The sequence below is a fragment of the Stenotrophomonas terrae genome (assembly GCF_001431465.1).
Lineage (GTDB): Bacteria > Pseudomonadota > Gammaproteobacteria > Xanthomonadales > Xanthomonadaceae > Stenotrophomonas > Stenotrophomonas terrae.
In genome coordinates this window covers 56,321-112,157 of sequence record NZ_LDJJ01000002.1, presented here as the reverse complement: position 1 = coordinate 112,157, position 55,837 = coordinate 56,321, and the positions used below count along the sequence as shown (strand labels likewise).

At 64.7% G+C, this 55,837-nt stretch carries 49 protein-coding genes and 2 tRNA genes (1 of these 51 only partly in view); 27 read left to right on the top strand and 24 right to left on the bottom strand.

Annotation, left to right across the window (positions count from 1 at the left end):
• Together ABB27_RS00570 and gluQRS are read right to left on the bottom strand one after the other, a co-directional pair.
• Positions 1-468, bottom strand: a 468-nt coding sequence (locus ABB27_RS00570) for an SDR family NAD(P)-dependent oxidoreductase (protein WP_152984362.1), incomplete at its 3' end; no start/stop codon positions are given.
• Positions 469-522: 54 nt separating this feature from the next.
• Entirely contained in the window at positions 523-1,410 is an 888-nt protein-coding gene (gene gluQRS / locus ABB27_RS00565; protein ID WP_057626201.1) for a tRNA glutamyl-Q(34) synthetase GluQRS, read from the bottom strand.
• A gap of 92 nt (positions 1,411-1,502) precedes the next feature.
• On the opposite strand from gluQRS, the gene htpX reads away from it, so the two are divergent.
• Both htpX and ABB27_RS00555 read left to right on the top strand, forming a co-directional pair.
• Positions 1,503-2,369 carry a protease HtpX gene (gene htpX / locus ABB27_RS00560; RefSeq protein ID WP_057626200.1) on the top strand — a complete coding sequence of 289 codons (867 nt, stop codon included), beginning with the start codon at positions 1,503-1,505 and terminating at the stop codon, positions 2,367-2,369.
• Positions 2,370-2,590: 221 nt separating this feature from the next.
• Complete coding sequence (locus ABB27_RS00555; protein WP_057626198.1) at positions 2,591-3,403, top strand: hypothetical protein; 813 nt, start codon at positions 2,591-2,593, stop codon at positions 3,401-3,403.
• Between the two features lie 194 nt (positions 3,404-3,597).
• Here ABB27_RS00555 and ABB27_RS00550 read toward each other — a convergent pair whose 3' ends face one another.
• Positions 3,598-4,425 carry an inositol monophosphatase family protein gene (locus tag ABB27_RS00550; protein WP_057626195.1) on the bottom strand — a complete coding sequence of 276 codons (828 nt, stop codon included), beginning with the start codon at positions 4,423-4,425 and terminating at the stop codon, positions 3,598-3,600.
• Positions 4,426-4,544: 119 nt separating this feature from the next.
• On the opposite strand from ABB27_RS00550, the gene ABB27_RS00545 reads away from it, so the two are divergent.
• From ABB27_RS00545 to ABB27_RS00535, 3 genes are read left to right on the top strand one after another with little or no spacing between them, the layout of a single operon-like run.
• Positions 4,545-5,312 carry an RNA methyltransferase gene (locus ABB27_RS00545; protein WP_057626194.1) on the top strand — a complete coding sequence of 256 codons (768 nt, stop codon included), beginning with the start codon at positions 4,545-4,547 and terminating at the stop codon, positions 5,310-5,312.
• A gap of 60 nt (positions 5,313-5,372) precedes the next feature.
• Positions 5,373-6,290 (top strand): phosphate/phosphite/phosphonate ABC transporter substrate-binding protein, encoded by a 918-nt coding sequence (locus ABB27_RS00540; protein WP_083491070.1) that lies wholly within the window; start codon positions 5,373-5,375, stop codon positions 6,288-6,290.
• A complete protein-coding gene (locus tag ABB27_RS00535; protein ID WP_057626192.1) occupies positions 6,287-8,434 on the top strand; it encodes a putative bifunctional diguanylate cyclase/phosphodiesterase in 2,148 nt (715 codons plus the stop codon). Before ABB27_RS00540 ends, ABB27_RS00535 begins: the two co-directional genes overlap by 4 nt.
• 15 nt (positions 8,435-8,449) lie before the next feature.
• Here the strand turns inward: ABB27_RS00535 and epmB are convergent, their stop codons facing one another.
• Complete coding sequence (gene epmB, locus ABB27_RS00530) at positions 8,450-9,478, bottom strand: EF-P beta-lysylation protein EpmB (RefSeq protein WP_057626190.1); 1,029 nt, start codon at positions 9,476-9,478, stop codon at positions 8,450-8,452.
• 100 nt (positions 9,479-9,578) lie between these two features.
• Between epmB and efp the strand changes: the two genes are divergently transcribed.
• The 5 genes from efp (at position 9,579) to ABB27_RS00505 (ending at position 13,754) form a co-directional block, all read left to right on the top strand.
• The gene (efp, locus tag ABB27_RS00525) at positions 9,579-10,145 is read left to right on the top strand and encodes an elongation factor P (protein WP_057626188.1); all 567 of its coding nucleotides are present in this window, start codon (positions 9,579-9,581) and stop codon (positions 10,143-10,145) included.
• 117 nt (positions 10,146-10,262) lie between these two features.
• Positions 10,263-11,600 carry a TRZ/ATZ family hydrolase gene (locus tag ABB27_RS00520; protein ID WP_161809587.1) on the top strand — a complete coding sequence of 446 codons (1,338 nt, stop codon included), beginning with the start codon at positions 10,263-10,265 and terminating at the stop codon, positions 11,598-11,600.
• A 44-nt stretch (positions 11,601-11,644) separates the two neighbouring features.
• Positions 11,645-12,367 (top strand): bifunctional 2-polyprenyl-6-hydroxyphenol methylase/3-demethylubiquinol 3-O-methyltransferase UbiG, encoded by a 723-nt coding sequence (gene ubiG, locus ABB27_RS00515; RefSeq protein WP_057626222.1) that lies wholly within the window; start codon positions 11,645-11,647, stop codon positions 12,365-12,367.
• A complete protein-coding gene (locus ABB27_RS00510) occupies positions 12,364-13,053 on the top strand; it encodes a phosphoglycolate phosphatase (protein ID WP_057626185.1) in 690 nt (229 codons plus the stop codon). Before ubiG ends, ABB27_RS00510 begins: the two co-directional genes overlap by 4 nt.
• Positions 13,023-13,754, top strand: coding sequence for an isoprenoid biosynthesis enzyme family protein (locus ABB27_RS00505; RefSeq protein WP_057626183.1), 732 nt, complete (start codon positions 13,023-13,025; stop codon positions 13,752-13,754). The genes ABB27_RS00510 and ABB27_RS00505 overlap by 31 nt, the downstream gene beginning before the upstream one ends.
• A gap of 231 nt (positions 13,755-13,985) precedes the next feature.
• Here the strand turns inward: ABB27_RS00505 and ABB27_RS00500 are convergent, their stop codons facing one another.
• From ABB27_RS00500 to yidD, 3 genes are read right to left on the bottom strand one after another with little or no spacing between them, the layout of a single operon-like run.
• On the bottom strand, positions 13,986-14,837 hold the full coding sequence (locus ABB27_RS00500; protein WP_057626181.1) for a M23 family metallopeptidase: 852 nt from the start codon (positions 14,835-14,837) through the stop codon (positions 13,986-13,988).
• On the bottom strand, positions 14,837-16,183 hold the full coding sequence (locus tag ABB27_RS00495) for a dihydroorotase (RefSeq protein WP_057626179.1): 1,347 nt from the start codon (positions 16,181-16,183) through the stop codon (positions 14,837-14,839). The genes ABB27_RS00500 and ABB27_RS00495 overlap by 1 nt, the downstream gene beginning before the upstream one ends.
• A 1-nt stretch (position 16,184) precedes the next feature.
• Positions 16,185-16,457, bottom strand: coding sequence for a membrane protein insertion efficiency factor YidD (gene yidD / locus ABB27_RS19145; protein ID WP_152984360.1), 273 nt, complete (start codon positions 16,455-16,457; stop codon positions 16,185-16,187).
• A 259-nt stretch (positions 16,458-16,716) separates the two neighbouring features.
• Between yidD and dksA the strand changes: the two genes are divergently transcribed.
• A complete protein-coding gene (dksA, locus tag ABB27_RS00490) occupies positions 16,717-17,862 on the top strand; it encodes an RNA polymerase-binding protein DksA (RefSeq protein ID WP_057626177.1) in 1,146 nt (381 codons plus the stop codon).
• Positions 17,863-17,926: 64 nt separating this feature from the next.
• Positions 17,927-18,379, top strand: a complete 453-nt coding sequence (locus ABB27_RS00485; RefSeq protein ID WP_057626175.1) for a nucleoside deaminase — start codon at positions 17,927-17,929, stop codon at positions 18,377-18,379.
• A gap of 30 nt (positions 18,380-18,409) precedes the next feature.
• Here ABB27_RS00485 and ABB27_RS00480 read toward each other — a convergent pair whose 3' ends face one another.
• Entirely contained in the window at positions 18,410-19,078 is a 669-nt protein-coding gene (locus ABB27_RS00480; protein WP_275452858.1) for a TetR/AcrR family transcriptional regulator, read from the bottom strand.
• A gap of 511 nt (positions 19,079-19,589) precedes the next feature.
• On the opposite strand from ABB27_RS00480, the gene ABB27_RS00475 reads away from it, so the two are divergent.
• Both ABB27_RS00475 and ABB27_RS00470 read left to right on the top strand, forming a co-directional pair.
• Positions 19,590-20,948, top strand: a complete 1,359-nt coding sequence (locus ABB27_RS00475; RefSeq protein ID WP_057626171.1) for a carbohydrate porin — start codon at positions 19,590-19,592, stop codon at positions 20,946-20,948.
• A gap of 189 nt (positions 20,949-21,137) precedes the next feature.
• A complete protein-coding gene (locus tag ABB27_RS00470; RefSeq protein WP_152984358.1) occupies positions 21,138-23,459 on the top strand; it encodes a beta-glucosidase family protein in 2,322 nt (773 codons plus the stop codon).
• A gap of 57 nt (positions 23,460-23,516) precedes the next feature.
• Here ABB27_RS00470 and ABB27_RS00465 read toward each other — a convergent pair whose 3' ends face one another.
• The 3 genes from ABB27_RS00465 to cysS form a co-directional block, all read right to left on the bottom strand.
• Positions 23,517-24,752 carry an MFS transporter gene (locus tag ABB27_RS00465; RefSeq protein WP_057626169.1) on the bottom strand — a complete coding sequence of 412 codons (1,236 nt, stop codon included), beginning with the start codon at positions 24,750-24,752 and terminating at the stop codon, positions 23,517-23,519.
• Entirely contained in the window at positions 24,749-25,186 is a 438-nt protein-coding gene (locus ABB27_RS00460) for a SufE family protein (protein WP_057626167.1), read from the bottom strand. The genes ABB27_RS00465 and ABB27_RS00460 overlap by 4 nt, the downstream gene beginning before the upstream one ends.
• A 209-nt stretch (positions 25,187-25,395) precedes the next feature.
• On the bottom strand, positions 25,396-26,763 hold the full coding sequence (gene cysS / locus ABB27_RS00455; protein WP_057626165.1) for a cysteine--tRNA ligase: 1,368 nt from the start codon (positions 26,761-26,763) through the stop codon (positions 25,396-25,398).
• 164 nt (positions 26,764-26,927) lie between these two features.
• On the opposite strand from cysS, the gene ABB27_RS00450 reads away from it, so the two are divergent.
• The 11 genes from ABB27_RS00450 to ABB27_RS00395 all read left to right on the top strand — a co-directional run bounded on the left by ABB27_RS00450 (position 26,928) and on the right by ABB27_RS00395 (position 39,051).
• Entirely contained in the window at positions 26,928-27,485 is a 558-nt protein-coding gene (locus tag ABB27_RS00450) for a hypothetical protein (protein WP_057626162.1), read from the top strand.
• Between the two features lie 302 nt (positions 27,486-27,787).
• Positions 27,788-28,798, top strand: a complete 1,011-nt coding sequence (locus tag ABB27_RS00445) for an N-acetylornithine carbamoyltransferase (RefSeq protein WP_057626160.1) — start codon at positions 27,788-27,790, stop codon at positions 28,796-28,798.
• Positions 28,799-28,948: 150 nt separating this feature from the next.
• Positions 28,949-30,139, top strand: coding sequence for an argininosuccinate synthase (locus ABB27_RS00440; RefSeq protein WP_057626158.1), 1,191 nt, complete (start codon positions 28,949-28,951; stop codon positions 30,137-30,139).
• A gap of 203 nt (positions 30,140-30,342) precedes the next feature.
• Entirely contained in the window at positions 30,343-31,440 is a 1,098-nt protein-coding gene (locus ABB27_RS00435) for an acetylornithine deacetylase (RefSeq protein ID WP_057626155.1), read from the top strand.
• Positions 31,441-31,513: 73 nt separating this feature from the next.
• Entirely contained in the window at positions 31,514-32,842 is a 1,329-nt protein-coding gene (locus ABB27_RS00430) for an acetylglutamate kinase (protein WP_057626153.1), read from the top strand.
• Entirely contained in the window at positions 32,839-33,453 is a 615-nt protein-coding gene (locus tag ABB27_RS00425) for a GNAT family N-acetyltransferase (RefSeq protein WP_244479089.1), read from the top strand. The genes ABB27_RS00430 and ABB27_RS00425 overlap by 4 nt, the downstream gene beginning before the upstream one ends.
• Positions 33,450-34,403 (top strand): N-acetyl-gamma-glutamyl-phosphate reductase, encoded by a 954-nt coding sequence (gene argC / locus ABB27_RS00420; RefSeq protein ID WP_057626151.1) that lies wholly within the window; start codon positions 33,450-33,452, stop codon positions 34,401-34,403. The genes ABB27_RS00425 and argC overlap by 4 nt, the downstream gene beginning before the upstream one ends.
• A 59-nt stretch (positions 34,404-34,462) precedes the next feature.
• Positions 34,463-35,761 carry an argininosuccinate lyase gene (locus ABB27_RS00415; protein ID WP_057626149.1) on the top strand — a complete coding sequence of 433 codons (1,299 nt, stop codon included), beginning with the start codon at positions 34,463-34,465 and terminating at the stop codon, positions 35,759-35,761.
• Between the two features lie 496 nt (positions 35,762-36,257).
• Entirely contained in the window at positions 36,258-36,515 is a 258-nt protein-coding gene (locus ABB27_RS00405) for a YciI family protein (protein ID WP_057626146.1), read from the top strand.
• Between the two features lie 100 nt (positions 36,516-36,615).
• Complete coding sequence (proB, locus tag ABB27_RS00400) at positions 36,616-37,764, top strand: glutamate 5-kinase (RefSeq protein ID WP_057626144.1); 1,149 nt, start codon at positions 36,616-36,618, stop codon at positions 37,762-37,764.
• Positions 37,765-37,794: 30 nt separating this feature from the next.
• Positions 37,795-39,051, top strand: a complete 1,257-nt coding sequence (locus tag ABB27_RS00395; RefSeq protein ID WP_057626142.1) for a glutamate-5-semialdehyde dehydrogenase — start codon at positions 37,795-37,797, stop codon at positions 39,049-39,051.
• A gap of 10 nt (positions 39,052-39,061) precedes the next feature.
• Here ABB27_RS00395 and pgaD read toward each other — a convergent pair whose 3' ends face one another.
• The 10 genes from pgaD to ABB27_RS00345 all read right to left on the bottom strand — a co-directional run bounded on the left by pgaD (position 39,062) and on the right by ABB27_RS00345 (position 49,610).
• Positions 39,062-39,559 carry a poly-beta-1,6-N-acetyl-D-glucosamine biosynthesis protein PgaD gene (gene pgaD, locus ABB27_RS00390; RefSeq protein ID WP_244479088.1) on the bottom strand — a complete coding sequence of 166 codons (498 nt, stop codon included), beginning with the start codon at positions 39,557-39,559 and terminating at the stop codon, positions 39,062-39,064.
• Positions 39,556-40,803: a poly-beta-1,6-N-acetyl-D-glucosamine synthase gene (gene pgaC / locus ABB27_RS00385; RefSeq protein WP_057626140.1), complete on the bottom strand. Its 1,248-nt coding sequence runs from the start codon at positions 40,801-40,803 to the stop codon at positions 39,556-39,558. Before pgaC ends, pgaD begins: the two co-directional genes overlap by 4 nt.
• A 6-nt stretch (positions 40,804-40,809) precedes the next feature.
• The gene (gene pgaB, locus ABB27_RS00380) at positions 40,810-42,708 is read right to left on the bottom strand and encodes a poly-beta-1,6-N-acetyl-D-glucosamine N-deacetylase PgaB (protein WP_057626138.1); all 1,899 of its coding nucleotides are present in this window, start codon (positions 42,706-42,708) and stop codon (positions 40,810-40,812) included.
• Position 42,709: 1 nt separating this feature from the next.
• On the bottom strand, positions 42,710-44,743 hold the full coding sequence (gene pgaA, locus ABB27_RS00375; RefSeq protein WP_057626136.1) for a poly-beta-1,6 N-acetyl-D-glucosamine export porin PgaA: 2,034 nt from the start codon (positions 44,741-44,743) through the stop codon (positions 42,710-42,712).
• A gap of 310 nt (positions 44,744-45,053) precedes the next feature.
• Positions 45,054-46,262, bottom strand: a complete 1,209-nt coding sequence (locus ABB27_RS00370; RefSeq protein WP_057626134.1) for a CynX/NimT family MFS transporter — start codon at positions 46,260-46,262, stop codon at positions 45,054-45,056.
• An 80-nt stretch (positions 46,263-46,342) separates the two neighbouring features.
• Positions 46,343-46,419 (bottom strand) — tRNA-Pro (locus tag ABB27_RS00365).
• A 159-nt stretch (positions 46,420-46,578) separates the two neighbouring features.
• Positions 46,579-46,655, bottom strand: a tRNA-Pro gene (locus ABB27_RS00360).
• A 60-nt stretch (positions 46,656-46,715) separates the two neighbouring features.
• Positions 46,716-46,826 (bottom strand): cytochrome bd-I oxidase subunit CydX, encoded by a 111-nt coding sequence (cydX, locus tag ABB27_RS00355; protein WP_057626132.1) that lies wholly within the window; start codon positions 46,824-46,826, stop codon positions 46,716-46,718.
• Positions 46,827-46,856: 30 nt separating this feature from the next.
• Positions 46,857-48,008, bottom strand: a complete 1,152-nt coding sequence (cydB, locus tag ABB27_RS00350; RefSeq protein ID WP_057626130.1) for a cytochrome d ubiquinol oxidase subunit II — start codon at positions 48,006-48,008, stop codon at positions 46,857-46,859.
• A gap of 15 nt (positions 48,009-48,023) precedes the next feature.
• Positions 48,024-49,610 carry a cytochrome ubiquinol oxidase subunit I gene (locus ABB27_RS00345; RefSeq protein ID WP_057626128.1) on the bottom strand — a complete coding sequence of 529 codons (1,587 nt, stop codon included), beginning with the start codon at positions 49,608-49,610 and terminating at the stop codon, positions 48,024-48,026.
• A 53-nt stretch (positions 49,611-49,663) separates the two neighbouring features.
• On the opposite strand from ABB27_RS00345, the gene cydD reads away from it, so the two are divergent.
• Together cydD and cydC are read left to right on the top strand one after the other, a co-directional pair.
• On the top strand, positions 49,664-51,529 hold the full coding sequence (gene cydD, locus ABB27_RS00340; protein WP_083491067.1) for a thiol reductant ABC exporter subunit CydD: 1,866 nt from the start codon (positions 49,664-49,666) through the stop codon (positions 51,527-51,529).
• A complete protein-coding gene (cydC, locus tag ABB27_RS00335; protein WP_057626124.1) occupies positions 51,526-53,193 on the top strand; it encodes a thiol reductant ABC exporter subunit CydC in 1,668 nt (555 codons plus the stop codon). Before cydD ends, cydC begins: the two co-directional genes overlap by 4 nt.
• 69 nt (positions 53,194-53,262) lie before the next feature.
• Here cydC and ABB27_RS00330 read toward each other — a convergent pair whose 3' ends face one another.
• The 3 genes from ABB27_RS00330 to ABB27_RS00320 form a co-directional block, all read right to left on the bottom strand.
• Positions 53,263-53,535 carry a hypothetical protein gene (locus tag ABB27_RS00330; RefSeq protein WP_057626122.1) on the bottom strand — a complete coding sequence of 91 codons (273 nt, stop codon included), beginning with the start codon at positions 53,533-53,535 and terminating at the stop codon, positions 53,263-53,265.
• Positions 53,536-53,647: 112 nt separating this feature from the next.
• Positions 53,648-55,621, bottom strand: a complete 1,974-nt coding sequence (locus ABB27_RS00325; protein WP_083491066.1) for a PEP/pyruvate-binding domain-containing protein — start codon at positions 55,619-55,621, stop codon at positions 53,648-53,650.
• 206 nt (positions 55,622-55,827) lie between these two features.
• Positions 55,828-55,837, bottom strand: partial view of a DUF1294 domain-containing protein gene (locus ABB27_RS00320; RefSeq protein WP_057626120.1) — the 3' portion only. It continues 596 nt past the right edge of the window; the window shows 10 of its 606 coding nt (coding positions 597-606); its start codon lies beyond the right edge, outside the window; its stop codon occupies positions 55,828-55,830.

The window sequence follows — 55,837 nt, the reverse complement described above, 5'->3', positions numbered from 1 at the left end:
CTTGGCGGCGGCGTAGTTGGCCTGGCCGTACTGGCCCTTGAGGCCGTTGATCGAGCTGATCTGGATGACCCGGCCCCAGCCGCGCTTGCGCATGCCTTCGATCACCGGGCGGGTCACGTTGAACACCGAGTTGAGGTTGGTATTGATCACCTCATGCCACTGCTCCGGGCTCATCCGGTGGAACGTGGTGTCGCGGGTGATACCGGCATTGTTGACCAGGATTTCCACCGGCCCAAGTTCGGCTTCGGTGGCCTGGATCAGGGCGCGGCCGCTGTCCGGGTTGGAGACGTCACCTTCGAACAACGCGATGTCATAGCCCTTGTCGTGCATGGTCCGCTGCCACTGCTTGGCCTTTTCGGCGTTGCGGTAGTTGGTGGCGACCCGGTGCCCTTGATCGGCGAGGCGTTGGCAGATGGCGGTACCAATGCCGCCGGTACCACCGGTGACCAGTGCGACGCGCGATGTCATGGGCTCAACTCCAGGCAGATGGCAGGGGAGCCGATGATTCTAATGAAACTGCGCTCAGCCCGGGGGCTGGATCGGCGCGCGCCGCGAGGTTTTTTGCAACCGGTCCGGCCTGAAGCTGGCTGCGGCATGCTGCAGGGTCTCGGCAACGCTGGCGGTCGCCTCCAGTGGAGCAGGGTCCTGGCCCAGCGCCACCCACAGCCAGCGCAGCACCGGCAGCGGCTGTGCGGCATCAACGGGCACGGCGGCCTGTGATTTGGAAAGCTTCTGGCCGCTGCTGTCCAGCAGCAGCGGCAGGTGCAGGTACTGCGGGGTGGCAAGGCCCAACGCCCGTTGCAGCAGGATCTGTCGCGCGGTCGAATCGATCAGGTCGGCGCCGCGGACCACGTCGGTGATGCCCTGTTCGGCGTCGTCCACCACGACCGCCAACTGGTAGGCCCAGCAGCCATCGGCGCGCAGCAGCACCACGTCGCCAACCTCGCGGTCCACGTCCTGTTGCTGCCGGCCCTGCAGGGCGTCGTCGAAGCTGACATGGCTGCCATCGGCTACGCGCAGGCGGATCGCAGGCTGCGGGCGCTGTTGGCTGGCGACGCAGTAGCGGTGGATGCCGTGCTGGCTGGCCAGATCGGCACGACTACAATGGCAGGCAAAGGCCTTGTCCTGCGCCAGCAACTGGTCGATTGCGGCCTGATACAACGCGCTGCGCCGGCGCTGGTACTGCACCGGGGCATCGGAGTGCAGGCCGAACGCGGCCAGCGTGGCCAGCTGCGACTCGACCGCGCCGGCTACCTCGCGGGGTGGGTCGACGTCTTCCACCCGCACCAGCCATTGGCCACCGGCATGGCGGGCCAGCAGCCAGCTGCCGAAGGCGGCCAACATGGAGCCCATATGCAAGGGGCCGGTCGGGGAGGGCGCAAATCGGCCGCGGTAATGAATGGCTGGCATTGAAAATGAATCGTCGGTCAGATTAATGCTTGAATTCAAGCTGTCTGCGCCGCAAATTGACTGTATCTCCCATCCTCACGGATCTGTTCCCCATGTTTACCCGTATCGGGCTGTTTCTTCTGACCAACGTTGCCGTGTTGATACTGGCCAGCGTCGTCATGTCCATCCTGGGCGTGAACTCCTCGCAGATGAGCGGCTTGCTGGTCATGGCGGCCATTTTCGGCTTCGGTGGCTCGATCATCTCGCTGCTGCTGTCCAAGTTCATGGCCAAGCGCGGCACCGGCGCCGTCGTCATCACCGAGCCGCGCAACCAGACCGAGCGCTGGCTGCTGGACACCGTTGCCCGCCAGGCCAAGGCTGCCGGCATCGGCATGCCGGAAGTAGCGGTATATGACGCACCGGAAATCAACGCCTTCGCCACCGGCGCCAACCGCAACAATGCACTGGTGGCGGTCTCCACCGGCCTGCTGCACAACATGAGCGAGGACGAGGCCGAAGCCGTGCTGGGCCATGAAATCGCCCACGTTGCCAATGGCGACATGATCACCATGGCGTTGCTGCAGGGTGTGTTGAACACCTTCGTGATCGTGCTGGCGCGCGTGGTCGGTGGCGTCATCGACAGCGCGCTGTCGGGCAACCGCGAAGGTGGCGGCCGTGGCTTTGCCTATTACATCATCGTGTTCGTGCTGGAAATGGTGTTCGGCCTGTTCGCGACGATGATCGCGATGTGGTTCTCGCGCCATCGTGAGTTCCGCGCCGATCAGGGCGGTGCCTCGCTGGCCGGCCGGCAGAAGATGATCGCCGCACTGGAGCGCTTGAAGCTCAACCACGGCCAGAGCACCTTGCCGACCCAGATCGCTGCATTCGGCATTGCCGGTTCGACCGCCAAGAAGCTGTTCCTGAGCCACCCGCCGCTGGATGAGCGCATCGCCGCGCTGCGCTCGGCGACGGTTGCCTGAGCCAGAGCTGGCAATGGGCAGGGTGCCAAGCCGGCGCCCGGTCCATGATTGAAGACAACGCCCCGCAAGGGGTGTTGTCTGTTTCTGCGCTGTGCTGCGCCGCTGTGTGCATTCAGTTGGCAGATCGGCCAGTTGCCGTCTGGAGAAACCAGACGCTGGCCTTCTCTGCTTGCCGGTTTGTATCTACCCTCTAGCCCTCACAAACGAGCGGGGAGTAGACGGTGCAGGATGCACAGTATTGGGCGCTTGAGTTCTGGAACGGACTGAGCCTGCTGGATCTGATTGGCGGTGCGGTGCTGGGGACGATCCTGGGCCTGACGCTGGGAATCGCGGTCTGGATCCTGCTGGCGCGACGCGGCGGGCTTGCCCGGCGCCGGCGTTGGCATCACTGGTTGATCGCCAGCTACGTGGTGGTATTGCCGCTGTTGTTTGCCTTCATCGGCCTGCAGGTGGGTCTGGTCGCTGGCGGTCAGCGTGCGCTGTACAAGCAGATCGATCACTTCCAGCCGCATCTGCAGGCGGCAATGGAGCATTGGCGGGTCGACTTCGAGCGCAGTCTGGATACCCCGGAACTGGCGGCGATGCTGCGCGATGATGTCTCTGCGCACGAGGCTGCGCGTGCTGCGGTGGAGGCCTATCTGAGCCGGCACCGCCTGGCCGATGCAAGCGTACTGCAGGGCGAGGGCCTGATCCTGCGCTGGGTGCGCAAGGGGATCGAGCACCTGCGCAGCGAGGTGATGCTGCAGTGGGTGGAAGACAGCCTGGTCGAGCAGGTCGGCGGCTACAGCCCAGTGGATGAATCGGTATTCCGCGAAGCATTGGGCATGCGCATGAGTGAGCTGCTGCATACCAAGGGCGTGATCCGCCTGTTGAAGGCGCAGCTGGGCTCGATGATGCCGGGCATCTACTTCGGTTTGCTGCTGCCTTTGCTGATCGTGATGGCGCTGGTGTTGCTGGAGATCTGGTTGGCTGGCCGCTATGGCTGGGGCCGACAGGCGCAGCCCGGTGCGGTGGTTGTGCCGGCGCTAGGCTGATTGGCCCGCGTTTTGTGGGAGCGGCGTCAGCCGCGAAGCTGGTGTTGCTGAGGCTCTGGCAGCTCGCGTTATCTGATGGATTCCTTGCTTCGCGGCTGACGCCGCTCCCACAAAAAAAGAATCTGTGCGCACAAAAAATCCGATGCCGGTTCTGGCATCGGATTCTTGGTGATTCGCAGCTTATGGCAGCTGGATCAGAACTTCGGGTCGAACTCGGCAGCGTAGCCGGTGTTGACGATGACCTTCTGCAGGGCTTCGCACACCTTGATGTTGCCAGCCACGACCTGCTGGGTCTCCGGGCCGCGCGAATCCATGCGGTCCAGCGGGGCGCCGCGGTAGTTGCAGACCTTGCCGCCGGCCTCGCGCACCAGCAGCACGCCGGCAGCGATGTCCCATGCCTTCACGCCGGCTTCGAAGTAGGCGTCGGCACGGCCGCAGGCCACGTAGGCCAGGTCCAGCGCGGCAGAGCCGGTGCGACGCACGTCTTCGGCCTGCACCAGCAGGGTGTCGACGGTCTTGAGCTGGGTGCTGGCACGGCTGCGTTCGCGCGGGGCGAAGCCGGTGTGGATCATCGTGCCTTCCAGATCCTTGCGGTCAGACACGCGCAGGCGGCGGTCGTTGAGCACGGCGCCATTGCCCTTGGAGGCAGTGAACAGCTCGTTGCGCAGCGGATCGAAGATCACCGCGTCGGTCGGCTCGCCGTTTTCAACTAGGGCGATGGAGACGCAGTAGTGCGGGAATCCGCGCAGGTAGTTGCTGGTGCCATCGAGCGGGTCGATCACCCACATCATCCGGTTGACGCCCTGCAGGCCGCCTTCTTCGGCATAGATGCCGTATTCCGGATAGGCGCGCTTGAGTTCCTTGACGATGACTTTTTCCGCATCAGCATCGACTTCGCTGGCGTAATCCATCCGACCCTTCTGTACCACGTTGAGGGCTTCAAGCTTGTTGATGTTGCGGAGCAGGACGTTGCCGGCGAGGCGAGCGGCCTTGACCATGACGGTTACGGCGGGTTTCTGCATGGCTAAAGGCTCCCGTGAGGGCAGAGATCGGATTGGCGGGGGAAAAGAGCAAGTCCGGCGCAAAGGCCGGCCGCGCAGTTTACCATCTACAGCTGTCTCGCTCCTGATTTTTTAACGCCATGTCTGTTTCTGCTCATATTCGATTCGTTCTTGTTGGCACTCAGCACCCCGGCAACATCGGCGCAGCGGCCCGTGCGATGAAGACCATGGGACTGGCGCGGCTGGTGCTGGTAGCGCCGGAAAAGCCCTTGGACGAGGACGCTTTCCGCCGCTCGGCCGGTGCCGAGGATGTGCTCGGCGATGCGCCGGTGGTGGCCAGCCTTGCCGAAGCCGTGGCCGATTGCCGGCTGGTTTTGGGCTGCACCGCGCGCTCGCGGCGGGTGCAGCTGGAAGAGCTGCTGCCCGAGCTTGCAGGTCAACGCGCGGTGGCCAAGGCGGCCGAGCCGGCCGAGGTCGCCTTCGTGTTCGGCCGTGAACGGACCGGCCTGAGCAACGAAGAGCTGCAGCTTTGCCACGCCGCCGTGCATATCCCGTCCGATCCTGAGTTCAGCTCGCTGAACCTCGCCGCCGCCGTGCAGGTGCTGGCCTACGAAGTACGTATGGCGGCGCTGGAAGCCCAGGCTGGGGTGGCGGTGGCTGCGCCGGCCGAGTTGGGGCATGGCGAGGCGCCTGCCAGCCATGCGCAGCTGGAGGGCCTGTTTGGCCAGTTTGGCGACACCCTGGAGCAGATCGACTTCCACAAGGGCCGCGCACCGGAGTCGGCAATGCGCAAATTGCGCCGCTTGTTCATGAAGGCCGAGCTGTCCGAACAGGAGGTGCGGCTGATGCGTGGCATCCTGTCCGATGCCCAGCGCATGGCACGACTGGCAACGGAGCCAAAAAACTGAGAGATTCATCGCGCTTTATTGGTTCCGGTAATCTGTGGGGATGGATTAGGGGGTGTCGTTTTGGGTGTCTTGCGATGGCTTTGGGGAGCCGTACTGACACTGGCTGCGCTGCAGCCTGTGGTGGTCGGGGCGGTTGATCGTTCGGTTCTGGTATTGGGGCGGATCAGCGATGATCCGAAGGCACACTACGAACAGCTCAAGCCACTGCTGGACTATGTGGTGCCGCGCATGCGCGGGGTCGGGATCGTCGAAGGGCGCATCCTGATGGCCAAGGACGCGCAGCAGATGGGCAGCTATCTGCGGCGCGGCCGGGTTGACTGGGTTACCGAGACTGCCGGGACGGCGATGGCGCTGGGCCAGCGGGCGGGCGCAAAGCCGCTGCTGCTGACCGAGCGCAATGGCGTGGGCAGCTATCACAGTGTGTTCTTCGTGCGCCGCGACAGCCCGGTAACCACCCTGGAAGGGCTGCGCGGGCGCAGCCTGGCCCTGCAGAGCGCGTTGTCCACCAGTGCATATCTGGTGCCGGCAATGGAGTTGCTGGACCACGGCCTGCAGCCGGAGATCCTGTTGGACCCGCGTGACACGCCTGCCGAGGATTCGGTGGGCTACGTGTTTGCGCGCTCGGAATTGAACATCTCCACCTATGTGCACAAGCGGGTGGTGGACGGCGGGGTGATCAGCAGCATCGATTGGAACGACGACCACGCCCTGCCGCCGGCATTCCGCCAGGACATGCGCGTGCTATACCGCAGTGAGCCCATCCCGCGTGCGGTCGAAATGGTGCGCGCCGATCTGGATCCAGCCGTGCGTGAGCGCCTGCAGCAGGTGCTGTTGCAGGCCAGCAGCGATCCGGTGGCCGGACCGGCGCTGGCCAGGTTTTTCGGTACAACCGGTTTCCACGTCGTCGATCCGGACAATCTGCGCGCGCTTGAGCGCCTGCGCCGTGGCCTGCAGCGCATCCGCATGGAGGTTGAATGAGCAGGCCCCGGTTTGGATTGCAGGCGCGTTTCGTGCTGGCCAGCGGTGCGGCGCTGCTGGTGGTGCTGCTGATCGTCAGCTTCATGCTGGTGCGGCAGGCCGCGGCCCAGCGCGAGGCACTGCGCAATAGCGGCGAGGTGCTCAGCCAGGTCTTCGACCAGAGTGTGCGCGAACGCGGCACGGCGCTGGCCAATGCGCTGGCCGATACCCTGGTCAATCCGCTGTACTACTCCGATCTATCGGCGATCGGCACGCTGGTGCGCAATACCGCCCGGCAGAAGTCGGTCAGCTACGTGCTGGTGCATGACCCTGAGGGGCGGCTGGTCCATGACGGCTCCTTCGATGTGGCCGGTTACGGGCAGCCGATGCATGACCCGCTGGCCGCGGCGGCGGTTGCCGCAGTCGGGCCGCAGGTGCAGGAGTCGCCCGGGATACTGGAAGTGGACATGCCGCTGTCGATCGGCGAGCAGCGCCTGGGTGGCCTGCGCGTGGGTATGAATCTGGCGCCGGTGCGTGCGCAGGAGTCCGCCTCCATGGCCGCCCTGGAGCAGCGCATGCAGCAGGCGCAGCGGCGCGAGCTGGGTTGGGCCATCGGCCTGATGCTGCTGCTGGTCGCCTTCGCCTGCGTGATGGCCTTCTATGTGCAATACACCCTGGTGCGGCCGATCCGTTGGCTGGGCGCGGCGGCGCGGCGTATCGAGCGCGGCGACTACCTGATTGAAGCGCAGTCCACGCAGCGCGGCGATGAAGTCGGCGAACTGCTGCGCACCTTCGACCGCATGAGCCACAGCATCGCCCGGCATGACCGCGATGTGCGGCAGATGGCCTATACCGATGCCTTGACCGGCCTGACCAACCGGCTGGCTTTCCGCGAGGCACTGGACCACCGCTTGCTCGGCGCGCACGCCGCAGGACGTGGACTGGCGCTGCTGTTCATCGACATCGACGAGTTCAAGCGGGTCAATGACACGCTGGGGCACGAGGCAGGTGACGATGCCCTGCTGCAGTTCGCCCAGCACATTGCCGCGGCGGTCGAGGAGATTGGTGGCGATGACGCCTTGCTGGCCCGCTTTGGTGGCGATGAATTCGTCATCCTGATCGGCCAGGGCGCGCGCAGTGCGGCCGAGATCGCCAAGCAGTTGGCTGATCGGCTGGTGATCGACCTGGCCAAGCCGCTGCAGGTACAGCAGCGCGAGATCTTCCTGGGCAGCTCGATCGGCATCACCTTGTTCCCGGAGGATGCGGCCGATGCCACGGCCTTGCTGAAGAATGGCGATATCGCCATGTACCAGGCCAAGCTGGCCGGCAAGAATTGTTTCCGCTACTACAGCCGGGCGATGGACCATGCGGTGGAAAGGCGCCTGCACCTGGAGCAGGAGCTGCGCGGGGCCTGGGAGCGCAACGAGCTGCGGCTGGTCTACCAGCCCATCTTCCGTACCCGCGACCGCATGCTGTGCGGCGCCGAAGTGCTGCTGCGCTGGGACCACCCGGTGCTGGGCGCGATTCCGCCCAGCCTGTTCATCGATGTGGCCGAGCAGAGTGGCCTGATCCAGGTGCTGGGCCCCAAGGTGCTGCGGGCGGCCTGCGAGCAGGCCAAGCGTTGGCCGCGCAATGCGATTGGCGAAGAGTTGTTCATTTCGGTCAATGTCTCGCCCAAGCAGCTGCGCAACGGCAACCTGCTGCAGGAGGTTGAAAGCAGCCTGCTGGGCTCCGGTCTCGCCGCATCGCGCCTGCACCTGGAGCTGACCGAGACGGCGGTGATCGGCGATGAAATGCTGGCCGTGTCATTGCTGGAGAAGCTGCACAGGGCCGGCGTGCGGGTATGGCTGGACGACTTCGGTACCGGCTTCTCCGGGCTCAGTCATCTGCGCCAGGTGCCGGTGGACGGGGTCAAGATCGACCGCAGCTTTGTCGCCGACATGGAGCGTGATGCCGACGACCTGGCCCTGACCACGGCGATCATCGCCATGGCGCATGCACTGGGGATCACGGTGGTGGCCGAAGGCGTGGAGCAGGAAGCGCAGTTCGAGCTGCTCAGCCAGCGCGGCTGTGATCTGGTGCAGGGCTACTGGCTTGCCCGTCCGCTGGATGCGCCCGGCCTGGTAAGCCTGCTGGAACAGGGCTCCATGGCCGCGTTGCGCTGAGCCGGCTGTGCCGGTTCAGAGTGGCCGCTTGCTGGTGTCGCCGGCGATTTCGCGCACCAGCTTGGGCACCAGATAGCCCGACAGCCGCGCCATCAGCCCGGCGTGCAGGGCTAGCGCCTGGGCGTCGCTGACCTCGAAATGGGCCGCGCCCTGCACCTTGTCCAGCTGGTACAGGTAGTAGGGCATCACCCCGGCGGCGAAGCTGCGTTCGCTCAGTGCGGCCAGTGCATCCAGGTCGTCATTCACGCCGCGCAGCAGCACCGCCTGGTTGAGCAGCTGGGCGCCGGTGCTACGGATGCGGGCGAGGGCGGCATCGACCTGGCTGTCGAACTCATTGGCATGGTTGGCGTGCAGTACGAAGGCCACCGGCCAGGGCAGGCTGCGCAGCCAGTGCAGCAGGCTCTCGTCGACCCGCTCCGGCAGTACCACCGGCAGCCGGCTGTGGATGCGCAGGCGCTTGATGTGGGGGATGGCGGCCAGTGCGTCGGTCAGCTCGGCCAGCTTGGAGGTGCTCAGCGACAGCGGGTCACCGCCGGACAGGATGACCTCGTCGATGTCCGGATCGGCGGCGATGGCCGCCACCGCCTCCTGCCAGCCGCCCTTGGCCGCGTTCTCGCCGGCATAGTCGAAGTGGCGGCGGAAACAGTAGCGACAGTTGATCGCACAGCTGCCGGTGGTCACCAGCAGCGCGCGGCCGCGGTATTTCTGGATCACCCCGGTGGCTTTCTTGGCCTGGCCATCGCCGACCGCATCGAAGCTGAACCCGGCTACGACCTGCATCTCATCGTTGATCGGCAGCACCTGCCGCAGCAGCGGATCGGCCGGGTCGCCGTGGCGCATGCGGGCGACAAAGCCGCGCGGCACCCGCAGCGCGAACTGGGCCAGCGCATCGGCTGAAACGCCCATGGTCTGCGCATCCAGCCCCAACAGCGCCAGCAGCTCGGCCGGCTCGCGGATGGCTTGGCGCCAGTGCGCCTGCCAGCGGTCGTCGGGCAGGGTGAGGATGGCTTTTTCTGGAGTGAGGGCGGGGGCTGCGGTTATCATTGGCGGTCAGAAAAACAGATGGCCTGCCAGATGGCGGGCGTTCCATTCTAATCCGGCCGCCCGCAACACGCGGCGGTTTTGCCAATTCAGGAGTTCCAGCATGGCCAGTTACGGCATGAACGACGTAAAGAACGGGATGAAAATCCTGGTCAACAACGCCCCGGCGGTCATCATCGACACCGAGTACGTCAAGCCGGGCAAGGGCCAGTCCTTCACCCGCGTGAAGTACCGCCTGATCAAGGACGGCCGTACCCAGGAAGTGACCATGAAGTCGACCGACACGCTGGAAGCAGCGGACGTGGTCGATACCGACATGAACTTCATGTACAGCGACGGCGAGTACTGGCACTTCATGGACCCGGAATCCTTCGAGCAGGTGCAGGCTGACAAGGCTGGCATGAACGGCGCCGAGAAGTGGCTCAAGGGCGAAGAGTCCTGCGTGGTGACCCTGTGGAACGGCGTGCCGATCGACGTGACCCCGCCGAACTTCGTCGAGCTGAAGATCGTCGAGACCGATCCGGGCGTGCGCGGTGACACCTCTGGCGGCGGCGGCAAGCCGGCCACGCTGGAATCCGGCGCGGTGGTGCGCGTGCCGCTGTTCGTCAACCAGGATGAAATCATCCGCGTTGACACGCGTTCGGGTGAATACTCGGCTCGCGTCAAGTAAGCAATACGATGCAGGCGCCGCCACCCATCACCTTGCAGCCCCGCGCTGCCGGTGCTGGGGATGCGGCGCCTGTTCGCATCCGGTGTTTGCCGGAGCAAGCAACAGAAGGTGATGACCGTGAGTGACGTGCAACCCCAGCAGTGCGATCTGCTTATCGAAGCCGGCTATGTAGTGCCGATTGAGCCGCATGCGGTGGTGCTTGAAGAACACGCCGTGGCGATCAGCAATGGCTTGATCGTGGCGGTGCTGCCGCGCGCTGAGGCCCGTGCGCGCTTTGTCGCCAAGCAGGTGGTATCGCGCCCGGACGCGGCGCTGATCCCCGGCCTGGTCAATGCCCACACCCACAACCCGATGACGCTGCTGCGCGGCATCGCCGATGACCTGCCGCTGATGACCTGGCTTCGCGAGCACATCTGGCCGGTGGAAGCGGCGGTGATCGGGCCGGAGTTCGTCGCCGACGGCACCACCCTGGCCATCGCCGAGATGCTGCGCGGTGGTACCACCTGCGCCAACGAAAACTATTTCTTCGCCGACGTGCAGGCCGCTGTCTACAAGAAGCATGGCTTCCGCGCGCTGGTGGGCTCGGTGATCATCGATTTCCCCAGTGCCTGGGCCAAGACCGATGACGAATACTTCGCCCGCGCCACCGAGCTGCACGATGCCTGGCGCGGCGATCCGCTGATCGGCACCGCGTTCGCACCGCATGCGCCGTATACGGTGAACGATGCCAACTTCGAGCGGGTACGGATGCTGTCCGACCAGCTGGATATCCCGGTGCATCTGCATACGCACGAAACCGCGCAGGAAATCAGCGATTCCATCGCTCTGCATGGCCAGCGCCCTTTGGCGCGGCTGGATCGGCTGGGGCTGGTCAATGACCGCCTGATCGCGGTGCACATGACCCAGCTCACCGAGGCCGAGATCCACCTGTGCGCCGAGCGCGGCGTCAGCGTGGTGCATTGCCCGGAGTCGAACCTGAAGCTGGCCTCGGGCTTCTGCCCGGCCTGCGCGCTGGTCAAGGCCGGCGTCAACCTGGCCATCGGTACCGACGGCTGCGCCAGCAACAACGACCTGGACATGTTCAGCGAGAACCGCACCGCGGCCATCCTGGCCAAGGCCGTGGCCAATGACGCCACCGCGCTGGACGCGGCGACCACGCTGCGTGCGGCCACCCTGGGTGGTGCACGCGCGCTGGGGTTCGGTGACCGCATCGGCTCGATCGAGGTAGGCAAGCAGGCCGATCTGGCCTGCGTGGACCTGTCGGCACTGGAAACCCAGCCGCTGCATCATGTGCTGTCGCAGCTGGTCTATGCCGCCGGCCGCCACCAGGTCAGCGATGTGTGGATTGCCGGCAAGCCCAAGCTGGTCCAGCGTCAGCTGGTCGACATGGACATTGCCGCGATCACCGCCAATGCGCGCCAGTGGCGCGACCGCATCCGTACCATCCGCGCCTGACCGCGCACCCGGCCGCCGCCCGGCGGCCGCAAGAGGAAACCGATATGAGCGCAGCTTCCACCTCCACCAATTTCGATCAGGCAGAACTGGACAAGTTCGCCGCGCTGGCCAACCGCTGGTGGGACGCGGACGGCCCGCAGAAGCCGCTGCATGCGCTGAACCCGGTGCGCCTGAAGTACGTGGCCGACCGCGCGACGCTGCGCGGCGCCAAGGTAGTGGACATCGGCTGCGGTGGTGGCCTGCTCAGCGAAGCACTGGCCAAGGAAGGGGCGCAGGTGACGGCCATCGACCTGGCGCCGGAGCTGGTCAAGGTTGCCCGTCTGCACGGCCTGGAATCGGGCGTCACCGTGGATTACCGGGTACAGGCCGCTGAAGACCTGGCCGAGGAACAGGCCGGCAGTTTCGACGTGGTGACCTGCATGGAAATGCTGGAACACGTGCCGGACCCGGGCGCGATCATTGCGGCCTGCCATCGTCTGCTGCGGCCGGGTGGCAAGCTGTTCCTGTCCACCATCAACCGTACCCCGGCAGCGTTTGCGGTCGCCATTGTCGGCGCCGAGTACGTCGCCCGGCTGCTGCCCAAGGGCACGCACCACTACCAGGAATTCATCAAGCCGGCCGAGCTGGGTGCATGGCTGCGGGCTGCCGATCTGTCCTTGCAGGACGTGACCGGCATGGCCTACGAGCCGTGGCGCAACCGCGCCCGCCTGAGCAGCCGCACCGACATCAATTACCTGGCCTACGCGGTCAAACCGGAACAGGCATGACCACGCACGCATTCCCGGCAGCGGTGCTGTTCGATCTGGACGGTACCTTGCTGGACAGCGCGCCCGACTTCGTCGCCACCGCCAATCGCATGCTGCAGGCACGCGGTATGGGCGAGGTGAGCCTGGAGCAGCTGCGGCCGGCGGTGTCCAAGGGCTCGCGCGCGATGCTGGCGGTGGCCTTCCCGCAGATGGGCGATGCCGAGCGGCATGCGCTGGTGCCGGAATTCCTTGAGATCTACGAAGCGCTGATTGGCCAGTACGCGCAGCTGTTCGACGGCATCGAGACGATGCTGCAGGCACTGGAGCAGGCCGGTACCACCTGGGGCATCGTCACCAACAAGCCCGAATATCTGGCGCGCCTGATCCTGCCGCAACAGGGCTGGCAGCAGCGCTGCGCGGTGCTGATCGGCGGCGACACCCTGGCCGAGCGCAAGCCGCACCCGCTGCCGCTGCAGGTGGCGGCACAACAGATCAACATCGGCGTCGCCGCCTGCGTCTACGTCGGCGACGATGAGCGCGACATCCTGGCCGCACGCGCGGCGGGCATGCCGTCGGTGGCAGCGCTGTGGGGCTATCGTCTGGACAATGACGACCCGCAGGCCTGGCAGGCGGACAGCCTGTGCGGGCAACCGAGCGAACTCTGGCAGCCAGCCGCATGGCCAGCTACCCAACCGGCTTCGGCCTGATCGAAACAACGAGGTTTGATGTGAGCAGTGCGCTGGACAGCTTCCTGGACAAGTGGCGTGAGCGGTGGCCGGAATGGGCTTTCGTGGAACGTTTTGTCGGCGAGGCCGATCGTGACCGCAGCGTGGCGTGGTTCGCGCTGCTGCAGGAATTTGACGACATGCTCAACGCCAGCGGCGACACCACGCCGCAGGACGCCAAGCTGGCGTGGTGGGGCGAGGAACTGCGCAGCTGGGACGCGCAGCGCTCGCGGCATCCGCTAGGACGTGTACTGGAGCCGGTACGTGCACCGTGGGCGCAGTTGGCCGATGCACTGCCTGGGCTGATTGACGCACGCGATCGTCCTGCGGATGCCGCGCAGGCGCGCAAGGCATTGGCGCAGTACGCCGCCGCGGTGGCAGCGGTGGAAGCGGCGATGTTCAACAGCAAGCCGTCGCCGGCGGCAGCTGAGGCGGTGGTCACGCAGATGTTGGCCTTGCGCGTGCAGGAGCAGGCGGCGGCGTTGCCGCAGTCCTTCAGCGATGAAATGGAGTGGGACAAGGCGCTGCAGGCGAGCTGGCCGTCGCGCGTGGCTGGCCCGCGTCCGCGCCGGATCTATGCGGTACTGGCTCGTGGCCGCCAGCAGGCACGCATTCGCGGCGGTGAGTACCAGCCGAGCCCGGCGGGTCTGCTGTGGCGTAGTTGGTGGGCTGCGCGGGGGTGAGCTGGGGGCAGGGATTGCTCTAGGCACTTCCTTCTCCCGCTGGCGGGACTGCAGCCCCTTTTTGGGGGAAGGTGCCCGAAGGGCGGATGAGGGCGCTTTGCGCTGTTGATCTATCAGCTTCGCGGCTTACGCCGCTCCTGCAGGTAGTGCCGAGCCATGCTCGGCTGAGGCTCTACCGGTAAAGCTTCTGCCGAGCATGGCTCGGCACTACATTTGCCACATCCCTCGGCTTTATTTGCCGCGTTCGAGCACCAGCAGCGGGTCGATGCGGGTGTCGAACCAGTTCATGCCCCAGTGCAGGTGCGGGCCGGTGGCACGGCCGGTGGCGCCAACCGCGGCGATGTTCTGCCCTTGCTCGATCCTGTCACCAACCTTCACGTCGATCCGCGACAGATGCAGGAAGTTGGAGCTGATGCCGAAGCCGTGGTCCAGCACCAGGGTGCCGCCGGTCAGGTACAAATCCGGACCAGCAAACGTCACGATGCCGGCCGCCGGGGCCTTCACCGGGGTGCCGGTGGGTACGGCGATATCCATGCCGGAGTGGCCGCTGCCCGGTTGCCCGTTGTAGATGCGGGCATTGCCGAAGCGGCCGCTGATGCGGCCCTGTACCGGCCAGATGAAGGTCTGGGTGAAGTCGGTGCGGTTGTCGTCGCGCTTGCGCGATTCGGCCACCAACGCCTGCTCGCGGGCAATGCGCTCGGCAATTGCCGGTGGCGGATTCACGGTCTTGGGCGGCACGCCGTTGACGCGTTCCACCGGCCAGTCGCGCGGGCTCACCGTGATCGACACGGTTTCGCTGCCGCCATCCGGGCGCTGTACCTGTACCTGCAAGGGGCCTTTCTCATCGCGACCGATGCCGAACACCACGCTGCCATAGCTGCTGACCCGCAGGTCACGGCCGCCATAACGGACCGTGCTGCCAGCCGGCACCTTGCCGATCACCATCGCGCCCTGCGAAGCGCTGGCCGGGAATACGACGCGGTTGTCGAGCAGGTTGCCGATGCCGTCCTGGGCCTGCGCGGGCAGGGCGGCGAGCAGGGGCGCTGCCAACAGCAGCGCGCCCATCATCAAGACCGCACGCATCAGCGGTCGTAGGTCATGCGCTGGCCGGCCGGCGCGCCAACCAGCTTGCTGCCGTCCCATACCTGCTGGCCATTGACCCAGGTGGAGGCGATGCGCGACTGGAAGGTGGTGCCTTCAAACGGCGACCAGCCGCACTTTGACAGCACGTCCTCGCGCTTGACCGTGAACGGCACGTCCTCGACCAGCACCAGGTCGGCGAAATAACCCTCGCGCAGGAAACCGCGTTCTTCCACGTCGAACAGCTGCGCCGGGGCATGGGCGAATTTCTGCACCACCTGTTCGCGCGTCAGCTTGCCTTCGTGCACGCGCTCCAGCGCCGCGACCAGCGCGTACTGCACCAGCGGCAGGCCGGACGGGGCCTGTGCGTAGGGCTTCTGCTTCTCTTCCCAGGTGTGCGGGGCGTGGTCGGTGGCGAGCACGTCGAGTACGTCGTCGGCCAGCGCGGCGGTGATCGCCTCGCGGTCGGACACTTCCTTGATCGCCGGGTTGCACTTGATCAGGTTGCCCTTGGTTGCATAGTCCGGACGCGCGAAATGCAGGAAGTGCACGCAGGTCTCGGCGGTGATCTGCTTGCGGCTGCCATCGGCACGGATCAGCGGGCCCTTCTCGAACAGCGCCAATTCATCGGCGGTGGAAATATGCAGCACGTGCAGGCGGGTGCCGTGCTTGCGGGCCAGCGACATCGCCAGGCGGGTGGACTTGATGCAGGCCTCGCGCGAGCGGATGTCCGGGTGCATGTCCGGGGTCAGCGCGTCGCCGTATTTTTCCTGGAAGGCCTTCAGGTTGGCGTCGATCATCGGCGTGTCTTCGCAATGCGTGATGATCGGCGTCGGGCATTCGCGGAAGATCGCGTCCAGGGTCTCCGGGTTGTCGACCAGCATGTTGCCGGTGGACGCGCCCATGAATACCTTCACGCCCGGCGCCTTCTTCGGGTCGAGCACGCGGATGGCTTCCAGGTTGTCGTTGCTGGCGCCGTGGTAGAAACCGTAGTTGGCCCAGGCGCGGCCCTTGGCCAGCTCGTACTTGGCTTCCAGGATGGTCGAATCCAGGGTCGGCGGGTTGGTGTTGGGCATGTCCATGAAGCTGGTCAGGCCACCGGCAACCGCTGCCGCCGACTCGCTGGCGATATCACCCTTGTGGGTCAGGCCCGGCTCGCGGAAGTGGACCTGGTCGTCGATCATCCCCGGCAGCAGCCAGCGCCCGGCCGCGTCCACCACCTGCTCGCCTTCGCGCGGGGTCAGGCCGCTGCCGATCTGCGCGATACGGTCGTTCTCGATGCGCAGGTCGCCGTCGAAGGTACGGCCTTCGTTGACCATGCGGGCATTGCGGATAAGCGTGGATGACATGTCAGTGTTTTCCTGTACAGCGGCAAGAAGGGGAATCGGCGCGCTCCGGGACCGGATCCAGCCCGCCCGGGTGGAACGGGTGGCAACGCCCCAGTCGGCGCAGGGTAAGCCAACACCCCCGTAGCGGCCCGTGTATACGGATCGCGTCCATGGAGTATTCCGAGCAACTGGGATAGAAACGACAGCGCGGCCCGAGCAGGGGGCTGATGAAGCGCTTGTAGCAGCGCAGTACGGCAATGAGGAGGCGGCCGATCACCGCTAAATGATAAGCCACTTGGCAAGCGAGCAGGATTTGTCGCAGGATGCGGGATGGCGCCGGTAAAGACTACGTGCTTTCCGCTGCCAGCCAGGGGCGATGGCGCGCCTGGTTACGTTCCGAACTGCGCGAAACGGTCCGGTGACGCCACCGGACCGGTACTGCACGGGTCGGGCATCCGTTCACATACGGTGCCCGGCGCGGTTGCTGCTGCTGGTCGGGTAGGCTATAAAGGCCCGCTTTCCCGGGCCCCGGGGGAAACAAGGAAGAGCGTTTCGTGGCTGCTAAAAAACCTGCAAAAAAGGCCGTCAAGGTCGCCAAGAAAACCGCCAAACCTGTAGTCAAGAAGGCGGCGTCCAAGCCGGTTGCAAGCAAGCCGGTCGCCAAGGCTGCCAAGCCGGCAGCGAAGAAGGCGCCCGCCACCAAGGCGGTTGCCAAGAAAACGCCAGTCAAGAAGGCGGCTGCTACCAGCAAGCCCGTAGCCAAGAAGGCTGCGGTTAAGACGGTAGTCGCTAAAAAGGCCGCCCCTGCTGCCAAGAAGGCGGCGGTCAAAAAGGTGACCAAGCCGGTCGCCGCGCCAGTTGCCAAGAAGGCAGCTGCGCCGGTTGCCAAGGCCACCAAGCCCGTTGCCAAGCCTGTCGTCAAGAAGGTGGCCGAACCTGTAGCCACCAAAACGCTCAAGACTCCTGCAAAACCCGTGGTCAAGTCCGTACCGAAGCCAGCTGCAAAGCCGGCGGCGGCCAAGTCTGTCCCGGTCGAAGTCGCCAAGACGGCCCCAGCTCCGGCACCTGCGCCGGTTGCTGCCAAGCCGGCCTCAGCGGCCAAGGCCCCGCAATCCAAGAATCCCGTGCCTGTTTCGAAATCCAACGTCAAAACTCCCGTCAAATCCACCGCTCCTGTTGCCGTCCGTCCCGTGGGCAAGGTTGCAGTCGCTGTAACCGCGCGTTCGACCGCTCCGGCACCGCGCAGCAAGTACAAGGTTGTCGAATACGACACCGATGAGGCCACTGGCCGTCCGATCCTGCCCGCCGGCTACAAGCCCAGCGCAGATGAGGAGTACATGAGCACGCTGCAGCAGGAGTATTTCCGCCAGCGCCTGTTGAACTGGCGTGCGGACCTGGTCGAGGAATCGAAGCAGACCATCGAAAACCTGCGCGACGAAGTACGTGACATCGGCGATGAAGCCGAGCGTGCCACCCGCGAGACCGAGAATTCGCTGGAACTGCGTACCCGCGACCGCTACCGCAAGCTGATCGGCAAGATCGACAGCACGCTCAAGCGCCTGGAAGCCGGTGATTACGGCTTCTGCGTCGATACCGGCGAAGACATCGGTCTGGATCGCCTGGAAGCCCGTCTCACCGCCGAGCGCACGATTGATGCGCAGGAGCGCTGGGAGCACCTGCAGAAGCAGCAGGGCGACTGATCGATCGGTTCGCTGTCACCCGAAAACCCCGCTGCGGCGGGGTTTTCTTTTTTTGGAGAAAACCATGTCCGCAGAAATGCATATGCGTCGCGCGCTGGCGCTGGCCCGCGGCAACATCGCCGCCGGTGGCCGTCCGTTTGGCGCCGTGCTGGTCAAGGACGGGCAGGTGCTTGCCGAGGCGGCCAACAGCATCCATGCCAGTCATGACCCCACCGACCACGCCGAGATGCGCGCCATACGCCTGGCCAGCGCCAGGTTGGCCAGCCCGCGACTGCAGGGTTGCGTGATCTACGCCAGCGGCCATCCCTGTCCGATGTGCCTGGCCGCGATGTATCTGAGCGGCATCGAGCAGGCCTGGTTTGCCTATGGCAACGAGGACGGGCTGGCCTATGGGCTTTCCACAGCTGCGGTCTATCAGCGGCTGGCGCAGGGCCCGCAGGCGCCCGGGTCAGGCCTGCAGCAGCTGCGTCCGCAGGACGAGCAGGGGTTGTATGCCGAATGGCGGGCAGCGCAGTAGCACCCGGGCAGTAGCACCCCGGCACCGCCGTCAGCGCAGCGCGATGGCGCGCTGCAGGTGCTCCAGGTAGCGCTCGAAATGCTCGGCCAGGTCGACCCTGGCCGGGTGCCGCAGCCATAGCAGCTGCAGGCCATCCATCATCGCCACCAGCTCGGCGGCAATCTGCGCGGGGTCGACCGTGGCAAGGATTTCACCCGCCTGCTGGGCATGACGGACGCTGCTTGCGATCAGCTCCAGCATCAGCGCGGAGCGCTGATGGAACCATGCCTGCGCGGGGTGGTCGTCGCTCAGGCTTTCGGCGTTGAGCAGCGAAAACGCCTTGATCACGCCCGGGATCTGGGTATTGGCACGGTTGACCACACGCAGCTGCTCAACCAGTACCGGCCACGGCAGCGGCGGCCCGGCGACGGCCTCTTCCAGGGTCAGATTCTGCGGGTAGCCGGGCAGGCGTGGACTGCGTTGGTCGCGCACGTCCAGCACCGCCAGCAGCATGTCGGTCTTGCTTGGAAAGTAGTGCAGCAGGCCGGGCAGGGTCAGCCCGACCTGGGCGGCCACTTCGCCGATGGATGCATTGCTGTAGCCGTCGCGCGCGAATACCTGCATCGCCGCATCCAGGATCTGTTGACGGCGCCTGTCGCCCTTCGGTGAGCGTCGGCGTGCCTGCGTATTGCGCGATGAGGTAGGTAACGGAGTGGGCAAAAGCGTGGCTCGCAAGGCTGGTTGCTGCGCAGTGTATGCGCGTCTGCGGCATTTGCTGCAAGCCAGGAAGCTGTACCCACGTCACAGTTTTTGACAAACCTACTGACAGCTAGGTTTACTGCGGCCGCGTCGCCGGATCGGTTGCTGGCGGATTGCCGGCCAACCGATCGTCTGCCTACGAAAGCTCGATGAACGACATCGCGGAGGGGCTATCGCCCACCCGGCCAGGGCGTTGCCGGCCATGCCGACCGACGCAACTGGAAGGATCCGTGAATGACGCACATGCAGGCAGAAGGGTGGCGCCGGGATGCAGGAGAGGGGCGATCACTGGGTGATCGCGCACAAGCGGTAGTGAGCGGGCGGCGGATGCGCTGGCATCGGCCGCTCTCCATCAATCTGGGAGAGCAAGACAATGAAGAAGTGCTGTAGAGGCAGGCGCTACACCGCCATCAGTGCGGTGGTGTTGGCGAGCTGCTTGGGCCTTTCTGCAACATGGGCCCATGCTGAAGCGGTGACAGACGCTGTCGCTGCGACGGCCGTTGAAACACAGGATGCAGCTTCGCCGGATGCGGCCACTGACGCGCCAGCGGACAAGGCTGCCAGCGTCGATGAGGCGCTGCCCGACCTCGGCCAGCGCGCGCCGGCGCAACCGACCTGCCGCAACTACGACGAATTCGTCAGCCGCGGTTCCGAATCGCCCATCATCACCACCTGCGAAACCCTGTCGCCGACGTTGCTGGGCCTGCGCCCCAAGCTCTACGACAATGGTTGGATGTTCATGGGTTTCTACAGTGCATCGGAAACCTACGATCTGCGCGGTCAGGAGGCTCGACCGCAGATGTACAACGGCCAGCGGCCGAGTTTCAGCGGCACCCTGTTGACCATCACCACCTACGATCTGTCGCGACTGGGTTGGTGGGGGGAACGCTCACAGCTGACCTTCGAAACCAGTAGCTCGCGCACCGTCTATCGCGATGCCGGTCTGAATGATGATCTGGCGGTCGCGCAGTTGTCGGTGCAGCAGGAGTTCGCCAAGGGCCGGGTGCGTATTCAATACGGCTACTACGGCATGCTGGGTCAGTTCGTTGGTCTGTTCCTGGGGGCCAGTACGGCGTCCTCGGCGCTGGGCCCGACCAGCATCATCCCCAACCTGGCCGGCATGGCGGCATTCAAGCCGGTGCCCGGCTTCGACATCCGTCTGTATTCCAAGGATGGCCGCTTCTACGACCACTTCGGTGTGGCGCGCTCGCAAAGTCCGGATGGGTTCCTGGTCGACAGCAAGGAAAACCCGTCAGGCTTGAAGTGGAGTGTGCCGGACGCCAAACCCATCTACGTCAATGAAATAGGCTACCGGGTGGCGTCCAGTGCCGATACCCGCATGACCTGGATCCGCCAGGGCAGCATCTACAACCGCACGCGCTACAACGATTTCAGCAAGCCCGGGCAGAAGGGACAGAATCATGCCTACTACCTCGTTGCCGACTATCAGTTCACCCAGCCCGACAAGGACATGCCGTACCGCGGTTGGTACGTCAATCTGAAAGGCAACTACGCGGCGCCCGAGCACAATATCTTCAGCTCCGACTACGCGCTGACCCTGTACAGCCTGGCGCCGTTCGCCAAGCGCCCGGGCGACATGGTGTCCATCGGCTACACCCGCAACGAGGTCAGCAAGGACGCGGTGAACTACCTGCGCAGCCAGGGCATGGACCCGGTGCGTTTCAGTTCCAGTGCCTCGTTGTCCTATGCGTTGCGCGCGGCGCGCGGCATCTATTGGGTCAATACCTTCAGCTACACACGTAATCCGGTGATTACCCAACAGCACCCGGACGCGTTGAATCTGCAAAGCCAATTGACGTTCTCGTTCTGAGCCAGCCGTGGCCATCGCGATGGCCGCGGCATTTGCAATGCAGCAGGCACACACCGCCGCTGAACCGTCACTCACGTGCTGATCCTGTGGTTCCGGGTTGGCGGCATACGCGCGCCGGCAGCAGGTGGCGCAACTTTCACGCATAGGGCGCACCGCGCTGGCGCGGTGACGCAACGAGGAGATATCCGCATGGCAATGATGCACAACACGCAGCGCCTGGCGCCGATGGTGGCCGGGATCATGATGGCGCTGGCCCTGACGGTCCCGGCGCAGGCGAGGGAGCTGCCCAAGCTCGGGCAGGCGCCGTTGCAACAGGTGGTAGCGGCACTGACGCTGGAAGAGAAAATTTCCCTGGTCACGGGGCAGGGCATGTCTTTCCCCGGCCTGCCGGATGATATGCAGGCACCGGTGGTGGGTGCCATCGAAGACCATGTGCCCGGTGCCGCCGGCGCCACCGTGGCGGTGCCGCGGCTCGGGATTCCTTCGCTGGTTCTGGCCGACGGGCCGGCCGGTGTGCGTATCGAGCCAACCCGCAAGAACGCGCCCGGCAAGACCTTCCATGCCACCGCCTTCCCGATCGGCAGTGCATTGGCCAGCAGTTGGGATACGGCGCTGGTGCGCGAGGTGGGTTCGGCGATCGCCGACGAGGCGGCCGCCTACGATGTCGATGTCATGCTGACCCCGGCCTTGAACATCCATCGCTTTCCGCTGGGTGGGCGCAACTTCGAGTACTACTCGGAAGATCCGCTGGTAGCTGGTGAAACAGCGGCGGCGCTGGTGCTCGGCCTGCAGGACCGTGGTGTGGGTGCATCGGTAAAACACTTCGCGGTCAACAACCACGAGTGGAACCGCAATACCATCAATGCGCGGGTGGATGAGCGGGCGTTGCGCGAGATCTACCTCAAGGGCTTCGAGATCGCCATGCGCAAGGGACAGCCTTGGACGGTGATGTCCAGCTACAACAAGCTCAACGGCACCTATACCTCGGAGAGCACCTGGTTGCTGACCGATGTGCTGCGCAAGCAATGGGGCTACCAGGGCTTGGTGATGACCGACTGGTTCGGTGGCAAGGATGCGGTTGCACAGATGGAAGCGGGCAACGAGTTGTTGATGCCGGGTACCGGCAACCAGCGCAAGCTGCTGCGTGCAGCGGTGGCCGATGGCAAGCTTGACGAGCGCGTGCTGGACCGCAATGTGACCCGGGTGCTGGAACTGGTGCTGCGCAGCCGCGCATTCAAGCAGGCGCCACATTCGGATGCACCGGATCTGCGTGGCAACGCGATCATCTCGCGGCATGCCGCAAGCCAGGGCATGGTGCTGCTGAAGAATGACGGCGCGACCTTGCCACTGGCCGCCGCCTCGCGGTTGGCGGTGCTGGGCGATGGCAGCTATGAGGTGATCACCGGCGGCACCGGTAGTGGCGACGTCAACAAGGCCTATGCAATCCCGTTGGCACAGGGCCTGCAGAATGCCGGCTTCAGCAACGCCGCAGGCCTGGGCGAACGCTACGCCAGCTATATTGCCGAGCAGACGCCGAAACGGCCGACCACCGCGTGGTACTTGCCCAAGGCGCGGGTGCCAGAACGGGCCGTGGATGTGGCCGAATTGGCGCAACTGGCGCAACAGCAGGATATGGCCGTAGTCACCATCAGTCGCGGCTCAGGAGAGTTTGTCGATCGCAAACCAGAGAACGACTTTCAGCTCAGCGACGTCGAGCGCGCCTTGCTGGTGGCCACGTCCAAGGCATTCCACGCGCAGGGTAAGAAGCTGGTGGTGGTACTCAATATCGGTGGCGTGATGGAGATGGCCAGTTGGAGGGACCTGGCCGATGCGATCCTGCTGGCCTGGCAGCCCGGCCAGGAAGCCGGCAATGCGATAGCTGATGTGCTGTCAGGCGCGGTCAACCCTTCCGGCAAGCTGGCCGATACCTTCGCCATCCAGCTTGCGGACTACCCGGCCAACGACGGCTTTCCTGGCAAGGTGCTGCTGGGTCCGGATCCCAACGATAAATCCATCTTCGGGCAGATCGCGCGCGCGGCCGAGGTGGAGTATCGCGACAGCATCTGGGTGGGCTACCGCCATTTCGATACGCGCAAGGTGGACGTGGCCTATCCGTTCGGGTTTGGCCTGTCCTACACCGATTTCGGCTATAGCGACCTGAAAGTGGAGGGCGGCGAACAAGGGCCGGTACGTGCCAGCGTGAAGGTCACCAATACCGGCAAGGTGGCCGGGCGCGAGGTGGCGCAGGTGTATGTGTCGGCGCCGTCATCACTGCTGCCCAAGCCGGCGCAGGAGTTGCGGGCGTTCGCAAAAACCACGTTGTTGCAGCCCGGGCAGTCGCAGGTGCTGCAGTTCCAGATCGAGGGCAAGGACCTGGCCTCGTTCAACCCCGAGCTGGGCCGCTGGGTGGCGGACAAGGGGCGTTACAGCCTGCGGGTGGGGGCTTCGTCGCGGGACATCCGTGCGCAGCAGAGCTTCGACAAGGCCGAAGCCAGCAACTACACGCCGTGAGGCGCGACGCTGGCTGAGCGTGAATGCCGGGGCGGGCCGAATGGCCTGCCCCGGTCGTCAAAGATCCTGCAGGTTGTTCAACTTGCGCAGCTGCGGTGCTTTCCAAGCGGTGATGGCGGCAACGCCCAACACCGCGCAGCCGCCGATCACCACCGCCGGCACCAGGCCCATCAGTCGCGCCATGCTGCCGCCGTAGAACGCGCCCAGCTCGTTGGATGAACTGATGAAGATGCCGTTGATCGATGAAACGCGGCCGCGCATGTCGTCGGGTGTAACCAGCTGCATGATGGTCGAGCGCACCACCACCGACACACCGTCGCAGGCGCCATAGAACAGCAGGATGGCCGCCGACAACCAGAAACTTTGCGACAGACCGAAGGCCATCACGCACAGGCCGAAGCCGGCCACCGCAAACAGCAATACCCGGCCGGCATTGCGACGCAGCGGATGCCGCGCCAGCCACAGGCCCACACAGATCGAGCCCAGTGCCGGTGCCGCGCGCAGGATGCCCAGCCCCTCCGGGCCGTAATGCAGGATTTCCTGGATGAAGGCTGGCAGCATCGCCACCACGCCGCCCAGCAGTACCGAGAACATGTCCAATGCCATCGCGCCCAGCATGATCTGGTTGGACAGCACGAAACGAGCGCCTTCGGCGATGCTGGCGAAGATAGGCGCACGGTTCTGCGATGGCGCCGGCTCGCTGACCTTCAACGAGGCCAGTGCCACCAGTGCCAGTACCGCCATGAACGCGGCTACGCCATAGGACAGGCCTTTGCCGCCCACCGCGACCAGTACGCCACCCAGCGCAGGGCCGAGCACCATCCCCGTCTGGAAGACGACGGTTCCAAAGCCGGCGCCGCGCGCGAACTGCTCGCGCGCCAACACGCGCGCGAACAGCGCGTTGTAGACCGGTGACAGGAAGGCCCGCACCATGCCGGTCAGCGCTACCGCCAGATAGATCGGCCAGACGCCTTTGACCGGCAGCCAGCCGGTAGCCACGGCAACCAACATCAGCGCGGTTGCGATCAGCCCCAGGCAGGCGGTCATGCCCAGCTTGCGGCGTGGCAGGTGGTCGACCAGGTAGCCGGCGAACGGTGCCACGCAGAAGTAGGGCAACACTTCGGCCAAGCCGATCAGGCCCAGCGAGAACGGATTGCGGGTGACTTCATAGATATGCCAACCGACCGTGACCGCAACGATCTGGTAGGACAGCATGCCGGCAATGCGGTACAGCAGCAGCCGGGTGAAGCCGGGCTGGCGCAGCAGTTCGGCGATGGAGCTGGTGTTGCTCACTGCCTGGCTTGGGCGGTATCGCGGATGAAGGCCAGCATGGCCGCCAGGCCGTTGCTGCGGGTCGGCGACAGGTGCTTGGCCAGGCCAATGGCCGACACGTAGTCCGGATCGGTGGCCAGGATCTCGGCAGCCGAGCGGCCGGAGTACACGCGCAGGGCCAGGTAGATCAGGCCCGAGACAATCGCCGAGTCACTGATGGCATGGAACACCAGCTTGTCGGCGTCGCCCTCAGGCACGATCCAGACCATGGACTGGCAGCCGAGCAGGCGGTGTTCTTCGGTCTTCCATTCTTCCGGGAAGGCGGGCAGCTTGCGGCCGAGGTCGATCAGGTACTGGTAGCGCTCGGACCAGTCGCCGAAGAAGGAGAACTCCTCGGCAATGGTGGCCTGGGCTTCAGCGGGGGTGGGTTCGAGCGGGAAGGGGGAGTTGATCATTGTGGGTCCTGTGCTTGGCCGGTCGCCTTGCTGGCGATGGGCCTTGGAGTGGGGTGCTGGGAGGTCTCCCTCACCCCAACCCCTCTCCCGGTGGGAGAGGGGCTAAGTGCGCCACGAGCCGACGCAATATTGTGTAACTGCAGCTTTAGCCCCTCTCCCCCCGGGAGAGGGGTTGGGGAGAGGGTCGGGCGAAGCCCCGGGAGGAGCCCTCAGCCCCGCTTCCAGCGCACACCCTGCGGCGTGTCTTCCAGCACGATGTTCTCCGCGGCCAGCTGGTCACGGATGGCATCGGCACGGGCGAAGTCACGCGCCTGTTTGGCGGCGATGCGTTCGTCGATCAGTGCCTGGATGCGGGCGTCGTCGCCGGCCTCGGCGCCGCGACCAAACCATTCGGCCGGTGCCTGCTGCAGCAGGCCCAAGGCCAGGCCTGCGCCCAACAGCTCGCGCTTCAGCCGCGTTTTGTCTTCGGTGGACTCGGCCTTGCGCGCCTCGCTGGCGATACGCGCCACTTCGGCCAAGGCCAGCGGCGTGTTGAGGTCGTCTTCCAATGCCGCCTCGACAGCGGCCGGAATCGCGGCTTCGGCATTCACCTCGGCCAGATCACGCAGCGTGCCGTACAACCGGTCCAGGGTGCGCACCGACTGCTCGATCAGCGCATCGGACCAGTCCAGCGGCTGCCGGTAGTGGGCCGACAGCAAGGCATAGCGCAGCGCTTCGGGTGGATGCTTGCGCACCAAGTCGTGCACGCGCTCGATATTGCCGATCGACTTGCTCATCTTGGCGCCGCCAAAGTTGAGCATGCCGTTATGCAGCCAGAAGCGGGCGAAGGTCTGCCCGCCATGGGCGCAGACACTCTGCGCGATCTCGTTCTCGTGGTGCGGGAACTGCAGGTCGACGCCACCGGCGTGGATGTCGATGGTCGGGCCCAGATGGGCGGCGGCCATCGCCGAGCACTCGATGTGCCAGCCCGGGCGGCCACGGCCCCAGGGCGAGTCCCAGCCGGGCAGGTCGTCGCTGGAGGGCTTCCACAGCACAAAATCGCCGGCTTCACGCTTGTAGGGAGCAACCTCGACGCGCGCACCGGCCAGCATTTCCTCCGGATCGCGGCGCGAGAGCTTGCCGTAATCGGCGAAGCTGCTGACCGAGAACAGCACGTGGCCTTCGGCGGCATAGGCATGGTCGCTGGCGATCAGCTGCTCGATCATGGCGATGATCTGCGGGATATGCGCGGTGGCTTCGGGCTCGATATCCGGCGGCACTACGCCCAGCGCGGCCATGTCCTCTCGGTAGGCGGCGGCAAACCGGTCGGTGATGGCCGAGATCGGCACGCCCTGGTCCTTGGCTGCGGCATTGATCTTGTCGTCAACGTCGGTGATGTTGCGGGCGTAGCGCAGATTGCCGTAGTGCCGGCGCAACATGTCGGCCAGCACGCCGAACACCACCGGGCCGCGCGCATTGCCGATATGTACATAGTTGTAGACCGTGGGGCCGCACACGTACAGGGTGGGGGCGGCGGGGTCGAGCGGAGCGAACGGCTCCAGCTGCCGCGTCAGGTTGTTGTGCAGGCGCAGGGTCATGGCAATCCGGGGGTAAGCGAACCTGTCAATTCTAGCGGCCCGGGCCGGGCGGGGCATCCCCGGGCTGGGCAATACGCGTACGGATGGGTAATGTTCAGGCCCGGGGCAGCTGTGCTGCCTACACTAGTACCCACTGCCCGCGACCAGCCTTAGCCAATCTTTTGATGAAACCTGCTCCATTGCTGTCGATGATCTGCCTGTTGGCTGGCGCCGCCGTGCCCGCGCTTGCGCAGGAACCGGAGCAGCGCAATCGCGTGGTGATCATGGAAAACGTGCGCTACGACTATGCGCAGGTGCTCAACGTCGAGCCGGTGTTCCAGACCCTGCGCGCAAGCCGCACCGAGGAACACTGCGAGCCGGTGTCCACCCGTACGTTGGCGCCGGTGCAGGTCAAGGGCGAGGAAGACAAGGGCGGCTTCCGCCGCTTCTGGGACTCGGTGCGCGGCATTTTCAGCCAACACGAAGGGCAGGCGGAGGAAGAAGATATGGCGCTTGCGCCGCAGGGCGGTGGCGGCTCAGCCGCGCTGCTTACCCCGGAATGCAAGATCGTGGAAGTGGGCCGCGAGTTCCGCAGGCCCATCGCCTACGACGTGGACTACGTCTACAAGGGCATCAAGTTCCGCTCACGGCTGCCTGAAGACCCCGGCAACCGGCTCAAGCTGCGGGTGTCGATCACCCCGGATATCGGCCAGGCACCGCCTGCCGCCACCAGCGTTCCCTGATGTTGCACCGCGACACTTGCGCAGGCCTGACCTGCGTGCGAGTATGGCCGACGATGAAAGCCACCAGCTTCCAGCACGAAAGCAGCACCGCCCGGATGGCCTCCGGCATGACGTCGCGTGCCCGCCGACCGGAATCCCACATATTCGCTGGGTGACCGGAGCTTCGTGCTGTCTGTTCGGAAAACCCAGCCCAGGCTGGGTTTTTTCGTTTCTGGTGCGGTAAAAGTTTCAAACGCAATGAGTCGCGCATTAGCGCATCCGCCCACCGGCGACGGTGGTTTTCCGCAATAAAGGAAGGATCGATGTCTCTGAAGCACTTTTTGAACACCCAGGACTGGAGCCGCGCCGAACTTGACGCGCTGCTCACCCAGGCGGCGTTGTTCAAGCAGAACAAGCTGGGTGATGACCTGAAGGGCAAGTCGATCGCCCTGGTGTTCTTCAACCCGTCCATGCGTACCCGCACCAGCTTCGAGCTGGGCGCGTTCCAGCTGGGCGGGCATGCCGTGGTGCTGCAGCCGGGCAAGGATGCGTGGCCGATCGAGTTCAACCTCGGCACGGTGATGGACGGCGATACCGAAGAGCACATCGCCGAAGTGGCCAAGGTGCTGGGCCGTTACGTCGACCTGATTGGCGTGCGCGCGTTCCCGAAATTCGTGGACTGGAGCAAGGACCGCGAAGACCAGGTCCTGAAGAGCTTTGCCAAGTATTCGCCGGTGCCGGTCATCAACATGGAGACCATCACCCATCCGTGCCAGGAGCTGGCGCACATCATGGCGCTGCAGGAATATTTCGGCACCAGCGACCTGCGCGGCAAGAAGTATGTGCTGACCTGGACCTACCATCCCAAGCCGCTGAACACCGCCGTGGCCAATTCGGCGCTGACCATCGCCACCCGCATGGGCATGGACGTGACCCTGCTGTGCCCGACCCCGGATTACATCCTGGACGAACGCTACATGGGCTGGGCCGAGCAGAACGTGGCCGAGAGCGGAGGTTCGCTGCAGGTCAGCCATGACATTCAGAGCGCCTATGCCGGCGCCGATGTGGTCTACGCCAAGAGCTGGGGCGCGCTGCCGTTCTTCGGCAACTGGGAGCCGGAAAAGCCGATCCGCGACCAGTACAAGCACTTCATCGTCGACGAGGCCAAGATGGCGCTGACCAACAATGGCGTGTTCAGCCACTGCCTGCCGCTGCGCCGCAATGTGAAGGCGACCGACGGCGTGATGGATTCGCCGCAATGTATTGCAATCAACGAGGCCGAGAATCGCCTGCATGTGCAGAAGGCGATCATGGCCGCAGTGATCGGCAAGTAATGCTTGAAGCCCCTCTCCCGCCAGCGGGAGAGGGGTTGGGGTGAGGGCAAGGCTCTTCACTCCAGGCACCATCTCAACTTCATTACCCCCTCCCCAACCCCTCCCCCGGTGGGGGAGGGGCTCAAGAACCAAAGCAGAGATTCCTTCCCCATGAGCAAAGACATCGTCCTCGCCTTCTCCGGCGGCCTCGACACCAGCTTCTGCGTGCCTTACCTGCAGGAGCGCGGCTACAACGTGCACACCGTGTTCGCCGACACCGGCGGCGTGGATGCTGAAGAGCGTGATTTCATCGAGAAGCGTGCCGCCGAGCTGGGTGTCACCAGCCACGTCACCGTCGATGGTGGCCCGGCCATCTGGTCCGGCTTCGTCAAGCCCTTCGTATGGGCCGGTGAGGGCTACCAGAGCCAGTACCCGCTGCTGGTGTCCGACCGTTACCTGATCGTTGACGCTGCGCTCAAGCGCGCCGCCGAGCTGGGCACCAACATCATCGCCCACGGTTGCACCGGCATGGGCAACGACCAGGTGCGTTTCGACCTGGCGGTGAAGGCCCAGGGCGACTACCAGATCGTCGCGCCGATCCGTGAAATCCAGAAAGAGCACACCCAGACCCGCGCCTACGAGCAGAAGTACCTGGAAGCGCGTGGTTTCGGCGTGCGTGCCAAGCAGCAGGCTTACACCATCAACGAGAACCTGTTGGGCCTGACCATGTCCGGCGGCGAGATCGACAAGTGGGAAGCCCCGGGCGAGGGTGCCCGTGGCTGGTGCGCACCGCGCAATGCCTGGCCGCTGGAGCCGCTGACCGTCACCTTGAAGTTCGTCGAGGGCGAAGCCGTCGCGCTGGACGGCAAGGCGCTGCCGGGTGAGCAGATCCTGGCCAAGCTCAACAAGCTGTTTGCCCAGTACGGCGTTGGCCGTGGCGTCTACACCGGCGACACCGTGATCGGCCTGAAGGGCCGCATCGTGTTCGAAGCCCCGGGCCTGGTTTCGCTGCTGGCCGCGCACCGCGCGCTGGAAGACGCGGTGCTGACCAAGCAGCAGAACCGCTTCAAGCCGGAAGTGGCGCGCAAGTGGGTGGAGCTGGTGTACGAAGGCTTCTACCACGACCCGCTCAAGGCTGACATCGAAGCCTTCCTGCAGTCCTCGCAGGCCAAGGTCACCGGTGAAGTAGTGCTGGAAACCCGTGGTGGCCGCGTTGACGCGGTGGCCGTGCGTTCGGAGCACATTCTCAACGCCAAGGGCGCAACCTATGCACAGTCGGCCGACTGGGGTGTGGAAGAAGCCGAAGGCTTCATCAAGCTGTTCGGCATGAGCTCCACGCTGTACGCGCAGGTGAATCGCTGATTGCTTGATGCGTGATGCTCAAAGCCCCTCTCCCGCCTGCGGGAGAGGGGTTGGGGTGAGGGGAGCTCTTGCTTCTGTCTTTTTTGCTCTGAAAGCGAACCCGGCAAAGCAAAAGCTCCCCCCATCCGCCCTTCGGGCACCTTCCCCCGCATGCGGGAGAAGGGAAGCCTTTCGATCATTGCTGTGATTACCTGCTGCCCACCATGACCAAGCTGCTCCAATCCACCCTCGATCACCTGGAAAAGCTGGTGTCCTACGACACCCGCAATCCGCCGCGTGCCATCACCACCGGTGGCATCTTTGATTACCTGCGCGACAACCTGCCGGGCTTCAATGTCGAAGTGATCGACCACGGCGCCGGTGCGGTCAGCTTTTACGCGGTGCGCGGCACCCCCAAGTATCTGTTCAACGTGCATCTGGACACCGTGCCGGATTCCCCGCACTGGTCGGCCGATCCGCACGTGATGCGTCGCCTGGACGACCGCGTTGTCGGCCTCGGTGTCTGCGACATCAAGGGCGCTGCCGCCGCGCTGGTGGCCGCCGCCAATCTGACCGATGGCGATGCCGCGTTCCTGTTCTCCAGTGACGAAGAAGCCAATGACCCGCGCTGTATCGCCGCCTTCCTGGCGCGTGGCATCGCGTATGAAGCGGTGATCGTCGCCGAGCCGACCATGAGCGAAGCGGTGCTCGCGCATCGCGGCATCAGCTCGGTGTTGATGAAGTTCCAGGGCCGCGCCGGCCATGCTTCCGGCAAGCAGGATCCTTCGGCCAGCGCGCTGCACCAGGCCATGCGTTGGGGCGGCAAGGCGCTGGACCATGTCGAGTCGCTGGCGCATGCGCGCTTTGGCGGCCTGACCGGTCTGCGCTTCAACATCGGCCGCGTCGAAGGTGGCATCAAGGCCAATATGATCGCGCCCGAAGCCGAGCTGCGGTTTGGTTTCCGGCCGCTGCCGTCGATGGATATCGATGCGCTGCTGGGCACCTTCGCCAGCTTCGCCGAGCCGCAGGCGGCGCATTTTGAAGAAACCTTCCGCGGCCCCAGCCTGCCGTCCGGTGATATCGCCCGCGCCGAAGAACGCCGTCTGGCTGCGCGCGACATCGCCGACGAACTGGGCCTGCCGATCGGCAACGCGGTGGATTTCTGGACCGAGGCCTCGCTGTTCTCGGCCGGTGGTTACATAACCATGGTGTACGGCCCCGGCGATATCGCCCAGGCCCACACCGCCGATGAGTTCGTGACGTTGGAGCAGTTGCAGCGTTACGCCGAATCGGTGCTGCAGATCCTGCAACGCGGCGCCTGAGCCGCGCGTGGCCCGGCGGCTCGCCGCCGGCTTCTTTTTCGTGACCCCCAGGGTCGCTACGTAGATACAAGCAATGTCCCCAGCCATGCAGCCGCACCGCCAGACCCGCCAGACCATCGTCCGCCTGCTTTCGAGCATGGCCAGCGCGAAGGAAATCAGCCAGTACCTCAAGCGCTTTTCGCAGCTTGATGCCAAGCGCTTTGCCGTGGTCAAGGTCGGTGGCGCGGTGTTGCGCGACGATCTGGATGCGCTGACCTCGTCGCTGTCCTTCCTGCAGGAAGTTGGCCTGACCCCGATCGTGCTGCACGGTGCCGGCCCGCAGCTCGATGCCGAGCTGTCCGCTGCCGGCATCGAGAAGCAGACCATCGACGGCCTGCGCGTGACCTCGCCGGAAGCCCTGGCGATCGTGCGCAAGGTGTTCCAGCAGTCCAACCTGAAACTGGTTGAAGCCCTGCAGCAGAACGGTGCACGTGCAACCTCCATCACCGGTGGTGTGTTCGAGGCCGAGTACCTGGATCTGGATACCTACGGTCTGGTCGGTGAGGTGAAGAAGGTCAATCTGGCGCCGATTGAAGCCAGCCTGCGCGCCGGCTCGATCCCGGTGATCACCAGCCTGGGCGAAACCCCTAGCGGGCAGATCCTCAACGTCAATGCCGATTTCGCCGCCAATGAACTGGTGCAGGAACTGCAGCCGTACAAGATCATCTTCCTGACCGGCACCGGTGGCCTGCTGGACGAAGAGGGCAAGTTGATCGATTCGATCAACCTGTCCACCGAGTACGACCAGCTGATGCAGCAGCCGTGGATCCATGGCGGCATGCGGGTCAAGATCGAGCAGATCAAGGATCTGCTGGATCGCCTGCCGGAAGAATCCTCGGTGTCGATCACGCGCCCGGCCGACCTGGCCAAGGAGCTGTTCACGCACAAGGGTTCGGGCACGTTGGTGCGCCGTGGCGAGAAGGTGTTGAAGGCCACGTCCTGGGACCAGCTCGATACCGCACGCCTGAAAACGCTGATCGAGTCGAGCTTCGGCCGCACCCTGGTGCCGGATTATTTCGAGAAGACCAAGCTGCTGCGTGCCTACGTCAGTGAGAACTATCGCACTGCGGTGGTGCTCACCGATGAAGCCGAAGGCGTGTACCTGGACAAGTTCGCCGTGCTCGATGACGCGCAGGGTGAAGGCCTGGGCCGCGCGGTGTGGAACGTGATGCTGGAGGAAACCCCGCAGCTGTTCTGGCGCTCGCGCAACGGCAACCCGGTCAACCATTTCTATTATTCCGAGTCGGACGGCTGCTACAAGCTCGACCACTGGAAGGTGTTCTGGTTCGGTGCCAACGACTTCGACAGCATCAAGGGCTACGTCGCACATTGCGGCGAGCGCAAGCCGAGTCTGCAGGGGTGAGTACCGACCTGGCCAGCGCCGGACACTGGGGGCAGGTGCCGATCCTGAAGGGCCGCCACGTCACCCTGGAGCCTTTGCAACTTGCCCATGTGCCGGCACTGCAGCGCGCCCTGGGCGACGGTGAGCTGTCGCGTTGCTGGTATACCAATGTGCCTACGCCCGAGCACGCCGGCCACTACGTGGTGGCCGCGCTGGAGGCGCAGGCGCAGGGCCGCGTGTTGGCCTTCGTGGTCAGGGACGCCAATGGCGAAGTGGTTGGCAGTACCCGTTATTACGCGCTTGAGGCCGATGTGCCGCGGCTGAACATCGGCTACACCTGGTATAGCCCGCGCGTGCAGCGCAGCGGCCTGAACACCGAAGCCAAGCTTCTGTTGCTGCACCATGCCTTTGAAACCCTTGGCTGCATCAGCGTCGGTTTCGAGACCAGCTGGTTCAACCATGCTTCGCGCACCGCCATTGCCCGCCTTGGCGCGAAGCAGGACGGCGTACTGCGCAGCCACAAGCGTCACGCCGACGGATCGCGCCGCGACACCGTGGTGTTCTCCATCATCGACACGGAATGGCCGGCGGTGAAAGCCCATCTGCAGTTCCTTCTGGATTCGCATAAATGACTGACAAAAAATTCTCGGTAGGCATTGTTGGCGCGCGCGGTTACACCGGCGCCGAGCTGATCCGGTTATTGGCCGCCCACCCACGTATCGAGCTTGCGTTCGTGTCCTCGCGCGAGTTGGACGGGCAGCGCGTGGCTGACCACAACGAGGCCTACAACGGCGAGCTGCGCTACGAAAGCCTGGGCCCGGAGGCGGTTGCCGCCAAGGGTGTGGACGCGGTGGTGCTGGCCCTGCCCAACGGCAAGGGCGAACCCTTTGTTGCTGCCCTGGATGCAGGCAAGCCGGACACCGTGATCGTTGATCTGTCAGCCGATTACCGTTTCGACAACAGCTGGTACTACGGCCTGCCGGAACTGACCCGCGCACGTTATGCCGGGCAGACGCGGATCAGCAACCCGGGCTGCTATGCCACGGCAATGCAGCTGGCGATCGCGCCGCTGCTGAGTCAGCTGGCCGGCCCGCCGGTGTGCTTCGGCGTCTCCGGTTGGTCCGGCGCCGGCACCACGCCATCGGACAAGAACAACCAGGAGCTGCTGCGCGACAACCTGATGCCGTATGCCCTGACCAACCATGTGCACGAGCGCGAGGTGTCGACCCAGCTCGGCGTGCCGGTGGAATTCATGCCGCATGTGGCGCCTCATTTCCGCGGCATCACCATGACCGTTAACCTGTGGCTGCAGCAGCCGCGCAGCCGCGAAGAGATCGTTGCTACCTACCAGCAGCGTTATGCCAACGAGCCCTTGATCGAAGTGGTTGACGAGGCGCCGTGGGTCAGCCGTATTGCCGGTACCCACGGTGTGCAGATTGGTGGCTTCACCATGGCCCCGGGCAACAAGCGCGTGGTGCTGGTGGCAACCATCGACAACCTGCTCAAGGGTGCGGCCACGCAGGCCCTGCAGAACCTCAACCGTGCCTTGGGGCTGGACGAGCTGACCGCCATCCCGCATTGATTCATCGCCCGCGCGCAGGCGGTTGACGCCGCGCCCGGCGCTACATTCGAGAGAACATCATGACCAACCTGCTATGGCAGAAACCCGGCGTCGCGGTTGACGCGAAGATCCAGACCTTCCTGGCTGGTGACGACGTCATCCTGGACCGCGAGTTCTTCCTGCACGATATCCAGGCCAGCACCGCGCATGCCGAAGGCCTGCAGCACATCGGCATCCTCAGCAGCGACGAACTGGCCGCGCTCAAGCGCGAGCTGGCTGTGCTGGCCGATGATTTCCGCAGTGGTGCTTTCGTGCTGGACGAGCAGTACGAGGATTGCCACTCGGCGATCGAAGCGCGCCTGACCGAACGCCTGGGCGATGCCGGCCGCAAGATCCACACTGGCCGCAGCCGCAACGACCAGATCCTGGTGGCCACCCGCCTGTGGCTGAAGGAAAAGCTCGAGCACGTTGCGCAGATCAGCACGGAAGTGGCCAAGGTGGCCCTGGACCGCGCGGCGGCTGAAAAGCTGCAGCCGCTGCCGGGCTATACGCATATCCAGCGCGCCGTGGTGTCATCGGCGGGCATGTGGTGGGCGGGCTGGGCCGAGGCCTTCATCGACAACGCGATCCGTGCGCGCGATACGCGTGCGCTGATCGATACCAATCCGCTGGGCACTGCGGCCGGCTACGGCGTCAATCTGCCGTTGGACCGCGAGCACACCACCGCAGCGCTGGGTTTTGCACGCATGCAGGTCAGCCCAATCTACGCGCAGCTGTCGCGCGGCAAATTCGAGCTGGCAGCACTGGAGGCGCTGGGTGGTGCGACGCTGGACCTGCGTCGTATCGCCTGGGATCTGTCCTTGTTCACCACGGGCGAATTTGCGTTTGTGGCCTTGCCGGCGCAGTACACCACCGGCAGTTCGATCATGCCGAACAAGCGTAACCCGGACGTGATCGAGTTGATGCGCGCCACCCATGCCAGCGTCGCTGCGGCGCGTACCGAGATCGAGCAGCTGCTGTCGCTGCCTTCGGGCTACCAGCGCGACCTGCAGAATTCCAAGGGGGCAATCGTGCACGGTTTCGGCCGTGGTCTGGCCGCGCTGGAGCTGCTGCCGGCGCTGTTGTCGAACCTGGATTGGCGCGATGACAACATCCGCGCAGCGATTGATTCGGGCATGTATGCAACCGACGTGGCGGTGGAAGCCGCGGTCGCCGGTGTGCCTTTCCGTGACGCCTACAAGGCCGCAGCGGCGGCGTCGGATACGGCAGGGCAGGGGCGCACGCCTGAAGGCAGCCTGGCGGCACGGGTGTCGCCCGGTGCGGCAGCGGATCTGCGCCTGGAAGAGCTGGCAGCACGCTGGAGCGCGCTGCAGGGTTGATGGCTTGAACACGGGCGCTGCGCAAGGCGCCCGTTTCTTTGCACGTCCTTCTCCCTCCGGGAGAAGGTGCCCCGCAGGGGCGGATGAGGGTAGGGCTCTCGCTATTTTCCGCACTTCCTTCTTCCTCCGGGAGAAGGTGCCCCGCAGGGGCGGATGAGGGTAGGGCTCTCGCTATGGCGTAAGCCTGTCCTTGCTGAACAGCCTGGTTGGGGTTGGGTTGGGGGGCTTCTGGCAAGCAACGTCAAAAGCTCCCCTCATCCGCCCTTCGGGCACCTTCTCCCGCAAGCGGGAGAAGGGATAGTCAAAGTCAAAGCCAAAGCCAAAGCCAAAGCCAAACCCAAAGCCAAACCCAAAGCCAAAGCCAAACCCAAAGCCAAAGCCAAACCCAAAGCCAAAGCCAAACCCCAAGCCCAAGCCCCACCAAGCAAGTTCCAAGCGAAAGCAAACGCGCCATCCGCGCTCCCACGTGGTGTCATATGCAGCAAAGGAGAATGCAATGAAGCTCTACCTGGTAATGGCCATGCGCAAGCCATCCTTCGATGACGCGGTAATTGGCCCACACATAGCGTTTCTCGACGCGCTCAGTGCCGATGACCGCCTGCACCTCACCGGCGGCTTCAGTGGCGGCAGCGGTGGCGCCTACGTGTTGAAGAACATCGATACGCTTGAACAGGCCAAGGCCATCGTCGCTACTGACCCGCTGGCCATCCACGGCAGTTCCGAGCTCACCGTCCATGAGTGGAGTACCCGCTGATCCCATGAACCAGTCCTCGTTTTCGCCGTTCACCGAACAAACGCTGCCGCCCACGGCAGTTCCGAGCTCACCGTCCATGAGTGGAGTACCCGCTGATCCCATGAACCAGTCCTCGTTTTCGCCGTTCACCGAACAAACGCTGCCGCAGTGGCGCCGTGCCGTGCTCAAGGTGGGCAGCAGCCTGCTGGCGGCCGACGGTGGCGGCCTGACCCCGCGCTTTGCGCTGGGGCTGGCGCAGTTCGTCTCAGCCAATGTGCTGGCAGGGCGGGAAGTGGTGATCGTTTCCTCCGGCGCGGTCGCTGCCGGGCGCGCCATCTTGCCCAAGGCGGCTGAAGCCGGTGCGGCGATGGCCGCGCGCCAGGCCCTGGCCGCGCTCGGCCAGGCGCAGTTGATCGCGCTGTGGCAGCGCTTCTTCGAGCGCCCGGTCGCGCAGGTGCTGTTGACCCATGACGACCTGCGCAATCGCCGCCGCTACCTCAATGCACGCGCCACGCTCAACGAGCTGCTGGCCCTGGGTGCGTTGCCGGTCATCAATGAAAACGACACCGTGTCGGTGGACGAGCTCAAGCTCGGCGACAACGACAACCTCGCCGCCATCGTCGCCGCCTTGGTGGATGCCGACGCACTGTTCATCGCCACCGATATCGACGGTCTGTATACCGCCGACCCACGCAGCCATGCGGATGCACAGCCGATCAACGAAGTCACTGCGCTGACCCCGGAAATCATGGCCATGGCCGGCGGCAGTGGCAGTGCGGTCGGCACCGGTGGCATGCATACCAAACTGCAGGCGGCGGCCAAGGCTGGTGCCGCCGGCATTGATACCTTCCTGTTCAATGGTCGCAACAGCGACGTGGTGCGCGGGCTGGCGCAGGGCCGCCTGCACGGCACGCGTCTGCATGCGGGGCAGTCGCGCATTGCTGCGCGTAAGTACTGGTTGAAGCACGCTCCGTTGGAAGCCGGCGCGATCCTGATCGACGCCGGCGCGGCGCGGGCGCTGCGCGACAAGGGCGCCTCGCTGCTGCCCGGTGGCGTGGTCGGTGCGGAAGGCGAGTTCCGGCGCGGCGACATGGTGGAAGTACGGCTGTTCGATGCACAGGGCCAACAACAGATCGCCCGCGGCGTCAGCCAGTACTCCGCCGTCGACATCCGGCGCATCAGCCAGCATCACACCCGCGAAATCGAATCCATCCTCGGCTACAACTACGGCGACAACGTGGTCCATCGCGATGACCTGGTGTTGCTGTAAGCCACTTCTTGATCAATAGCAGGGCAGGACATGAGTGATATCCGCCAACTGGCATTGCAATGCCGTGACGCCGCGCAACAGCTGGCCCAGCTGTCCACCGAGGAGCGCAGTACGCTGCTGCGATCGATGGCCGATGCGCTGGAGGCGGATGCCGACGGCATCCTTGCGGCCAATGCACAGGACCTGCAGGCGGCGCGCGACAAGGGCGTGGGCAGTGCGATGCTTGATCGCCTGGCCTTGAACCCGGAGCGCCTGCGCGGCGTCGCCGACGCATTGCGCGAGGTTGCGGCCCTGCCTGATCCGGTTGGCGAAGTCACCCGCGATTATGCGCGGCCCAATGGCATCCGCGTGCAGAAGGTGCGGGTGCCGCTGGGCGTGATCGCGATGATCTACGAAGCGCGGCCGAATGTGACCGCAGATGCCGCCGCGCTATGCATCAAGGCCGGCAACGGCGTGATCCTGCGCGGTGGCTCGGAAGCCATCCATTCCAACACGACAATCGCCGCCAGCCTCAAGCGCGCCTTGCGCGAGGCCGGGGTGGCCGATGCCGCGCTGACCCTGGTGGAAGACCTGCGCCGCGAGACCATGCTGGAATTGCTGCAGCTCAACGACATCATCGATCTGGCGATTCCACGCGGCGGCGAGGGCTTGATCCGCTTTGTCGCCGAGCACGCACGCGTACCAGTGATCAAGCACTACAAGGGTGTCTGCCATCTGTATGTGGATGACAGCGCTGATCTGCAATTGGCGGTGGATCTGCTCATTGATGGCAAGACCACCCGGCCGGCTGCCTGCAACTCGCTGGAGACGCTGCTGGTGCACGCGGATATCGCGCCGCGCTTGCTGCCATTGGCAGCAGCGGCACTGCGCGAGCGCGGGGTGGAACTGCGCGGCGATGCGGCCAGCCAGGCGTTGCTGCCGGGCATCACCGCTGCGACCGAAGACGATTACGCCGCCGAGTACCTGGATCTGATCCTGGCGATACGCATCGTGCCGGACATGGCTGCGGCCATCGCCCATATCCAGACCTATACCTCCGATCACACCGAAGTCATCGCCACCGGCAATGGGGCGCATGGCGAGGCCTTCGTACGCGCACTGCGTTCGGCGGTGGTGATGGTCAATGCCTCGTCGCGCTTCTCCGATGGCGGCGAGCTGGGTCTGGGCGCGGAGATCGGCATCTCCACCACGCGCCTGCATTCCTATGGGCCGATGGGCCTGGAAGCACTCACGGTCGAACGCTTCGTGGTGCGCGGCGAGGGTCAGGTGCGGCACCGGCCGCACTGAATCACGCGGATCAGCGCGGCGGCAGTGGGCCGGCGCTGAGGCTGGCGGGTCGAGCCTGGTCGTCCATGTGCAACACCACCGAGCGGGTCTGGCCGATGGCCTGGCTGACCTCCGGCCCAGCGCCAAGATCGGCGGCGATCTGCGCCTGGCTTATCACCGGGACCGGGGCCCTGCGCTCCTTGCCACTGAAACGCATGCGGTTGTATTCGGCCCAGGCGATCAAGGACAGCGCGCAGCAGGCAAGGATGACCGGGGCAGCCAGTAGGAGGAAGGGATCAACGTGGTCCTGGTACTCGTACAGCTGTTGCCAGGCCACGCGGATGCCAAGCAGCCACAGCAGCAGCGTCAGCAGTGGCAGCAGCAGATAGAGCATCAGCACCCAGAACGCGACATTGACCATGCCCCATAGGCCGCGCTGCAGGCGTGGCTGTTGCTGCGGCTTGCGGATCAGCCGTGAATCAAAGCGGTGGTTGTCATGGTTCGCGTCCAGCGAATGTTTTTCGTTCATCGGATTCCCCGGTCAGGGCTGACCCAGGTGGCGCGCTTGCCGCGGGGTTTCAGCAGGGTCTTGGGTACGGCCACGACGGTGGTCAACAGGCTGATCAGCCAATACGCCACCGGGTACCAGATCACCCAGAAGTAATTGCGGCCGACATGGGTCTCGTAGCGCCGGTCGATGATCAGGCTGCTGGCGAACTGGGCCAGGCACACCAGCGCCAGCATCACGCCGTGCCAATGCGGCAACACGCTGGAGATGTACAGCTGCGGCGGCATGGGAATGAACCTGCCCAGCACCCATAGCACCAGGATGGTGGCCATGGTGTAGGCCCAGACCACGCTGAACAGGTATTCCAGTAGCAACCCCCACATGCGCCGGCTGCGCCAGCTCAACAGTGCGCGGGCGTGGCGCAGGGCCACTTCCACGCCGCCCTGGGCCCAGCGCAGTCGCTGTCGCCACAGGCCACGCAGGGTTTCGGGCATCAGGATGAAGCACAACGCATTGGGTTCGTAGCGGATATCCCAATGGTCCAGTTGCAGCCGCCAGCTGATGTCGATGTCCTCGGTCACCATGTCCTCGGCCCAATAGCCGATGCGATGCAGGGCGGTGCGGCGGAAGCCGGCGATCACCCCGGATATGGTGAAGATGCGGCCATATACGCGCTGGGCGCGCTTGATCATGCCGATGATCGAGGAGAACTCGGCCACCTGCAGGCGGCCGAGCAGGGTGGAGCGGTTGCGGATGCGCGGGTTGCCGGTCACCGCGCCCACGCGTGGGCCCGAGGTGAGGTGCCAGACCAGCCAGTGGGTGGCATAGGACTCCAGCATCGCATCGCCATCGATGCAGACCAGGTAGTCCGAATGCGCGGCAAGCGCGCCCATGCGCAGTGCATTGGCCTTGCCCATGTTGCGGTCCAGATGGATCACCCGCAGGCGCGGATGCTGCAGTACCAGTGCATCCAGGCGGACGCCGGTGTCATCGCTGCTGCCATCGTTGATGGCGATGACCTCGTAGTCCGGATAACGCTGGTTGAGCGCCGCCCCCAGCGTGTCTTCCAGGTTGTCGGCTTCGTTGTGGCAGGGGATCAGGATCGAGGCGAACGGGTAGTGTTCCAGCGGCGGCGGATCGTGGCGATCACGCGCCTTGCGTTCGCGCCGGAAGAAGTAATACAGCCCGCCGGACATCCAGAAGAACGCCATGATCAACGGGTAGAAGAACGCGAACTGCAGCAATGCGTAGACCAGCGGATGCATTTCCACTCACTTCTCCTCGTACGGGAAGTTGCGCACCGACATCGCTGCGCGTGCATCTTCCAGTGCCGGCCGGTTGCCAATGAAGTCGTCCGGGTACCAGGCGATATGCTTGACCCCGGCAGCCTGCAGGCGGCGTATCTGCGCGCGCAGGCGTGCGCCGGGAATGGGTTGGCGCGTGCGCCAGTCCAGGGTCTGCAGTTCGAACAGGGTCTTGTTGAAGTCCGGATCGTGCTGTTTGACTGCAGTGACCAGCTGGTCAAGCCAGCGCTCGGGATGGCGGCTTTGTTCCATCCACGGCATCGCCATCAGTGCGGTGTGCGTGTAGGCCTGGTTGAACAGGTCCAGGCGCTGTGCGAACCAGGCCGCGCTGTTCGGCTGCAGCACCGGCCGTGCATACAGGTTGCGCACGGTGGCCAGCTTGGGGCGCCAGCGCTGCGCGGCATCGCGCAGTTCCAGGGTGAAGTCGATCAGCGCCTTGGTGCGCGCGCCCTCTTCGCCTTCTGCCGGCAGCTGCGCCAGCTCGGTGTCGCGCAGGTAGGCATCATCATGGAACAGCAGGCCTTCGAAGTAGGAGTTGATCGCCAGGTCTTCGTAGATGTCCTTGATGATGTGGTGCGCCTGCGGCTTGGTGAAATCCAGCCGGAAGATGCCGTCACGCTCCTTGCTGTGTATCTGCAGGGCACTGCGCTGGGCAGGGTCGGGCAGTTCATAGCCGAGCACCGGCAACCAGGCATAGACCTGCACTTCGGCACGGGTCTTGAGCTGCCAGGCAACGCGGTTGAACAGGTCCGCGCGCATCGGCAGGTGCCGGTTGGGGAAATACAGTGCGTCGGCCGAACCGTTGCCATCGGGGTCGGCAAAGGCCTGCAGATAGACATGGCTTGGGCCGATCCGCTTGACCCGCTCGATCAGCGCATCGAGATTGCGCGACTGCTGCTCTGGATCGGCGTCGTAGACCATGTCCAGGTCGATCTGCAGCGCCCGCACGTTCTCCAGCTGCATGTCGCGGCGCAGTTCGCGGGCAAGGTCGATGACGGTGGGGTTGTCCATCATCAGCAGGCGCGCCAGCCCGCTCAGGTTCTGGGTGACGGGGGTGCTGCGGCCTTCCAGATCGAAGGACACGCGCATGCCCAGATCGGCTGCGACCTGGTTGCTGAAGGCGTTGTAGGCGGCGTAGGGCCAGACGATGGCGCGCGGAGCAACGCCGGTGTTGTCGACGATGCGGCGCACGCTCAGCGACAGGTCATCGCGGATGCGCTTGGCATAGGCCTCGGCGGTTTCGTAGCGTGCCGTTGCCGGGTCGTAGATGCGGGTGATCGCCGCCGGTGTCGAGTTGCCCTGCGGATTGGATTGCACGCCGTGGTGCAGGTTGTCGGTGTGGCTGGCGATGTCGACCAGGCCGCTGGCCTGCATCTCGCGGATCTGTGCCCAGGTGAGGAAATCATCATGGGTGAAGAAACGATGCCCGTAGTCGATGCGGCGGTCTGCTGGCAGGTCCACGTAGTCGGTGATCACCGCCATCACTGCCGGGTAGTGATAGGCCTGCAGCAGCGGGAAGACCTTGTCGTAGGCGCTGCGCAGGCCGTCATCGAAGGTCAGCAACACCGGTTGCGGCGGCAGTGGCGGGCCGCCATGGGCCGCATCGATCAGCTGTGACAGCGAGACCGGGTGGTAGCCATGGCTGGACAGCCAATCCAGGTGGGCGGCGAAGTTCTGCGTGCTCACCGCATACAGATCAGGGTCGCCATGGTTGGCGACATCGTCGCGGATATCGTGATAGCTCAACACCAGCAGGCCGTTGTCTGCTGCATCCAGATCGATCGGCGACTGGGCGTAGGCCTTGCCGGTGATGCAGAACGCAGCCAACAGCCAGAAGGCGAGCAGTGCGAAGGAGGTGGTGCGCATGTCATTGTCCCCAGCGGAAGGCGGCATCAAGCCCGATGTGCTGCTCACGGCGCCCGTCGTACACGGGTCGTGACCAGTTCACGCCGTACTCCAGTACCCGGCCCAGACCCAACTGCCACTCGTGGCGGTATTCGGCGCGCGGAATCAACGCGGTGCCGTAGCCTTGCTGCCAGTAATTGGCTACGGCCAGCGTCAGTTGCTGGCGGAAGTGCTGGTCGTAGTGGCGCCAGGTCAGGTGATCCAGGCGCACCCCAGCCTCGGCGAAGGCGTCGCGCGAGGGATTGAAGTAGGGCACGTCGTCGCGGCTGCCGCGGCCCGCGTAGGCGTTGACTAGCCCATCGACGAGCAGGGTCGGGCTGGTGAACAGGCGTTGTTCGGTTCCAACCTCGGCAAGGTCGCGATCATTGCCGTCGCTGTAGTGGAAGCGGCTGAGCGCGAAGTTCCAGCGGCTGCGCTCGCTGCTGCGGTAGCGCGCGGCCAGGCTGGCGCTATTGGCGCTGATGCCGGCCGCACGTGCCTGCAACGAGGCTTCGGCGTCGTTGCGTACCATCGTGGCGGCAGCATGCCAGTAGTCGTTGAACTGCCAACCCAGGCCGAGCTGGGCACCCGTGCCCCCGATGCCGTCATTGGCATGGTTGAGCAGCAGTTCGGCGTCCAGTTGTGCATGGGCATAGCGCACGCCGCCACCGGTACGCAATGGTTTGAGGGTGCGCTGGGTGTAGTCGACGCTGCGGCGATCGGCAAACGCCACTATCCGCCAGCGATCATCGAGGACGGGCGACTGCAGTTCCACGCCGCTATGGCGGTCCTGGTCGCCCAATGGAGAATCGCCGCCGCTGCTGCGGCCGATGTTGCTATAGGCATACGCCTGCCAGCCGCGGTGCACGCGCCAGAGCTGGTGCATGCGTTGCACTTCAGGCTGATCGGGATGCAGGCGCTGCATGTCGTCGTGCAATGGCCGGGCCAGGTCATCGCGCTGCAGTTCCATCCAGGCTTCTTGCATGCCGAGCCGTGCAGGCAGTTCGCGCGGCTCCAGTGTGTGTGCCATCTGCTGGTATTGCAGGCCGCGCCGCGGCCAGCCACGCATCTGGTAGACCTTGCCCAGCGATGACAACAGGCCGCCGTTTGCAGGCGCTTTTTCCGCCAGGCCCTCAAGTTCACGCTGCGCAGTCGGCAGGTCGCCGCTGTAGGCGCGGACCATGGACAAGGTGATATCCGCGTCGTAGCGCGCCCAGTTCTGGAAGGATTGCTTGGCGCCTTCGCGGCGCAGGAACGGGGTTTCGGCATCGCGCCATTGTTGCAGCTGGGCGATCAGTGTCCGGGTCTGGCCGCTTTCCAGAAGGGCATAGGCCAGCTCGCTGCGGCTCTGGTCGCCATCCTGCAGCTTGTTGCGGGCAGCGGCCTGCAATACCGGAATGGCCTCGAGCGGGTGGCGGCTGGCCAGCAGTGAATCACCAACGGCTGGCAACACATAGTCCGGCGGGGTCAGGCCCTCGCGCACAAGATCGCGATATTCCTCGCGTACCTGCGCGTGCCGGGCAAGCCGGTTGAGCAGGATCAGCCGGTCATAGCGGATGCGCGGTGGTGCTGTGCGCGGCGACAGGCTGTCGGCATCCAGCAGTTGCTGCATGTGGGCCAGTGCCTGCTCGGCTTCGGCCAGCTGGGTCTGTTCGCTCTTGCCATAGGCAAGGCTCCATCCCACCAGCTTGGACAGATAGTTGGCATCCAGGCGTTGCTGCTGTGCCTTGTCGAACAGCGTGGGCCGTGCCTGTGCAAGCCGCCATGCCTGGGCCGCGTTGCCGATATCGGAAAGGGTCAGTACCTGCAGTTGGTAGAGCACGGCGTCTTGTGGCGAACGCTGCTGCAAGCGCTGTATCTCGGCAAGGGCCTGCAGCCATTGCCCTTGCTGCCGATACGCGGTTATCGATGCCAGCGTGGCATCTCCAATCGACGGTGCAGCCACTGCGTTGTTGTTGCCGGCGTATAGCGTTAGAGCCAAAGCGGCGCTCAGAGCGAGCGGTTTCCACACATCCATGAAAGACCCTGTAATCCATCAAGCCAGTACTCACAGCCAAAAAGCGTGACATGCATCACGTGATGAGGGGGTGGACTGCGATGAACAACAGGGTGGTAAATGCGGAGAAACAGCCGCTATTCGGCCTTCCGCGCGCCCTTCATTTACGGGCGGGAAGGGATTGCGAATGCGATGTGAAGCCTCTGTACCGGTTACGCAATGGGTACTCGGCTTTGAGTACGCTTGTCGTGCCACGCAAGGATATGAGCGCGCTTGTGCATGCCGCGCTCAGCAAGGCACCCGTGCGCGGATGCTCACGGGTGTCAGTGTTTTACCAATGGTCTTCGAGCTGCTGTGGCTTGCACGCAAACCAGGCTGCGGTCAGTAATATTGCCGAGCACACTGCAAGGAAGCCGAACGACCAAGCCCAGCCATTGCTGGCCCCATGCAGCCAGCCGAACAGCAGCGGGCCGAGGCTGGCCAGGCTGTAGCCAACGCCCTGCATGAAGCCGGACAGGGCCGCCGAACCGGCCTGGCTGCGGGTACGCAGATTGATCAGGGTTAGACCCAACGGGAAGGTGGATGGGCCGAGGCCGGCGATCACCGCCCATAGCAGTGGCGCGCTCATCGGTGCCCACAGCAGGCCGGCGAACGCGACAAGGTTCAGTACGAACACCATCACCGCAATCGGGAATGGATTGCGCATGCGTACCGCCAGCGCAGGCACCAGCAGGGATGGCAGCAGGCCGATGGCCGAGTACACCGCCACCATCACGCCGCCAAAGGATTCGCTGGCACCGGCTTCCACCATCACCTTGGGCAGCCAGGTGAACAGCGAATAGGTGCCCAGCGAGGTCATGCCGAACATCAGTGCCATGCCCCAACCCAGCTGCGTCTTCCACACGCGGCCGGCGGCATGTTCGGTATTCGTGCTGCTTGTCTCTACGCGCGGGGCGCTGCGTGCCAGCAGGATCCACGGCAGCAGGGCCGCCACCGACAACAACGACCACATGCCCAGCGAGACCCGCCAGTCAAACTGGTCGGCGACGGGCACTGCAAGCAGTGCGGGCACCATCGTGCCGGCCTGCAGTACCGAGATATAGACCGTGCTCAGCGTGCCAACGCGGTCGGCGAAATAGCGTTTCACCAGCGGTGGCACGACGACATTGCCCATGCCCATGCCGGCCAGCGCGATGGCAGAACCCAACAGCAACATGCCGACATTGTCGGAGAAGGCGCGCAGCAGCAGGCCAATGGTGGCCAGCACCATGGTCAGCACGGCGGTACGTTCCAGGCCGATGGCGCGGGTGATGCGTGGCGTGGCCAGGCCGAACACGGCAAAGGCGGCGGTCGGCATCATGCCGAGCACGCCGGTCATAGTGCTGCCGAAATCAAAGACGTGGCCGAGCCGGTCCAGCAAGGGCGTCAGCGAGGTAACCGCGCTGCGCAGGTTGGCCGAGACCAGCACGATGGCGACAAACGCCAGCAGGCGGCCCTTGAACAGGGGGTGCCGAATGAGGGAGGGGGCGGGCGTGGACATGGCTTACTCCGACGCGGTGGGTGGCGTCGCTTGAAACCCACCAAAAACAAAAGCCGACCAGAGGCCGGCTTTTGTCAAATTGGTCGGGGAGACAGGATTCGAACCTGCGACCTCTACGTCCCGAACGTAGCGCTCTACCAGACTGAGCTACACCCCGAAGGAGCCGCCTATGATAGCGGTGAACCTCGTGCCCTGCAAGTTATTTTGTTCAGCCAACGCTGCCTGCAGGGCGTGGTGCGTTGACTTCCGACAACTGTGTGCCGGCGAATAAAAAGCCTGGACAACGTTGCCGTTGTTCCAGGCTAGTTCCGACCCTTGGTCGGGGAGACAGGATTCGAACCTGCGACCTCTACGTCCCGAACGTAGCGCTCTACCAGACTGAGCTACACCCCGCGAAGGGAGCCGGAAAGATACGCTCAGTCCGGCGTTTTGGCAATACCTTCACACGGTTTTTTAGCGGTTTGCATCGATCTTGTTTGCTTCGCGCGCTTCAAACCACATGCCGTTGAGGATGGCGACCGTCGCAGCGAGGCCTGCACCCAGAATCCAAGCGAAATACCACATGAGTTGTCTCCTTGATGTTGTCGTTGCGGATCAGTAGGCGTTCGGGTTTTCACCCATTTCTTCCAGCGTGGTCTTGCCCTTCATGACGCGGTACACCCAGCTGGTGTAGGCAATGATGATTGGCAGGAACAGGCCGGTTGCCAGCAGCATCACCCACAGCGTCAGGTGGCTGGAGGATGCATCCCACAGCGTCAGGCTCGAGCCCGGGCTGGTGGAGGAGGGCAGCAGGAACGGGAAGATCGCAAAGCCGACGGTAAGGATGATGCCGGCAATGGAAGCGCCCGAGGCAAGGAAGGCCAGGCCACCACGACGCTTGCGCAGCAACACCGCACTGGCCAACGCACCGAGCAGGCCCACCACCGGCGCCAGGATCGTGGCCGGCATCGTGCTGTAGTTGTGCAGCCAGCCACCCGCGGCGGAGAACTCAGCGGTCTTCAGCAGTGGATTGCTTGCCCCGTCGGTAACCACCTGCGAGGTGATCTGGTAACCCGGCAGGCCGAAGGCAACCCAGGCACCCGCAAGTGCGAACAGCACGAACGAGGCAATGGCGGCGATGCTGCCGATTTTCGCCGAACGCTCGGCGACCGGGCCGCTGGTCTTGAGTACCAGCATTGCCGCGCCGTGCGAGACCAGCATTGCCACGCTGACCAGGCCAGCGAGCAGTGCGAACGGGGTCAGCAGGCCCAGCAGGTTGCCGGTATAGAACACGCGCTGGGTGTCGTCGAAGTGATACGGCACGCCCAGCAGCACGTTGCCAACGGCCACGCCCATGATCAGCGCCGGGATGAAGCCGCCGACAAACAGCGCCTTGTCCCAGTTGTTGCGCCAGCGCTGGGAAGGCAGCTTGCTGCGGTACTTGAAGCCGACCGGGCGCAGGATCAGTGCGAACAGGATCAGGAACATCGCCAGGTAGAAGCCGGAGAAGCTCACCGCATACAGCGGCGGCCAGGCGGCGAAGATCGCACCGCCACCGAGCACCAGCCACACCTGGTTGCCTTCCCAGACCGGGCCGATGGTGTTGATCACCAGGCGGCGTTCTTCATCGGTCTTGGCCACGAACGGCAGCAAGGTGCCAACGCCCAGATCGAAACCGTCCATTACCGCGAAGCCGATCAGCAGGATGCCCAACAGCAACCACCAGATCACGCGTAGCGTTGTGTAGTCCAGAAGAATGAATTCCATGAGTGTTCTCCTGCCTTATGCCTGGCCGTTGCCGGGGGCATTGGCGTGGTGGGTTGCGACGGCCGGGTGCTGCAGCGAGGGCAGGATTTCGTCCGGGCCCTTGCGGATGGCCTTGAGCATCAGCTTGACTTCGATCACCAGCAGCACCGTGTACAGCGCGGTGAAGCCGATCAGCGTTGCCAGGATTTCGTAAACGGCCAGCCCGGAAGCGGCATAGAAGGTCGGCAGCACGCCATCCACCGCCCACGGCTGACGGCCGTACTCGGCGATGAACCAACCGCATTCAATGGCGATCCACGGTGCCGGCAGCGACCACAGGGCCACCCGCAGGAAGGTGCGCTTGTGCTCGAAGTTGTTGCGGCACGAGTAATAGAAGGCCAGCGCGAAGAAGCCGATCATGTAGATGCCGAGGCCAACCATGACGCGGAAGGTCCAGAACAGCGGGCCAACCGTGGGCACCGTGTCCAGCGCGGCCTGGGCAATCTGCTCAGGGGTGGCGTTCTCGATGTCGTCGCGGTAACGCTTGAGCAGCAGGCCGTGGCCCAGATCCTGCCAATGACGGTCAAAGATCTCGCGGGCTTCGACGTCGCTCTTGTCGGCGCGGATGCGCTCCAGTGCGGCGTAGGCGATCTGGCCACCCTTGACGCGACCTTCGGCCTGCTTGACCAGGTCCAGGATGCCGGGGATTTCCTCGTCCAGCGAACGCGTGGCGATCAGGCCCATCACGTACGGAATCTGCACTTCGAAATCGTTGCGCTGTTCCTGCTGGTTCGGGATGCCGAAGGCAGTGAACGGTGCCGGTGCCGGATGGGTGTGCCACATGCCTTCGATGGCGGCCAGCTTCATCTTCTGGTTTTCCGCCGTGGCATAGCCGGATTCATCACCCAGCACGGCCACCGAGATCGATGCCAGCAGGCCGAAGGCCGAGGCCACCGCGAACGAGCGGCGGGCAATTTCGCGGTGCTTGCCGCGCAGCATGAAGAACGCCGAGATCGACATCACGAACATCGCGCCAGCCACGTAACCGGCCGAAACGGTGTGCACGAACTTGGCCTGGGCTACCGGGTTCAACAGCACGGCGGCGAAATCCACCACTTCCATGCGCATCGTTTCCGGGTTGAACACCGCACCCACCGGGTACTGCATCCAGCCGTTGGCGATCAGGATCCACAAGGCCGACAGATTGGTGCCCAGCGCCATCAGCCAGGTCACGGTCAAATGCTGCACCTTGGACAGGCGGCCCCAGCCGAAGAAGAACAGGCCGATGAAGGTCGCTTCCAGGAAGAACGCCATCAGCCCCTCGATGGCCAGCGGCGCACCGAAGATGTCACCCACATAGTGGCTGTAATAGGACCAGTTCATGCCGAACTGGAACTCCATCACGATGCCGGTACCCACACCCATGGCGAAGTTGATGCCGAACAGCACGCCCCAGAACAGGGTCATCCGGCGCCAGACATCCTTGCCGGTCATCACATAGACGCTCTCCATGATCGCGATCATGAAAGAGAGCCCCAGCGTGAGCGGGACGAAAATGAAGTGGTACATCGCGGTCAGCGCGAACTGTAGACGTGACAGTTCTACGACTGTTGAGTCGATCATGGCCTGGTTACCTCGTGGGAATTGGGCGTCATGGTGTGGCGGGAAGGGGTTCTATGCCGGCGATACTCCCTGTTCATCCCTGCCAATGCCTTGATCTGGATCAATGTGGGCTGGCTGTCCAACGCCGATGGTGCGGGACCGGCAGGCGGGGTACGGCTTGCTTACAATCACGTAGTTCTCCTTCACCTGAGTTATCAGTCTTGAGCGAAGTTCCACATTCCAACGCAGCGCAGCAGCAACGCCGCCAGCAACAGCAATGGCTGGCGACTCTGGCGTCCGGTGCCCGTACCCAGCAGCGTTTGGCGGCCTTGGCCGTCTGTGCTTCCGGTGCGCTGCTGATCGTGCAGGCGGGCGCCATTGCCTGGCTTATCCAGAGCATAGTCGTGGAACAACTGAATTGGGTACAGGTAATTCGCGGTTTCTGGGTATTGGCAGTAGTTCTACTGCTGCGCAGCCTGCTCGGCGGGCTGGCACAGACCGCCGCCGGCAAGGTTGCCGATACCGCCAAGCTGGCCTTGCGCGAACAGGTGTACCGGCGGTTGATGGCGCGCGGACCGTTGTGGCTGCGGCGTCAGCGCAGCGGCGAGCTGGGCGAGCTGCTGCTGTCACATGGCGACGCCATCGAGGGTTATTACGCCGGTTTCCAGCCGGTGCGGGTGGAAGTAGTGGTGGTGCCGCTGCTGATTGCCGCGGCCGTGGCCTATGTGGACTGGGTGGTGGCGCTGATCTTCATCTTCACTGCGCCGCTGGTGCCGTTCTTCATGATGCTGGTGGGTTGGGGCGCCGAAGCTGCCGGCCGCGCCCAGCTCGGTGAGCTGGCGCGCATGAGCGGCCACTTTGCCGACCGCATCAAGGGGCTGGGGCTACTGCGCCTGTATGGCCGTGGTGAGGCCGAGCTGGAAGGTGTTGCCGCTGCTGCTGATGGCGTGCGCGAGCGGACCATGAAGGTGCTGCGCATCGCCTTCCTGTCCTCGACCGTGCTGGAATTCTTCGCCTCGGTAAGTGTCGCGATGGTGGCCCTGTACCTGGGCCTGAGCTATCTGGGCCTGATGTCGCTGCATGCGGTGGTGCCGACCCTGGGCACCGGCATGTTCTGCCTGCTGCTGGCACCGGAGTTCTATGCGCCGCTGCGGCGTCTGGCCGCGCATTACCACGACCGTGCCAATGCGCTGGCAGCGGCGGCCGAGGTCGAACGTCTGCTGGCCGATGACCAGGATGCAACAGCAGCCACCACCGTCGCAGCGCCATTGGTGGCACCGGAGCCGGCGCAACTGCATGCCCCGTTGGTTTCGGTGCAGGCCGCAACGCTGCGGCCACAGGGCGCGGCACATGATGTAGTGCGCGGGTTCTCGCTGGAGATCGGCGACGGCCAACGGCTAGCCCTGGTTGGCCCCAGTGGCAGTGGCAAGAGCACCTTGCTGGAAGCGCTGGCGGGCTGGCTGCCGCCACGCGAAGGCCGCATCGTGGTGCGCGATGGTGTGCGGATCGGCTATGCCGGGCAGCGGCCCTATCTGTTCCATGGCTCGATTGCCGACAACCTGCGCCTGGCCGACCCTGCTGTCAGCGCGGTGCGGTTGCAGGCGGTGGCCGAAGTGGCCCAGGTGATGCGCTTTGCCCAGCACCTGCCGCTGGGTCTGGATACGGTGATCGGCGAACGCGGCTTCGGCCTGTCCGGCGGTGAAGCACGGCGGATAGGCTTGGCGCGGCTGTTGCTGCTGGAGCCGGACCTGTTCCTGCTCGATGAGCCCACGGCCTTTCTCGATCCGCAGACCGAAGCTGACCTGCTGCAGGCCCTGGCCGCGCATACGCGTGGCCGCACCGTGTTGATGGCCACCCACAGCGAGGTGGCAATGCGCTGGGCCGACCAGGTCATCGAACTGCAGGCCTCGGTGCAGCAGGCGCAGGGAGGGAACGCATGAAGCCACAGACCATGCGTGATGTGTTCAAGCGCCATCGCTGGCGCCTGCTGCTGGCAACCTTGCTGCTGTTCACCACCATGTTGGCCGGGGTTGGCCTGCTCGGGCTGTCCGGCGGCTTCCTCACTGCTGCGGCGCTGGCTGGCGCCTTGGGCATGGGCAGCACCTTCAACTTCTTCTCGCCCTCGGCCGGCATTCGTGCGTTGACGATGGCGCGCATTGTTTCGCGCTATTTCGAAAAGCTGGTCGGCCACGATGCAACCCTGCGCATCGCCCGCGACCTGCGTGTGTGGTTCTTCCAGCGTGCACTGCCGTTGGCACCCGCGCGCCTGGGCAGCAGCCGTACCGGCGAACTGCTGGCACGGCTGATCACCGACATCGGTGAAGTCGATGGCTTGATGGTGCGTGCCATCAGTCCCTTGCTGGCCTTGGCTGGCATCGCGCTGGCAACGGTGCTGGCTGCGGGCCTGATTTATTGGCCGGCGGCCGTGCTGTTGCTGCTGCTGGCGCTGCTGGTCGGCATTGGCGTGCCGGTATTTGCGGTGCGCCGCGGCGATGCGGTCGAGGCCAAGCGCGCACAACAGCGCGCCAGCCTGCGCACGCTGGCGTTTGAAGGGCTGGAAGGCGTGGCCGACCTGACCGCGCTGGATGCGCGCGACGACTGGACCCTGCGCGTGGATGCAGCAGCGCAGCAGCTGGCGCGCAGCGACCAACGTCGTCGTCGTCGGCTGATCGGCGGCAACGTACTGCATTCGTCCATCGCCGGGCTGGGCTTGTTGGCGATGTTGTGGCTGGCCCTGTCTGCGTTTCAGGCGGGCCAGGTGCAAGCAGCATTCGCGGCTACGCTGGTATTCCTGACCGTGGCCCTGCTGGAAGTGGCTGCAGGCAGCGGCATTGCCTGGCAGGCCTTGCAGTCGGCGCGGGTCGCCGGCAAGCGGCTGCGGCAGATCGTCGACCAGCCGCCGGCCGTGCAGGAGCCTGCGCAGCCGCACACGGTGCCGGAATGCGCGGTTGCGGTGACATTCGAGCAGGTGGTGTTTGCCTGGCCGGGCGAAACGCGGCGCTTGCTGGATGGTGTGGACCTGCAGCTGGTACCGGGGGATCGCATCGCGATCCGCGGCGACAGCGGCTGCGGCAAGACCACCTTGTCGGCCTTGCTGCTGCGGCTGTGGGATCCGCAGCAAGGCAGCGTGCGCTTTGGTGGCGTGGACCTTCGTGAGTTCGCCCAGGATCAGTGGTATCGGCAGATTGCCTGGTTGCCACAGGGCGCACCGGTGTTTGCCGGCAGCATTGCCGAGAACCTGCGTCTGGGTGATCCACAGGCCAGCGACGCTGCGCTATGGGACGTGCTGGCGCAGGTGCGACTGGGTGACTGGGCGCAGCAGCAAGGCGGGCTTGAGGCCTGGGTTGGCGAGAATGGCGCCACCATGTCGGCGGGCCAGGCGCGGCGTTTGGCCTTGGCGCGAGCCTTGCTGCGCAATGCACCAATCATGGTGCTGGATGAACCCACCGAAGGCCTGGATGTGGATACCGCGCATGCCTTGCTGGTTGATCTTGCCGCCGCCGTTGGCCAGCGCAGCCTGTTGATGATCACCCACGACCGCTTGCCCGAAGGGGTGGTGCAGCGTGAGTACCGCTTGCAGCAGGGGCGTTTGGACCTGCAATAAGCCACGGCGACAGCGGGGCCAACAGGCTCCGCTGTCATTGCGGCTGCACAACACCCCAACGCGTGGCCATCAACGGCCTGCGCTGCGGCGCAAACGCTGGAAACAGTAAGCAGCGATGCAAGCGACCGGCACGCTCACCAGCGGGCCGATCAGGAAGGCAAGACCGTCCTGCGCATCGCGGTGGCCGGTCACGTCCCAGACAAAGCGCAGGCCAAGCCAGGGCGCGAGCAGGCCGCCCAACAGGGCGGCAATCACAACGGCAAGCCAGGCCTGCCGGCAAACCCTGCTGGCAATCCAGCCGAAGCCAATACTGACGGCAGTTGTCACAAGCCAGAAGGTCATGGCGTTTGGGTTCCCGTGTGGCGGAGGATGCGGATCAAGGATGCAAGCCGTGGCGGGCACATGCGCGCATCATCGCATTGCTTGCTGGGCATGGTGTTCCGGTTGGGGCCGGTCAGCGGCTGCTGCCATCCACATATGGACGCGACTGCAGGATCAGGATGTCATCGCCGACAACGGCCCACTCGATGTCCTGTTCCACCCCGCCCAGCGCCTGCTTGGTGCGGCTGCCTACGGCGGCCAGCCGTGCGATCAGGCCATCGGTCAAGACCTGGCGCGAGCCGGCAATCGCCACTTCGCGCACGCCGCCGCTGGCATTGGCAACCAGTTGGGTGTCCTCGGCCGAGCGGCTCAGGACCTGCACCGCCTTGGACCAGGTCGAGTACATCACCTGCTCGGCCTGGCGCTTGCCTTCCACAACACGGATGCCGAGGCCGCGCTTGGCCGAGATGTAGGTGATGTGGCGACGGCCGGCATCGAATGGATCGCGGGTGATCATCACCCCGGAGCTGTCCGACGGGGCTGCCAACTGCACCAGCACCGCCATTGCCACTGCGTCCTGGCCCAGCCCGGCGGCACTGCGTGCTTCATAGGCCTCGAAGTTGTAGACCGACGCCCACACGGTCTGTACCGCGCGCACCAGCGCGTCGGCGCCGACCACATTGGGTACGGTCGTATACAGGCCGGCGCCGCTGAAATTCGGCAGGTCCTCGGAATTGGACGAGCTGCGCACGAACACGCCGCGCCCGTGCAGCTGGCCCCGCCATTGCGATTGCAGGCTGCGCACCAGCGCTGGATCAGGGGTGGCATTGCTGATCTGCGCGCGCAGCTCGGTCAGTGCGTCACGACGCACCTTGGCATCGGTGGCAAAGCCGGGGCGCTGCTGCAATGCACTCAGCCGTTCGCTGATCCGCAGCTGCTGCATTGCTGCCTGGTAGTGCGAGAAGGGAACGCAGAAGCCGTCCGGCACCTGCGCGGTGGGTGGCAAGGCGGACTTCAATGTGCCCAGGTTCGCCGCCTTTACGCCGCAATGGCTGCTGTCCCTGGCGCGCAGGGCCGACAAGGGCTTGAGCGTGCTCACCGAGAGATCGGGTCGGGGCAGGTTGCGCGCGCTGGCTTGCGCCGACCGCGATGGCGTACGCGCAGGGCGGGTAATTGGCCGCACCGTGTAATTGTTGTTGCTGACGTCCAGCTCCACCCACTGCCGATCGTATTGGCGCAGTGCGGCCTGCGCGTCACGCACATAGACGTTGGGAATACGCCAGCCCTTGGCCAGCAGATTGACGTGCGACAGCAGGGTGGACGGGCGCTGGGTGACTAGGCCGGCCACCGGCGACAAGGCGATCGGGACCTCGTCCAGTACCACGATGTCCTGCGGCGAAAGATCCGTCGTCTGTTCGACCGAGCGGATGATGCGCAGGCGGCCTTGGGCGGTACCGGTGTTCAAGGGCAGGAAACGCTGCTCGCGCAGCAACGCTTCCTGGGTAACGAAGGGCAGGCCGGCAGTGCGCGCAGTCTGTTCGTGCAGCGTGGAATTTGTCTTGAAGCGGATGGCCTCGTAGAACGATGCGCGCACCAGTTGGTCTGTCTGCCGCAACAAGGCCGGGGTCAGCTGGTCGCCTTCCCAGAACTCATAGGTATAGCCGGGCAGGTCGCGTTGCCAGCTGACGGTGCCGAACAGAAAGCGCCGTTGCGGGTCCTTGTACTGTGCATTGAGCGTGGCTTTGTCCAACTGCGCCACCAGCCGTTCACGGCGCACGAAGGTTTCATGCAGGGAGTAGCGCGGCGTGTTGATGTAGTAGATGCGGGCCGGATCGCGGCGGTCGATGGTGAAGATAAGGTGCGGCATTTCCAGCGGCGTGCCGGGGTTGTAGACCCGTGCCAGACGCATGAAGTCATTACGGCTGCCAATACGTGGCAGATATGCCGGCGCCTGCGCGCTGTCGGTTGCGGGAGCCGGATTGGCTGGCCGGTACTCGTAAGGCGAGGGTTTGCGGGCCGTCTGCGCCGAGGCCAGTGGGGGCATGCCCAGCAGCAAGGTAGCCACAACAAAAAGCTGCAGGGAAACAAGGCGGAAGATTGATTGCATGCGGGCTCGATCCATGATGCCGTGCTGGAATATCGGAGGCCGAATGATAATCCAGCGGTACCGGAATGGATGTGTGCGGCCTGCCCGCTGCTTGAAAGCAGGGCTATTCCTGTCGGCTTGTTGGCGGATGAAACAGGGCCAACTGATGCTGCTGGCCGTTCCGGGTTCCGCTGGGCCTGGTTCCCGTGCGAGCGATGAGGCCCGCGCTATTGCGGC

What these genes read in the sequence shown, in the direction of transcription:
- gluQRS (WP_057626201.1), bottom strand. Translation starts at nt 1,410, where the DNA reads ATGCCAGCCATTCATTACCGCGGCCGATTTGCGCCCTCCCCGACCGGC.
- htpX (WP_057626200.1), top strand. Translation starts at nt 1,503, where the DNA reads ATGTTTACCCGTATCGGGCTGTTTCTTCTGACCAACGTTGCCGTGTTG.
- ABB27_RS00550 (WP_057626195.1), bottom strand. Translation starts at nt 4,425, where the DNA reads ATGCAGAAACCCGCCGTAACCGTCATGGTCAAGGCCGCTCGCCTCGCC.
- ABB27_RS00545 (WP_057626194.1), top strand. Translation starts at nt 4,545, where the DNA reads ATGTCTGTTTCTGCTCATATTCGATTCGTTCTTGTTGGCACTCAGCAC.
- ABB27_RS00535 (WP_057626192.1), top strand. Translation starts at nt 6,287, where the DNA reads ATGAGCAGGCCCCGGTTTGGATTGCAGGCGCGTTTCGTGCTGGCCAGC.
- epmB (WP_057626190.1), bottom strand. Translation starts at nt 9,478, where the DNA reads ATGATAACCGCAGCCCCCGCCCTCACTCCAGAAAAAGCCATCCTCACC.
- efp (WP_057626188.1), top strand. Translation starts at nt 9,579, where the DNA reads ATGGCCAGTTACGGCATGAACGACGTAAAGAACGGGATGAAAATCCTG.
- ubiG (WP_057626222.1), top strand. Translation starts at nt 11,645, where the DNA reads ATGAGCGCAGCTTCCACCTCCACCAATTTCGATCAGGCAGAACTGGAC.
- ABB27_RS00510 (WP_057626185.1), top strand. Translation starts at nt 12,364, where the DNA reads ATGACCACGCACGCATTCCCGGCAGCGGTGCTGTTCGATCTGGACGGT.
- ABB27_RS00505 (WP_057626183.1), top strand. Translation starts at nt 13,023, where the DNA reads ATGGCCAGCTACCCAACCGGCTTCGGCCTGATCGAAACAACGAGGTTT.
- ABB27_RS00500 (WP_057626181.1), bottom strand. Translation starts at nt 14,837, where the DNA reads ATGCGTGCGGTCTTGATGATGGGCGCGCTGCTGTTGGCAGCGCCCCTG.
- ABB27_RS00495 (WP_057626179.1), bottom strand. Translation starts at nt 16,183, where the DNA reads ATGTCATCCACGCTTATCCGCAATGCCCGCATGGTCAACGAAGGCCGT.
- ABB27_RS00485 (WP_057626175.1), top strand. Translation starts at nt 17,927, where the DNA reads ATGTCCGCAGAAATGCATATGCGTCGCGCGCTGGCGCTGGCCCGCGGC.
- ABB27_RS00470 (WP_152984358.1), top strand. Translation starts at nt 21,138, where the DNA reads ATGGCAATGATGCACAACACGCAGCGCCTGGCGCCGATGGTGGCCGGG.
- ABB27_RS00460 (WP_057626167.1), bottom strand. Translation starts at nt 25,186, where the DNA reads ATGATCAACTCCCCCTTCCCGCTCGAACCCACCCCCGCTGAAGCCCAG.
- cysS (WP_057626165.1), bottom strand. Translation starts at nt 26,763, where the DNA reads ATGACCCTGCGCCTGCACAACAACCTGACGCGGCAGCTGGAGCCGTTC.
- ABB27_RS00450 (WP_057626162.1), top strand. Translation starts at nt 26,928, where the DNA reads ATGAAACCTGCTCCATTGCTGTCGATGATCTGCCTGTTGGCTGGCGCC.
- ABB27_RS00445 (WP_057626160.1), top strand. Translation starts at nt 27,788, where the DNA reads ATGTCTCTGAAGCACTTTTTGAACACCCAGGACTGGAGCCGCGCCGAA.
- ABB27_RS00440 (WP_057626158.1), top strand. Translation starts at nt 28,949, where the DNA reads ATGAGCAAAGACATCGTCCTCGCCTTCTCCGGCGGCCTCGACACCAGC.
- ABB27_RS00435 (WP_057626155.1), top strand. Translation starts at nt 30,343, where the DNA reads ATGACCAAGCTGCTCCAATCCACCCTCGATCACCTGGAAAAGCTGGTG.
- ABB27_RS00430 (WP_057626153.1), top strand. Translation starts at nt 31,514, where the DNA reads ATGTCCCCAGCCATGCAGCCGCACCGCCAGACCCGCCAGACCATCGTC.
- argC (WP_057626151.1), top strand. Translation starts at nt 33,450, where the DNA reads ATGACTGACAAAAAATTCTCGGTAGGCATTGTTGGCGCGCGCGGTTAC.
- ABB27_RS00415 (WP_057626149.1), top strand. Translation starts at nt 34,463, where the DNA reads ATGACCAACCTGCTATGGCAGAAACCCGGCGTCGCGGTTGACGCGAAG.
- ABB27_RS00405 (WP_057626146.1), top strand. Translation starts at nt 36,258, where the DNA reads ATGAAGCTCTACCTGGTAATGGCCATGCGCAAGCCATCCTTCGATGAC.
- proB (WP_057626144.1), top strand. Translation starts at nt 36,616, where the DNA reads ATGAACCAGTCCTCGTTTTCGCCGTTCACCGAACAAACGCTGCCGCAG.
- ABB27_RS00395 (WP_057626142.1), top strand. Translation starts at nt 37,795, where the DNA reads ATGAGTGATATCCGCCAACTGGCATTGCAATGCCGTGACGCCGCGCAA.
- pgaD (WP_244479088.1), bottom strand. Translation starts at nt 39,559, where the DNA reads ATGAACGAAAAACATTCGCTGGACGCGAACCATGACAACCACCGCTTT.
- pgaC (WP_057626140.1), bottom strand. Translation starts at nt 40,803, where the DNA reads ATGCATCCGCTGGTCTACGCATTGCTGCAGTTCGCGTTCTTCTACCCG.
- pgaB (WP_057626138.1), bottom strand. Translation starts at nt 42,708, where the DNA reads ATGCGCACCACCTCCTTCGCACTGCTCGCCTTCTGGCTGTTGGCTGCG.
- pgaA (WP_057626136.1), bottom strand. Translation starts at nt 44,743, where the DNA reads ATGGATGTGTGGAAACCGCTCGCTCTGAGCGCCGCTTTGGCTCTAACG.
- ABB27_RS00370 (WP_057626134.1), bottom strand. Translation starts at nt 46,262, where the DNA reads ATGTCCACGCCCGCCCCCTCCCTCATTCGGCACCCCCTGTTCAAGGGC.
- cydX (WP_057626132.1), bottom strand. Translation starts at nt 46,826, where the DNA reads ATGTGGTATTTCGCTTGGATTCTGGGTGCAGGCCTCGCTGCGACGGTC.
- cydB (WP_057626130.1), bottom strand. Translation starts at nt 48,008, where the DNA reads ATGGAATTCATTCTTCTGGACTACACAACGCTACGCGTGATCTGGTGG.
- ABB27_RS00345 (WP_057626128.1), bottom strand. Translation starts at nt 49,610, where the DNA reads ATGATCGACTCAACAGTCGTAGAACTGTCACGTCTACAGTTCGCGCTG.
- cydD (WP_083491067.1), top strand. Translation starts at nt 49,664, where the DNA reads ATGCCGGCGATACTCCCTGTTCATCCCTGCCAATGCCTTGATCTGGAT.
- cydC (WP_057626124.1), top strand. Translation starts at nt 51,526, where the DNA reads ATGAAGCCACAGACCATGCGTGATGTGTTCAAGCGCCATCGCTGGCGC.
- ABB27_RS00330 (WP_057626122.1), bottom strand. Translation starts at nt 53,535, where the DNA reads ATGACCTTCTGGCTTGTGACAACTGCCGTCAGTATTGGCTTCGGCTGG.
- ABB27_RS00325 (WP_083491066.1), bottom strand. Translation starts at nt 55,621, where the DNA reads ATGCAATCAATCTTCCGCCTTGTTTCCCTGCAGCTTTTTGTTGTGGCT.